This is a genomic window from Nonomuraea glycinis (genome assembly GCF_014646515.1).
Lineage (GTDB): Bacteria > Actinomycetota > Actinomycetes > Streptosporangiales > Streptosporangiaceae > Nonomuraea > Nonomuraea glycinis.
Genome location: NZ_BMNK01000013.1, coordinates 1 through 57157, shown reverse-complemented (window position 1 = coordinate 57157; position 57157 = coordinate 1). Strand labels below are relative to the sequence as shown.

The following is a 57157-nucleotide window of genomic DNA, read 5'->3' as shown; positions in this document are numbered from 1 at the left end:
CGGGGGCGGCGTTCAGCTCGGCGATGGTGTCGTCGAGCTCGGCCTGGGAGACGGTCGCGGGCAGCCTGCGGGGCAGGTACGGCACGCCGAGGTCGGCGGCGAGCCGGCGCAGGCGGCGCTCGTACGCGACCGAGCCGTAGGCGTCCCCCACCATGACGGTCGCCAGGCCGATGGGCAGGCGTTCCTCTTTGAGGAGCTCGATGTCGGCCGCCACGCTCGCTTTGAGGGCGCGGGCGCAGGCTCGCCCGTCGATGACCTGTGCGCTCATGAGCCGTTCCCGAGTCGCGCCTGCAGCTTGCGCCGCCAGGCCTCGGTCTTCTCCAGCTCGTTGAAGGTGAACAGGTGGAATCCGGCGAGGTTCGTCTCCGTCTCGGCGAGGCGCGGGGCGAGGCCCTCGAACAGCTTGTCGGGGCGGTATCCGCCGGGCAGGAAGAAGCGCCACAGCATGTTCTGCTGCTTCTTCAGGAAGCGGGCGGACTGGCCGAGACCCAGGCCGGCCGAGATGCGGATGAGCTTCTGCCGGCTGACGGCTCCGGGGATGCCGGCGAAGACCGGCAGCTCGACGCCGCGCCGCTTGAGCTTGCGCGCCCAGGCGGTGGTGATGCCGGCGTCGAAGCAGAGCTGGGTGACGATGTGGGTGGCGTAGGCGGCCTTGAGCTCGATGGCGCGGTCGATCAGCTCGTCGCTGATGGCGCCGTGGCCTTCGGGGTAGCCGCCGATGCCGATCTGGGTGAAGTGGTGCCCGAGGCTGTCGAGCGTGTCGAGCAGCGTGTAGGCGTCGTGGAAGCCGCCGGCGGGCGTGGCGGCGTCGCCGCCGATCACGAAGATGCCGTCGACGCCGGCCTCGCGCAGCTGGGCGACGATGTCGATCAGGTGCCGCTCGTCCCTGACGAGGCGGGCGGCGAGGTGCGGGGCCACCCGGTAGCCGTGGCCGGTCAGCTTCTGGGCCAGGTCGAGGGTGGGGCCCAGGCCCTTGGCCTCGGTGGTGGTGACCGTCATCGAGATGCCGGTCGGCACGTGTTCGAGGACCTGCTCCTCGGTGCTCCTGAACGGCAGGATCTCGTAGCTGATGGCGTTCAGCGCCCGCGTGAGTGCTTGGCGGCGGGTCGGCGCCGGTCCGGTCCCGCCGGTGCGCAAACTGGTCATCGGAGACTCTTTGGGGGCATGGTGAAAGAGACCTTTCGTCGAGCAGGCAGACGCCGAGGACGCGGGCCGGCGGGGGATGCCGAGCATCTGGCTCCACCACCGACACTAGGCAGCGGCCCGATCGGAGAAACGACGCGGATGACGGCTCTTACGCCTGCGCCCGTCCTAGCCGAACTGCGACAAGTGACGTAGAACGGGTGCCCCGGACCGGCCTGACGAGGAAAGGGGTCAGGCCTCTTGCGGGTGGGTGGCGAGCGGCTCGACGGTCACGTCCATCCACGGCCACTGCGGCAGGGTCGCCAGCGCGTCATGCAGGGCGGTGGCGTCGGGGGCCTCCCACAGGCCGATGACCGCACGCCGTCCCGGCACCCGCCAGAGCCTCTTCAGGATGCCGTCCTCGCGCAGCTCCATGGCACGGGCGCGCTCGGCGACCTTCAGCCGTCCCCGCTCGGCGTCGTTCATGCTGTCGGGAAGATGGGTCTCGAAACGAACCAGGAACTCCATCGCTGCCTCTCGGTGTGCCTTCGTCAACGTACCAGTGAGCGACGCTAGAGCTCCTGTCGTACGACGTCATCGGACGCCGGGCCTCGCCACCGTGCGCCTCGCGGAGGCTCCGCCTACGTCAAATGGTGTACGTGCTGGTCGAAGTGGTGCTGTTGCCACCGAACGGGGGCATCATGGGGGTTAGTGACCTGACGTGCCACGATCCGCCGTACCCCCGCGAGGAGGACGTCCATGATGCTCGACCCGGGCACCCTGCTGGAGCAGACGCCGGACGGGCTCGCGGTGATCGATCCGGCGGGGCGGTTCGTGCAGGCGAATCCGGCGGCGGTCTCGCTGTGCGGGCTCGACCCGGCGGGTGTCGCCGGGGCCGCGTCGCCGTTCCCGCCCGCTCACGCGGGTGACGAGGAGGCCGAGGCCGTCGCCGTCTGGGAGCCGGAGTCGGGGCCGCGGCGGGAGTTCGCGTTCCGGGTCAGCACGCTCGCCGGGCGCGACGAGCGCATCGTGGCGTTCCGGGACGTCACCGAGAGCCGGCGGCACCAGCGGCGGCTGGCCGCGATCGCCAGCGCGGCGAGCCGGGTGGCCGCCAAGCGGTCGTTGCGCAGCACTCTGGACGCGCTGGCGAAGGAGGTGCTGGAGGCCGACGCGATGGCGAGCGTGCAGATCCTGACGGTCAACTCCACCAGTGAGCGGTTCCGGGTCATGGGCACCGCCGGGTTCGGCCAGGCGGAGAACTTCTTCGACCTGCTCCTGGAGTGTCTCGAATACGGCGCCGAGCTGCGCATGATCGACGCGTTCACCACGCGCAAGCCGGTCGTGGTGCCGCACCGGTACGAGGCGATCATGACGGATCCGGTGTGGGAGCCGCTGCAGGAGTACATGCGCTACCCGGAGTGGGACTGGTTCGCCAGCGTGCCGCTGATGGTGCGCGGCGAGCCCGTCGGCATCCTCAACGCCTACTTCGCCCCCGGCCAGGAGATCACCAAGACCGCCCTGGACTTCCTGCTGGCCATCGCGGAGCAGGCGTCGCAGGCGGTGGACTACGCGGCCCTGCTGGAGCGGGAGCGGGAGGTCGCGCGCCGGGAGGAGCGGCAGCGGCTGGCCCGGGACCTGCACGACTCCGTGGTGCAGAACGTCTTCTCGATGGGCATGCAGGTGGAGTCGCTCAACATGCTGTCCGGGCGCGACACGGTGGTGGACTCGGCGTACGTGATGCGGGTGGCGCGGGAGCTCGGGCACATCTCCAAGGCGGTGCTGACCGACCTGCGGGCCATGGTGACCGACCTGCACCCCACCGCGCACGCCGACCAGGGGCTGTCGGAGTCGCTGCTCTCCCTCGCCGAGTCGACGATGAGCCGTACCGGCTTCGATGTGCGGGTGTCGATCAGCGACCCGCACGACGACCTCGACGACCTGGAGGCGGAGCTCCAGGAGGACGCCTATCGGGTGATCGCGGAGGCGCTGCACAACAGCGTCAAGCATTCGCACGGCTCCACCGTCACCATCGACCTCAGCCTGACCAGGCGCGGGACGCAGCGGTGGCTGACGGGTGAGGTCACCGACGACGGCCGGGGCCTGCTGACACAGGAAGCGGACGTTCCCGCGGACAAGGGGGGATTCGGGATGACAGCCATGAAGGAACGGGCCAACCGCTGGGCCGGTACCCTGACGACCCGATCCAGTTCGGGCAAGGGGACGACCGTGTGCCTCGTGCTGCCGTTGCCGCCCTCGTTGCCGACTGGACTCGGTGACGGCCCCCGTACGACTGTCTGGACGTTGAAGTGAGCGCAGAGCCCGAGACCAGCACCATCGGAGTCCTGGTCGTGGACGACCACGCGGTGGTCCGGCGTGGCGTCGTCGCCTACCTGGAGGCGCTGGACAACGTCGAGGTGGTCGGCGAGGCGGGCAACGGGCGTGAGGCGCTCGAGTGCCTGGAGTCGCTGAAGGTCCGGGGGCAGCCGCTGCCCCGGGTGGCCCTGATGGACCTGATGATGCCGAAGATGGACGGCGTGGAGGCCACGGCGGAGATCGCCAAGCGGTTCCCGTCCGTCCGCGTGGTCATCCTGACCAGCTTCGGCGAGGTCGAGCGGATCCATGCCGCGCTGGAGCACGGCGCGGCCGGCTACCTGCTGAAGGACGCCGGGCCGTCGGACGTGGCCGCCGCGATCTACGCCGCCGCCAACGACGACGTCTTCCTCGACGCGGCGGTGGCGCGGCGACTGGTGCAGAAGATGCGCGCGCCGCAGCGGGGGGTCGCGGGGCTGACCAGCCGGGAGCGGGACGTGCTCGTGCTGATCGCCGAGGGCCGCTCCAACCGGGAGATCGCCGCCAAGCTGGTGATCAGCGAGCGGACGGCGCGCACGCACGTGAGCAACCTGCTCGGCAAGCTCGGGCTGCGCTCGCGCACCCAGGCGGTGCTCGCCGCCATGCGCGAGGGCCTGGTCGACCCGCCGACCTGACGTCTACGTCACTTGTCGTACGTCAGCGCGGTCAATTGCGCGATCCATCGTCCGCCCCTGGTCGGTAGCGTTCATGGGGCCAGATGGACGATGGACCGAAAGCGGGTAGCGGCGGTATGACGGGATCTCGGGTGGCTCGCTCGATCGTGGCGATCACAGCCCATTCGGGGGACTTCGTGTGGCGGGCGGGCGGCGCGCTGGCTCTGGCTGCCTCGCGAGGCGACTCCGTACGGGTGATCTGTCTCAGCTTCGGTGAGCGAGGCGAGGCGCAGGGCCTGTGGAAGAAACCCGGCATGGACATGGAGACGGTGAAGCGGGTCCGCCGGGAGGAAGCCGAGGCGGCCGCCGAGGCGCTCGGGGTCCAGGTGGACTTCTACGACCTGGGCGACTATCCGCTGGTCGTGACCGACGAGGCCCGGGACCGGATCGTCTCGACGCTGCGCGAGCTCCAGCCCGACACGCTGCTGACCCACGTCGCGAACGACCCCTACAACCGCGACCACAACATCGCCCATGAGACCTCGCTGGCCACCCGCATGGTGGCGCAGGCCATGGGCCACGATCCCGGCACCACGCCGATCGGGGCGACGCAGGTGCAGATGTTCGAGCCGCATCAGCCTGAGGTGTGCGGATTCGTACCGAACATGCTGCTGGACATCACGCCGGTGTTCGACCGCAAGCGGAAGGCGATGGAGGTGATGTCCGCCCAGCATCACCTGATCGACTACTACACCGAGCTGGGCAAGCGGCGCGGCGTCCAGGCCCGTCGTAACGGAGCGCCCGGCGACGTCGTGCACGCCGAGGCTTACCAGCGGGTGTTCCCCGTGGTGGGAGATGAGCTGGTATGAGCGGTTTCTCTGACGGGCACATCGTCGTACGGACCCGAGTGCGCCCGGACGCGGCGGCCGTGAAGGTGTTCGCCGAGGCCGGGGTGGCCACCACCCACGAGGCCATGGGCCGCCGCGGCCTGGTCGACCCCGTGCTGCGCCCGATCTACTCCGGGGCGCGCATCGCCGGTCGCGCGGTCACCGTGCTCAGCCACCCCGGCGACAACCTGATGATCCACGCGGCGGTCGAGCAGTGCGGCGAGGGCGACATCCTGGCCGTGGCCACCACCTCGCTGTCCCACGACGGGATGTTCGGCGACCTGTTCGCCACCGCGCTGAAGGCCCGCGGCGTCGCCGGCCTGATCATCGACGCGGGGGTGCGCGACGTCGCCGACCTGACCGAGATGGGCTTCCCCGTGTGGTCCCGGGCCATCAGCTCGCAGGGCACGGTGAAGGCGAGCCCCGGCTCCGTCAACGTGCCCGTCGTCCTCGGCGGCGCCCTCATCGCCCCCGGTGACGTCATCGTGGCCGACGACGACGGCGTGCTCGTCGTGGCCCGCGCGGACGCCCCGGCCGTGGCCGGCAAGGCGACCGAGCGCCTGGCCAACGAGGCCGAGAAGCGCGAGCAGTTCCGCGACGGGGCGCTGAGCCTGGACCTGTACGGCCTGCGCGCCACGCTGGACCGGCTCGGCGTCCGCTACGTCGACGCCCCCGACGAAGACTGACGGCCGATGACGGCCGCGGGCCTACGTCACTTGTCCTGGACGACGTAGGTCCGCCATCGCCGCAGGAGCCGTCAATTGCATATGTCGCCCCCTGACCGCCTCTCCGTAACATCCAGGTCAGGCCCCGAAATATGCGCTTAGACCCCCCTAGAATAAGGAACCCCCTATGAGCCTCCAAGACATTCTCAACGGCGCGAACACCAATCTTGCCCACTATTTCCGCAATCTTCCCGCCGGACCGAATGCCTATCCGGGAGTTCCGCCGGAGTACACCAACTGGCGCGACGAGCAGCAGGCCTGGCAGAACACCTGCGTGCTGTTCAACCAGTCGTACCACATGGTCGAACTGCTGGTCGAAGGCCCTGACGCGCTCAAGCTGCTGTCCTATCTGGGCGTCAACAGCTTCGCGAAGTTCCCGGTCGACACCGCCAAGCAGTTCGTGCCCGTCACCCCCGAGGGTTACGTCATCGGCGACGTCATTCTCTTCCACCTGGCGGAGAACAGCTTCAATCTGGTCGGCCGCATTCCGGCGATCAACTGGGTGCGTTTCCACGCCGAGACCGGCGGCTACGACGTCGAGACGACGCTCGACGAGCGGTCGGCGGCCCGCCCGGACCCGTTCAACCGCAGGAACTACCGCTACCAGATCCAGGGGCCGAACGCCTCCAAGGTGATCGAGAAGGTGACGGGCGCCTCGGCGCCCGAGCTGAAGTTCTTCCGCATGACGACGATGGAGATCGCGGGCAGGACCGTCCGCGCGCTACGGCACGGCATGGCCGGTCAGCCCGGCTACGAGCTGTTCGGCCCGTGGGCCGAGGGCGAGGCGGTGCACGAGGCGCTGGTCAAGGCCGGCGAGGAGTTCGGCATGCGGCTGGTCGGCGGCCGGGCCTACTCCTCCAACACCCTGGAGTCCGGCTGGATCCCCTCGCCGCTCCCGGCGATCTACACCGGCGAGTCGCTCAAGGCCTACCGCCAGTGGCTGCCGTCCAACGGCTACGAGGCCAACGCCTCCATCGGCGGCAGCTTCGTCTCCGACGACATCGAGGACTACTACCTGACGCCGTGGGACCTCGGCTACGGCAACTTCGTCAAGTTCGACCACGAGTTCATCGGCCGGGAGGCGCTGGAGGCCAAGGCCGCCGGCCCGCACCGCAAGAAGGTCACGCTGGCCCTCGACAACGCCGACTTCCTCAAGGTCGTCGAGTCGCAGATCGAGCGCGGCTCGAACGCCAAGTGGGTCGAGTACCCGTCCGCGGTCTACTCGATGCATCCGTACGACCTGGTGAAGGCGCACGGCGAGCCCGCCGGCATCTCCACCTGGATCGGCTACAGCTCCAACGAGCGCAAGATGCTGACCCTGGCCATGCTCGACGTCGAGCACGCCGAGCCGGGCGCCCAGGTGTCCCTCGTGTGGGGCGAGCCCGACGGCGGCACCAAGAAGCTCACCGTCGAGCCGCACACCCAGGTGGAGATCGGCGCCACCGTCAGCCCGGTCCCCTACACCGAGGTCGCCCGCAAGATCTACGCGGACGGCGGCTGGCGCGCGACCGCCTGATTGACCAACGGTGCGTCGGCTGCGAAGTTCGAGGCACCGCGAAGACGAGGGAGATGCCCATGGGCGAACCAGATCGCATACCCGACACCCCCATCCTCGACCGGCAGCGCCAGCTTCGCGGCTACCGCATGAACAAGATGGCCATGGGGTTGGGCGACCCGGTCAACCGGGAGGCGTTCAAGGCCGACGAGCCCGCCTACCTGGACCGTTTCGGGCTGAGCGAGGAAGAGAAGACCGCCGTGCTCACCAGGAACTGGAAGGAGATGATCCGTCTCGGCGGGAACCTCTTCTTCGTCCTGAAGATCACCGCCGTCGATCCGATCCGCATCACCGAGATCGGCGCACACCAGGTGGACATGGACCACGAGTCGTTCCTGCGGGACAGGCTCGGGAAGAAGGTGTAGAACATGGCACGACTTGTGGGGGGAATGGGAACCTCACACGTTCCCTCGATCGGGGTGGCACTCGACAAGGGGCTGCGCGACACACCTGAGTGGAAGCCGTTCTTCGACGGCTACGTGCCCGCCCAGGAGTGGGTCAAGGAGCACAAGCCCGACGTCGCGGTGGTGGTCTTCAACGACCACTACAACGCCATGTTCCTCGACCGGGTCCCCACCTTCGGGGTCGGCTGCGCCGAGGAATACCAGATCGTCGACGAGGGCTGGGGCCCGCGGGCCATCCCCTCGTTCACCGGGCACAGCGCGTTCTCCTGGCACCTGGTCGACTCGCTGGTCGAGAACCACTTCGACCCGGAGATCATCCAGGAGATCAAGGTCGACCACGGCCTCCAGGTGCCCCTGGAGCTCTTCTGGGGCAAGCCGGAGCAGGAATGGCCGGTGAAGGTCGTGCCCATCTTCGTCAACGTGCTCCAATACCCCATCCCGCTGCCCGCCCGGCTCTACGACCTGGGCAAGCAGCTCGGCCGGGCGATCGAGAGCTACGACAGCGACGAGAAGTTCGTGGTGCTCGGCACCGGCGGCCTGTCCCACCAGCTCCAGGGCGCCCGCGCCGGGTTCACGAACCCGCCGGCCGACCGCCAGTTCCTCATCGACATCGCGCAGAACCCCGACAAGCTGGCCGGCTGGAGCCGGGAGCAGTACGTCGAGACCTTCGGCGGCGAGGGAGCCGAGCTGATCATGTGGCTGGTCATGCGGGGAGCGCTCAGCCCCGACGTGGTGGCCAGGTTCTCGCACTACTTCGTGCCCGCCTCGATGACCGGGGCCGGGATGATCGTTCTCGAGAACGCATGAGCACCTTCATCCTGCTGCACGGGGCATGGCACGGCGGCTGGGCGTGGCAGCGGGTGACGCCGCTGCTGCGCGCGGCCGGCCACCAGGTGCACGCCCCCACGCTGACCGGCGTGAGCGACCGCGCTCACCTGCTGAGCCCGCAGGTCGGGCTCAGCACGCACATCCAGGACGTCGTCTCCCTCATCGAGGCGTACGACGCCCGCGACGTGGTGCTCGTCGGGCACAGCTACGCCGGTCAGGTCGTGACCGGCGTCGCGGACCGCGTCGGCGAGCGCCTGGCCAAGCGGATCCACCTGGACGCCTTCGTGGGCGACGACGGGGAGGCGGCGATCGACCTGCTGCCCGCCACGATCGCCGGCCACTACCGCGAGTCGGTGGCGGGTCCCGGGTTCGGCTGGCTCATCCCCGTACGCAAGCTGAGTGTCCTCGGGGTCACCGAGCAGGCCGACCTCGACTGGCTCTCCCCCCGGCTCACCCCGCACCCGTGGCTCACCTACACCGAGCCGCTGCGGCTGACGGGCAAGGGCGAGCAGGTGCCGGCGGCGTTCATCGAGTGCGTCGACTGGATGCGGGTGTTCACCCCGCACGCCGAGCGGGCCGCCGCGCGCGGCTGGCCGGTGCACGAGATCGCCACCGGCCACGAGGCCATGGTGACCGCTCCCGAGGAGCTCGCCGCACTGCTGCAGCGGGTCGCCGCGGAGTAACCCATACGAAAGGTCCCGGCCGCGAGCAGGCGGCCGGGACCTTTCGTATGCGCAGGGGTCAGATGATGCCGTCGAGCTCGCGCAGCAGCACGGCCTTGGGCTTGGCGCCGGTGATCTTCTTGACGACCTGGCCGCCCTGGTAGACGTTCATCGTCGGCATCTGGAGGATGCCGTAGTCCCGCGCGGTCACCGGGTTCTCGTCCACGTTCAGCTTGACGATGGTGATCCGGTCCGCGTGCTCCGCGGCGATCTCCTCAAGGACGGGCCCGAGCTGACGGCACGGGCCGCACCACTCGGCCCAGAAGTCGACCAGCACCGGCTTGTCGCTGTTGAGGACGTCGGCCTCGAAGCTCCCATCGGTCACAACCTTGACGGCGCCCACGGTTCATCCCCTTCCTTGATCCCTCTTGATCCGCGCTCGGTCACGCGTGGTGGTGGGACAGCCAGCGCTCGGCGTCGAGCGAGGCGGCGCACCCGGTGCCGGCGGCGGTGATCGCCTGCCGGTAGGTGTGGTCGACGACGTCGCCGGCCGCGAACACCCCGTCGACGCTGGTCCGCGTCGTCGGCGAGTCCACCAGGACGTACCCCTCGTCGTCCAGCGCCACCTGGCCCTTGACCAGCTCGGTGCGCGGGTCGTGGCCGATGGCGACGAACAGGCCGGTGACGGCGAGCTCGCTCTCCTCGCCGGTCTTCAGGTCGCGCAGCCGGACGCCCGTCACCCGGTCGTCGCCGAGGACGTCGGTGACCTCGCTGTCCCAGACGAAGCGGATCTTCTCGCTGGCCAGCGCCCGCTCCTGCATGATCTTGCTGGCGCGGAGGGTGTCCCGGCGGTGCACGACGGTGACGGACCTGGCGAAGCGGGTGAGGAAGGTCGCCTCCTCCATCGCCGTGTCGCCGCCGCCGACGACCACGATGTCCTGGTCGCGGAAGAAGAAGCCGTCACAGGTGGCGCACCAGGACACGCCCCGGCCGGACAGCCGCTTCTCGTTGGCCAGGCCGAGCTCGCGGTAGCCGGAGCCGTTGGCCAGGATCACCGCGTGCGCGTAATAGGTGTCGGTGTACGTCTTGACCACCTTCGGGCTGGCCGCCAGGTCGACCTCGATGACGTCGTCGGCCACCAGCTCGGCGCCGAACCGCTCGGCCTGCTTGCGGAAGTTGCCCATGAGGTCGGGCCCCATGATGCCGTCCGGGAAGCCGGGGAAGTTCTCGACCTCGGTGGTGTTCATCAGGGCGCCACCGGCGGTGACCGAGCCCTCGAACACGAGCGGCCTGAGCTCCGCTCGTGCCGCGTAGACGGCCGCGGTGTAGCCGGCCGGGCCCGACCCAATGATGATCAGATTACGGGTGTCGCTCAACGAACTCGCCTTCTCGGGAACTGTTAACCGTTGACGTCGTGCTGACCGTATACGGACTCGTGCCAGGGGATCACGAACCGCTTGAGGCTGTTGACCGCGAAGTACAGCACCAGCCCGAGAACGGACAGCAGCATGATCGTGGCGAACAGGGCCGGCGCGTCGAGCTCGTTGAGCGTCCGCACCACCAGGTAGCCGAGTCCCTCGTTGCCGCCGAGGTACTCGCCGACGATCGCGCCGATGATGGCCAGCACGATGCCGACCTCCATGCCCGCGAAGACGTACGGCATGGTGCTCTTCAGCTCCAGGTGGTTGAAGGTCTGCCATCTGGTCGCGTTGAGGCTGCGCATGACCTCGCGCTGTCCCTTGTCCACCGAGCGGACGCCGAGCTGCACGTTGAGCATGATCGGGAAGAACGCCAGCATCGCGGACATGATCACCTTGCTGGTCATGCCGAAGCCGAACCAGATCACGAACAGCGGGATCAGCGCCACCTTGGGCACGACCTGGGAGGCGACGATGAGCGGGCGGAGGCTGAGCTCGATCCAGGCCACCTTGCCGAGCAGCACGCCGACGGCCACCCCGAACGCCAGGGCGATCAGGAACCCGCCGATGGTCTCGGCGGCGGTGACGCCGGCGTGCTCCCACGTCTCCGGGTCGACCACGACCTCCGTCAGGCTTTCCAGCACGGCCAGCGGCGGCGGCAGCACCAGGGGGGAGACCTCGAAGGCGCGGACGAACGCCTCCCAGGCGAGGAAGAACACCAGCAGGATGAGCGGCGTGCTCACCCAGGGCAGGATCTTGCGGACGCGATCGTTGTTCACCGCTCAGCCCTTCTCATCGTCGTCGAGCGCGTGGCGCAGGTCCCGTTCCATGGCGCCGAACGCCGCTTCCGTCTGCACGTCGATGGAGCGCGGACGCTGGAACTCGACGGTCTTCACCTGGCGGATGCGGCCGGGCCGCGGCGTCAGGTGAACCACGCGGTCACCGAGGAAAACCGCCTCGGTGATGTCGTGGGTGATGAAGACCACGGTGGCCTCGGTGGCCAGCGCGATGCGCTGCAGTTCGAGGTTCATGCGTTCGCGGGTGAGCGCGTCCAGAGCGCCGAACGGCTCGTCCATCAGCAGCAGCTTCGGACGGGTGCTCAGCGCTCTGGCGATCGCGACCCGCTGGCGCATGCCACCGGACAGCTCACGAGGATAGGAGCTCTCGAACCCGCCGAGGCCGACCAGCTCGGCGAGTTCGGCGGCGCGGGCCAGTCTGTCGGCCTTGCCGTCACCGCGCAGCCGCAGGGGCAGCGCGATGTTCTCCGCGACGGAATACCAGGGGAACAGGTTGGCTTCCTGGAACACCACGCCGAGCTGGGACACGACCGAGGTGTCCGCCTTGGTGCCGTCCCACAGCGACCTGCCCTCGATGAGGATCTGGCCGGCCGATGGGCTGAGCAGCCCGGCGAGCATTCTCAGCAGTGTGGTCTTCCCGCAGCCCGACCGTCCGATGATCGAGACGAACTCACCGTCGCTGATGGTCAGGTCGATGCCGGACAGCGCCTGCGTGTGCGCGCGCTTGGTCCGGAATTCCTTCCCGATCCCGATCAGCTCAAGTTTGGCCGGCCCGGGTGACGCGGCCGGCCGAGCTCCCGCGGTCTTGTCAACCGTCCTGGCGCTGTCCGCTGCCATCCGGCTCCTCCCGTCGATCTCGTTCATAGATCCGTCCTGTTGGTCCCCGCCGGCTGTTTAGGCCTTGGGCAGCATGCTGTTGTCGTACCAAGCGGCAGGGTCGCCGCCGGGCTTGACCATCCCGGCGTCCAGCAGCTCCTTGTATCCGGCGGCCCACGCCTCCTCGTCCACGGTCAGCAGCGGCCCGCTCAGGTCTCCGCCCATCCAGCCGTTGCGCAGCATGGTCAGGCTCGGCCTGGCGATCTTGTCGTCGTCGAGCGTGGCGAAGGAGTAGTTCTTCCGCAGGATCGGGAGCGCCTTGTCGAAGTTCGTGTCCGCGACCAGCGCCGCGAGCGAGTCGTGGACTCCCGCCAGGAACTTGCGAAGGTCATCCGCGTCCTTGACTAGGGCGTCCTTCGAGGTCACGTAGACCTGCGAGTCGGCCTTGGCGTACTTGGCGGGGTCGAACACCCCCACGTCGGGGTCCTGGTTCACCAGGATGTTGGCGACGTCGACGGTCGTCACGTAGCCGACGATCCGGCCCTGCTTGACCAGGCTGAACGTGCCCGGGGTGAGCCCCACGACCTGGCGCTTGCACTCCTTGGGGTCGAGCCCGCCGGAGGCCATCACGAGCGAGACGACCTTGTCGCTGTTGCCGCCCTCGGAGGGCACGCCCATCGTCTGGCCGACGAGGTCGTCCGGCTTCTCCACCGGGTGCTTGCTCTTGCTGTAGACGAAGCGCACGGCGGAGGTCCGGAAGCACGTGCCGATGTTGATCAGCGGCTGGTTGCTGTCGGTGATCGCCGCCATGACCTCCATCTGACCGAGGCGGGTGATCGGCGCGACGCCCGCCAGCATCGTCTGCAGCGCCTGGGAGGTGCCCTTCGTCTGCTGCAGGGTGACGTCGAGCCCGTGCTTGGCGAAGAAGCCGCCGGCCACCGCGTACAGCTCGATCGCCATCGACAGCGTCTCGAGCGGGATACCGCTGAGGAACGTGAACGGCTTGAGGCCGCCCTCGGCGCTCGCGTCCGTGCTGGGTTCATCCGAACCGCAAGCGGCCAGCAGCCCCGTCCCGGTCACGGCCATCCCCATGGTGAGAGCGGAGCGGGTGAGGAAGGACCTGCGGCTGAACGAGAGCGAACTGGGGGGTGTGTTGGGCACGATCGTTCTCCTAGGTGAATTCTGGTCGGCTCACAGCCTCAGCCAACCGACTTGAGACTTACGCCACATTGGCGCAATGACTACCCGTCTTTCCGCATATCGGAAGAACCGGCGTAACCTGTTCGCTTCTGGGGAGCACCCAACGCGCGTGAAATCCCCCGGGTTGTGCCCTGAAGGTGCGCAAGGCGTGGTCCGTACGATTCGGTGTTCGGCAGAATCACGGAGAGCGCCGCCACGACCGTACTCGCCGGACCGTAGATGGGCGCCGCGACCGAGATGTACTCCTGGCGCACCGGAGTGGTCGCGTAGCCCAGGCGCCGGATGTCGGCGAGCTTCTGCCGTACCTCGCGCTCGGTGACCGGCGGATGCCAGTCGGGCACGGCCAGCGGCCCGGTCAGCACCTCGTTCTGCAGATCGAGCGGCGCGTACGCGAGCAGGATCAGCCCGATCGCGGTGGCGTGCAGCTCGTAGCGCATGCCCGGCAGGGTCCGGTCGGTGGCCGTCTCCTGGCTCAGGAAGCGCTCGACGAACACCACCTGGTCCTTCTCCCTGATAGCCAGGTGCACCCCCCGGTGGGTGGTCTCGAACAGGTCCTGCATGAACGGCAGGGCGACCCGCTGCAGGCCCACCGACCTGGGCGTGACGGACGCGACCTCCCACAGTCGCAGCCCGACCCGGTAGACGCCGACGTCGTCGCGCTCCAGCGCCCCCCAGTCGTGCAACTCGCCCACGATCCGGTGGGCCGTGGTGAGCGGCACCCCGGAGCGGCGGCTGATGTCGGAGAGGCAGAGCCCGTCTTTCGCGTTCTTGATGGTCTCCAAGATGCGCAGGGCTCGATGGAGGACGGATCGCCGCTCGTTCGTCATCCCCATCGCTCCTTCCACCACCCGCCCACCCCGGCCGGGGCACGGGAACGATCCAGGCAGTTAAGGGCATATATCAGGCTATCCAGCGAGTGCGCCACAGAGCACACCGCATGCCCATCATCAAGAGCGGCCGAAGGGCGGACAACAGCGTTGCCGCCTCACGAGATTGTGCGGATCCGGCCTTCCGGTATACGGAAAGCGCGGTAGTCATCACCCGGCCTGTGGAGCGAACTTGTCACCATGGGGCGCGTGCCACGGTGCACTACGTTTGCGCCCCCCACCTCACGAGCTGGAGGCGTTGGGGACATGGCAGGACGAGAAAAGCTACTCGATCCCACAGGCTTTGACGACAGGGCGACGGACAGCACCCTCGCGCCGCGGCCGGCCAGCCTGCGCGGGCTGACCATCGGCATGCTGGACAACACCAAGCCGAACGCCGTGCTGCTGCTGCAGGAGATCGCGGGCGAGCTTCAGCGCCGCTGCGGGGCCGGCGAGGCCATCCTCTACACCAAGGACTACTTCGGCACGCCGGTCAAGGAAGACCTGCTCAAGCAGGTCGTCGACGAGTGCGACGTGGTGATCACGGCGGTCGGCGACTGCGGCTCGTGCAGCGCGGCGACCGTCGCGGACGGCATCCTGCTGGAGCGGCTGGGCGTGCCCGCCGTCAGCATCGTCTCGGACTCCTTCCTGGTGTCCGGCGCCGCCATGGCCAAGGTCCAGGGCTTCCCCGGGTTCGAGTTCCTCGCCGCGCGGCACCCGGTGGCGAGCCTCGACGAGGACGAGATCCGCGACCGCATGCAGGCCCTGATGCCCGAGGTGCTGCGTGTCCTCGGCGTGGAATCCTGAGAGGGAGAGATGAGCACACTGATCGAGGCTCCGCTGGCCGACGCCGCGGAGATCCGCTCGACCATCGAGTACTACAACAGCCAGAAGTGGACCGACGGGCTGCCGGTGGTGCCGGTCACCGAGTCCTACCTGAGCGAGTTCCTGGCCCGGACCAGCCGTGATCCCGACGAGATTCTGTTCACGATGCCGCACCTGAACCGGAGCCTGACCATCCGGCTCGCGGCCATCAACGCGGCCATGGCCGGCTGCCTGCCGGAGTACTTCCCCGTCGTGCTGGCCGCCTGGGAGGCGACCGCCGCGGAGCCGTACCCGAAGAGGGGCATCTGGCAGAGCACCACGGGCACCGCGCCGCTGCTGATCGTGAACGGGCCGGTGCGCGAGCGGCTCGGCTTCAACAGCAAGGGCAACGTGTTCGGCTCCGGGTTCCGGGCCAACGCGACGCTCGGCCGGGCCATCCGGCTGGCCGCCATCAACGTCTTCGGCCTGCACCCGCACCAGCTGGACCAGGCCACCCAGGCCACGCTGGGCAAGTACTCCGCCTGCATCGCGGAGAACGAGGAGGAGAGCCCGTGGGAGCCGCTGCACGTCGAGCACGGCTTCGACCCGGCCGACAGCACGGTGACCGCGATGGTCTTCCGGTCCAACCTGCACATCGAGGCCCGGCACACCGGCAGCCCCGAGCAACTCGGCCTTGACCTCGCCAACTCCATCCGCCGTACCGGCGCCCTGCTGCACGAGACCAGCAGCGCGCTCGTGGTCCTCGGCCCCGAGCACGCGCAGTTGTTCGCCCGGGCCGGCTGGGGCAAGGACGACCTGCGGCAGTTCATCTTCGACAACTCGGTGAACTCCCGGGAGGACCTGGTCGCGGTCGGCAAGGACGCGCTCTCCCAGCACACCCGCTGGCGGCTGCCGTCCGGCCACCCGGACGCCATCCCGGACGAGGCGAGCGCCACCGACACCCCGGACCTGGTGCCCGCGCTGAAGGTGCCGTCCTCGGTCGTGATCATGGTGGCCGGCGCCAACAACGCCGGGGTCTCCGCCATCATCGAGACGTTCGGCCGCCGGGGCGACACCCCGTCGACGGTGAAGGTCCAGGACCATGGCTGACGCGGTGCTGGACGGCGCGCTGGAGAAGTTCCGCGAGCTGATGGCCACCGACGGCTACGAGCTGACCTATTCCGTGGCGGGCGAGGACCGCGTGGTGGTGGAGATCGTGGCCGGCGCCGACGCCTGCGCCGACTGCCTGGTGCCGCTGCCGATCATGGAATCGATCATGTCGGACGCGCTGGCACCCACGCCGTACACGCTCGATCATGTCGTGATGCCGGCAGAGCACTAGAAGGAGCGACCCGTGGACCAACCGATGACGATCATTGAGCCGAGCCACCGAACGCCCGTGTACGGCGAGTTCGACGTGGTGGTCGTGGGCGGCGGGCCCGCGGGGATCATGGCGGCGGCGTCCGCCGCCCGCACCGGACGATCGGTGATCCTGCTGGAACGGTACGGCTTCCTCGGCGGTGCGGGCACCGCGGGCGGCCTGAGCACGTTCTGCGGGCTGCACGCGAAGGTGTACGGCGAGCACCGGCGGGTCATCCGCGGCCTCGCCGACGAGCTCCTGGACCGGCTGGAGCGGCTGGACGGTCTCTCCCAGCCGCACCTGACCATCAACGACGGCATCCAGGCCCAGGCGTTCGACATCTCCAGCTACAAGATCGCGGCGGATGAGCTGGTGGGCGGCTCGGGGGCCCGCCTGCTCTTCCACGCGATGGCGGTCGGCGTGGTGATGTCCGACCCGGACACCATCGACGCCGTGCTGATCGAGTCCAAGTCCGGCCGGGCGGCGGTGCGCGGCCGGATCTTCATCGACGCCTCCGGCGACGGCGACGTGTCGGCGTGGGCCGGAGTGCCGTTCGAGAAGTCGCCGGCCGACAACGGGATGCTGTACCCGTCGCTGATGTTCCGGATCAACGGCGTGGACGTCGCCGCCGCCGGGGACAGGCCGTGGCGGACGGTCGAGCGGCTGATGGACGCCGCCGAGCGGGCCGGCACGCACACGTTCCCGCGCAAGAAGCCGATCGTCCGGCCGCAGCGCAACCCGCTGGAGTGGCGCGCCAACCTCACCCAGCTCAGCAACCCGGACGGCAGCGCCGTCGACGGCACCGACGTGGACCAGCTCACCCACGGCGAGCTGCAGGGCCGGCGGCAGGTGCTGGACGCGTTCGCCTTCATCCGGGACAACACGCCGGGCTTCGGCGACTCCTACATCGTCGACCTGGCGCCGCAGATCGGCATCAGGGAGACCCGGCGCGTCTTCGGCCGCTACCGGCTGACCGAGGACGACGTGCTCGACTGCGCCGACTTCCCGGACACCATCGGCGTGAACGGGTGGCCGGTCGAGGCGCACGTCGCCGGCACGGTCGACTTCCGGTTCCAGCGCGGGGAGAACCCGCGCGGCTTCAACCAGCTTCCGTTCCGGATGATCGTGCCGGAACGGGTCGGCAACCTGTACGTGGCCGGCCGGTGCGCGTCGCTGACCCATGACGCCGCCTCCGCGGCCCGGGTGACCGGGCCGTGCTTCGTCATGGGCCAGGCGGCGGGCACGGCGGCCGACCTGGCGCTCGACGCCGGGGTCGGGTGCGGCGACATCGACGTGGCCACGCTGCAGCTCAAGCTTGAGAAGGCCGGGGTCTACCTCGGCCGGGAAGAGGTCACCCCGTGAGTCTGCGCAGCAACTTCGAGCCGGGCACCACCAGGTGGGCGATGCGCCGGGCGCAGTGGACGGCACTCGGGCTGACCCCCGAGGACATGGAGAAGCCGAAGATCGCGATCGTGAACAGCTCGTCCGACCTGGCGAGCTGCTTCAGCCATCTGGACGACATCGTCGGCCCGCTGAAGCAGGCGATCCGCGCGGCCGGCGGCATCGGCTTCGAGGTGCGTACGGCCGCGCCCAGCGACGCCATCACCAGCGCCGGCGCGGCCGGGCAGTACATCCTGCCCAGCCGGGATCTGATCGTGGGCGACATCGAGGTGGCGGCCGAGGGCGCGCTCCTGGACGGCATGGTCTGCCTGGCCTCCTGCGACAAGACCACGCCCGCCCACCTGATGGCGGCCGGCCGGCTGAACATCCCGACGATCGTGGTGGCCTGCGGCTACCAGCCGTCCGGCGTCTTCCGCGGCGAGCACGTCGACTTCGAGGACGTCTTCCTCTACGCCGGCCATGTCGCCTCGGGCCGGATGACGGTCGCCGACCTGGCCGAGATGAGCAGCTGCGCGATCACCGGCCCCGGCGTGTGCGCGGGCATGGGCACGGCCAACTCCATGCACATCGCCGCCGAGGCGCTCGGCATGGCGCTACCCGGCAGCACCCCAGTGCTCGCCAACGGCCCCCGGATGTGGCAGACGGTGGCGGCGGCCGGTCAGCGCATCGTGGAGCTGATCGACGAGGACGTCCGGCCGCGCGACATCCTGCTTCCCGGCGCCTTCCGCAACGCGGTCACCGCGATGCTGGCGATCAGCGGCTCGGTCAACACGCTGAAGCACCTGCAGGCCGTGGCCGTGGAGGCCGGCTCGGACGTGGACGTCTACGCCCTGTTCGAGGAGCTCGCGCCCAAGGTGCCGCTTCTCACCGCGGTGAAGCCGAACGGCGAGCGGCGCATCGACGAGTTCGAGGCGGCCGGCGGCACGCTCGCCCTGCTGCGCGAGCTCGGCCCGATGCTGGACCTCGACCAGCCCACGGTGGCCGGGCCCACCCTCGGCGCGGCCATCACGGCCGTCGCGCCGGTGTCCTCCGGCGTGATCAGCCCGCTGGACCGGCCGGTGGCCTCCGACGTGATCCGCCCGCTGGACCGGCCGCTGGCCCGCCACCCCGGCATCGTCATCGTGCGCGGCACCCTCGCCCCTGACGGCGGCGTGGTCAAGCGCACGGTCACCGACGACGGCGTGCACCGCTTCAGCGGCCCCGCCAAGGTCTACCGCTCCCGCGAGGAGGGGATCGCCGGCATCCGCGGCGGCGAGGTGCGCCCCGGCCAGGTGCTCGTGCTGACCGGCCTCGGCCTGCGCGGCTCGCCGGGCATGGGCCTGACCTCGGCGTTCGTCTTCGCCCTGGACGGCGCGGGGCTGGGCGACCAGGTGGCCGTGGTCACCGACGGGCAGATGTCCGGGCTGGTCAACAAGGGCCTGGTGGTGGCCGAGGTGAGCCCGGAGGGCGCCGTCGGCGGCCCGCTCGGGCTGGTGAGGGACGGCGACGTGATCACCGTCGACGTGGACACCCGCACCATCGACCTCGACGTGCCGGAGGCCGAGCTGGCCGAGCGGCGCGCGGCCCTGCCCGCGCTCGCCGCCCCGACCGGCTGCAGCTGGCTATCGGTGTACGCCCGCACAGTGAGCCCACTCGCCCAGGGCGCGACCCTGAGCAAGTGAGCGCACGGTGAGCCCACTGGCTGGGGGCGCGCCCTGAGCCAGTGGGCTCGCTCTACGCCTCTTCGCTCGGCCGCAAGTAGACCGGCGGAGGGCGTTCGCAGGTGCTCGTGATGGTTACGGCGACGCCGGTGTGCGCCGAGGACAGCAGCGCCTCCATGACGTCGAGCACGTGGAAGGCCAGCGCTCCCCCGGCGCGGGGCTCCTGACCCGCCGGGGTCGACGCGAAGTCGGCCAGCCCGACCCCGCGCCCCGCCTCGACGTAGCCCGCCGAGGCGGGCAGATCCTGCCAGCCGTCCGCCCCCGACACCAGGACGGACCCGTCGAAGTGGTTCGGGTCGGGCACGACGAGCGAGCCCTTCTCCCCGTGCACCTCGATGTTGGACGCCCTGGTCGCCGTCCCGTCGAAACTCATCACCAGGGTGGACAGCGCCCCCGAGGCGTGCACGAGCACGCCGGTGACGTGGGTGTCGACGGTGACCGGGATCTCCTCGCCCTGACGCGGGCCGGAGCCGATCACGCGCTTGGACCGGGTACGGCTGGCCGCGCCGATGACCGACGCCACCGGGCCGAGCAGCGTCACCAGGCTGGTGACGTAGTAGGGGCCCATGTCGAGCAGCGGGCCGCCGCCCGGCAGGTAGTAGAAGTCGGGGTTCGGGTGCCAGCGCTCGTGGCCGGGCGTGATCATCGTCGCGGTGGCGGCGATGGGCGTGCCGATCAGGCCGTCGTCGATCGCCTTGCGCGCGGTCTGCGTACCGGTGCCGAGGACCGTGTCGGGCGCGCATCCCACCCGCACCCGGGCGGCGTCGGCGGCGCGCAGGACGCGCTCGGCCTCCTCGGCGGTGGCGGCCAGCGGCTTCTCGCTGTAGACGTCCTTGCCCGCCGCGATGGCCTGCAGCGCGATCTCGGTGTGCGCGGCGGGGATCGTCAGATTGAGTACGACGTCCACCCGCGGATCCGTGACCAGCTCGGCCACGGTCAGCACGTCGACCCCCGGGTAAGGGCGGACGGCCTCCCGGGCCCGGTCCGGGTCGAGGTCCGCCACGGCGACCAGCCGCAGCCCCGGCAGCCGGTCGATGGTGGGGAAGTACTGGGCCGAGATGGCCCCGCAGCCGACGACGCCGACGTTCACCGGCTGGCCCACGACATGCCCCTCTCGACGATGGTGCGCACGCTGTCGTTCTGCAGGACGTCGAGGCTGTGTCCCGGGGTCGCGACGAAGATCTTGCCGCTCCCCCACCGCCGGGTCCAGACGGCCGGTGAGGTGACCTCCCGGTGCCAGGGGTCCCAGGGGCGGATCTTCTGGGTCGTGGTGGCCAGCACGTCGATGTAGTCGTCCGTCAGCACCCAGTACTGCTCGGTGACGAGGTCGAAGTCGGCGATGCCCTCGGTGATGGGGTGGTCGGCCGCCTCGGGCAGCATGTTCACGGTGTACGGCACGAAATTGTGCTCCTGCGTGCCCATGCCCGCAAGGCTCGGGTCCTTGCCCGGATGGCAGGCGAACTGCCCGCCGATCAGGTGCAGATAGTCGGAGGAGTTGCGGAAGGAGTCGGCGATGCCCCCGTGCCAGCCCGCCATGCCGGTGCCGGCCCGAATCGCGGCCTCCAGTCCCGTGAGCTCCTCCGGCTGGATCGTGCCCATCGTGTAGCACTGCACGATGAGATCGACCCCGGCCATGAACTCCGCGTCCGCGTACGGCGCGGGAGATTCTGACCGGACCACCTCGAACCCGTTCTTCTCCAGGTAGGGGATGAAAAGCTCGGTGGCGGCGACCGGGACGTGACCGTCCCACCCGCCCCGCACCACGAGAGCTCTCCGGCCGTTTTCGTCTGTCATGCGTTCGCCCATCGTTCAGCTGATTAACGACTCAAATCGTCGCATCTCATACCAAACCACGTAAGGGGCGCGTCAAGACTTCGTGCAGAGGGCGGTGTCCAGGGCCTTCTCCACGTTGGCGCGGGCCGGGAGGGTGGTCGGCAGATGGGTCACGGCGATGGCGGCGGCGCGGCCGTCCTCCGTGGCGGCGTTGGTGGTGTAGTAGCCGGGGATCGCGCCGCCGTGTCCCCAGGCGGTGCCGCCGCAGGTCAGCGTGACGCCGCTGAGGCCGAGCCCGTACTGGCCGCCGGGGCCGAGCTCCGGCACCTTGATGGTGGTGCGCATCTGCTTGAGCTGCTTGGGCTTGAGCAGCTTGCCGTCGAGCAGGGCGGTGAAGAAGCGGTTGAGGTCGCTCGGCGTGGAGATCATCTGCCCGGCGGTCCAGGCCTGGGACGGCTCGAACACGGTGACGTCGGTCATCGGCTTCTTCGGGTCGTCGCGGTGGTAGCCCTTGGCGTGCGGAGTGCGTACCCGCTGGTCGCCGACGTTCGGGAAGTAGGTCTCCTTCAGGCCGATCCGCTCGATCGTCCGCTTGGTGATCTCCTCGATCGCCGGGCGCTTGGTGACCTTCTCGATGATCAGGCCGGCGACGAGGTAGTTGGTGTTGGTGTAGACCCACTTGTCGCCGGGCGGGAACTGCGCCTTCTTCTTCAGCGCGATGTCCAGCAGGTCGCGGGGCTGGAAGTAGGAGTGCTGGTAGGGCAGGGCGCCCTCGGCCAGGAAGTCGGTGTACTCCGGCAGGCCGCTGGTGTGCTGCAGCACCTGGCGGACGGTGATGCGCCGCCCATCGACGCCCTTGCCGCGCAGCAGGCCGGGCAGATAGGTCTCGACCGGGCCGTCGAGCTTGACCTTGCCCTCGCCGACCAGCTGCAACAGGGTCACGGAGGTGAAGGTCTTGGTGTTGCTGCCGATGCGCACGTACCCGTCGGCCGGCACCTCGGTCTTGGTCTTCAGATCGGCCACCCCGGCGACGTAGTCGGTCGTGTTCCCGTCACCGTCCTGCACGGCGGCCAGGGCCGCAGGGAACTTGTCCTTGCTCACCAGGTCGTCCAGGGCCTTCTGGACAGCCGGCGCGGGGGCGTCCGCTAAGGCGGCGGTCGCGGTGGGACCGGCCAGGACGGCGAGGGCTAGCACGGAGGCACCGGTCAACTTGCGGGAGCGTGAGTTCGTCATGGGACCAACCTAGGGGCCGGGCCGGGGCCGCCTCGATCCCGCAGAGGGGAGTTCGTTGGTGGTGCCTGCTGTACCAGGAAGACCTCCGGACCTGACGTCCGGAGGTCTTCGGCGAGGTCACGCGGCGGCACGCTCGGCGTCGCGCTGGACCTGCTCGATCTGCTTGTCACTGACGCGGAGGTCACCGAACTGCCGGACCGCCTGATAATACGTCCAGGCCAGGCCGTCACAGGTCGACTTGCGAATTCCCGAGTATCCGGCGCACACCTGCCGCATATCGAAGTAGAAAGCGTCGTCGACCCGGCTCTTGTTCTGCGGGAATTGACTTACGGCCTTGTAGTTGCGGTAGCCGAAGTCGTGTCGCCGGCACGACATCCGGAAATCGAAGCCGAGCGGCTGGTCCGGGCTGCTGGAGCACAGGTCGGTGGACCAGTCGAAGGCGTAGTCCGCCCACGACCCCTGCTGCTCCCAGGCCGACCGCCAGGCGGTGGCGCTGGGCGCGGTGGGCTGGCTGAATCCGGAGAGCGCGGCCAGCTTCTGCTCCAGCGTCACCGCGTGCGCCGGGGCCGCCGTGGCGATGACGGTGATCAGGGAGAGGCCGACCGCGGTCAGCGTGGCGCGAAATCGTGCAGTCTTCATGGGAGACCTGCTTCTCTCGGGCTGGGGGAACCCAAGTTTCTCCCGATGCCCCCTCGCCGAAGAAGCGAAATGCCGAAGGGGACGGAAGCAGATCTCGATCAATTTCTCCCGGACAATTGGCCAACGACAGCCCTTTACATCGGGCGGCCTTTCTGTCAACGAGCACCGTCAGATGGCCTGGCCTCCCCACGAGGCGCGCCGGCCTCCCTCTCCGGCCCGGGTGGTCATCCCAGATTCCGGTAGGGACCCGGCCGGGCGGGCGGCCTCGCGGGCGAGACGGCTCGGGTAGGAGGCTGTACCCCTGAGGTCGCTTGCGCTTTTGGGGGAGCTCGTGGTACGTTGAACGAGTTGCAGTTGTGGTACCCATAAGGACTTGTGCGCACCTGACGGAACACACATCAGGTGCGTTTTCTGTTTGCCGGTCATCTCCGGATGGGCTTATCCCAGCGACATGGGGGTTCGTGAAGTGCGGATCCCGTCTCTGCACCTATCAAAAGGAGATCGATATGGCAACCGGAACCGTGAAGTGGTTCAACTCTGAAAAGGGCTTCGGCTTCATCGCGCAGGACGGCGGCGGCGCCGACGTTTTCGCGCACTACTCCAACATCGTTTCCAACGGTGGCTACCGTGAGCTGACCGAGGGCCAGAAGGTCGCCTTCGACGTCGTCCAGGGCCAGAAGGGCCCGCAGGCCGAGAACATCGTTCCCGCCTAGTCACGGCACACGCTCCACAGCAGGGCCCGCACCTTTGGTGCGGGCCCTGCCTGCGTTCGGCGGCGCAAAATTCGAGCGGCGTTTGCTCCAACGGCCGTTGTCAGCGGCGGTAGGCGAGGCGGCGCAGCAGGATCTCCGCCGGGCCACGGTGCCCGAGGCGCCGCATCAGGTCGGCGATCACCAGGGACAGCAGCCAGGTCGCCGCGCCCACCCCGGTGGCGCCCGCGATCCCGAGGTCGTCCTGCAGCCCGAGCCCGAACGGGTAGAACACCGCGACGAACACGATCGACTGGAAGAGATACAGGCTCAGCGACCGCTGGCCGAGCGCCTCGACGGCGACGGTCAGGCGGTTGCGCCGCCGCTCGGCGACGATGGCGATCAGGGCGATGCCGGTGGCCATGCCGATGCCGCCGAGGTATCCGGTGATCGGCTGCGCGAGCGAGGCGGCCAGCAGTGCGGCCCCCTGCGGCTTCCACGCCCCGGTCAGGACGAGCCCGAGCGGAGCGGAGCCGGCCAGCGACACGACCGTGGTGATCACCGTGATGCGGACCAGGAGCGTCCGGTGCCGCGTGGGCTCGTCCAGCATCCGCCGCCGCGCCGCCCACATCCCGAGGAGCACCCCGGGAACGACCATGATCACACCCACGATGAGGTCGATCGGCCAGGACTGCACCCGCTCCATGGCCATCTGCCACAGGTCGGTGGTCCCCGCGACCGAGACCATGTCGTACACGGACTGGCCCTGCGACAGCGGATACCACGTGACCAACCCGATCACCACGGTCGAGGGCACCATGATCAGTCCCGCGGTCCACAGCAGTGCCGAGTCCCGGAACCGCAGCATGCCGACGAGCAGGACGGCGCTGAGTCCGTACACGGCGAGAATGTCGATGGAGGCCAGCAGTGCCACGTGCACGAAGCCGAAGGCCAGCAGCCACCAGCCCCGGCGGCGCAGCAGCTTGCGGACGGTGGGCCAGTCGCCGCCGCGCGCCGTCTGCCCGTTCAGCAGTTGCACCAGCGAGTAGCCGAACAGGAAGGCGAACATCGGCCGCGCGTGGTTGTTGACGAAGAGCGTTTGGAAGAAGATCGCGAGGTCGTTGGCCAGGGCGTTGCCCCGGTCGGTGGCGACGACGAAGAGCGGCGCGTGCGCGAACGCGATGGCCAGGAGCATCCCGCCCCGGGCAAGGTCCGGGGCGAGCGCCCGTTTGGTGGTGACGGGCGAGCCTGGCGGCACTTGCGTCGGTGTGGTCACGGTATCTCCCCTTGATCGATGACCTTGGACATCCGACGCTAGGGACGGGGCACACCGGCCCGGAATGTTCTTAGGTGCTGACCGGGCGAACTTAAGTACAGGTTCTCCCCGGCCGGCGGGGTCCGGCGCGTGATGCAGGTCAGAAGCACGGGCTGAAGAGCTGGGTGAAGGTCTCGTGGAAGTCGTTCCAGTCGCCGTTCAGGTTGGCCACCAGCAGGCGGGTGCCCTCGCGGTCGCCCATCGCGTACGACGTCGAGCCCTGGATGTAGCCGCCGCCGCCCCAGAGGGTGACCCCGTTCGGGAGCCGCTGGGCGTAGACGCCGAGGCCGTATCGGGTGTCCGGAACCCAGTCCGAGCCGTCCGTCGGGACGGTGGTGAACAGCTCCTCCTGCCAGGCGGGCGGGAGCAGCCGACCTCGCAGCAGGGCGCTCAGGAACGTGTGCAGGTCCGAGGTCGTGGAGACCATGCCTCCGGCGGCTCCGGCCCAGCTCAGGTCCGCGTCGGTGACGTCGTGGATCTCGGTGGGACGGCCGATCTCGTCCTGCTTGGAGTAGTGCCGCGCGTGCGGGTCGCGGATCGGCCGCTCGCCGGCCGGGAGGTACGTTCCCGTCAGGCCCAGTGGCCGGGCGACGCGGCGGTCGATCTCGCCGGCGAGGGTCGAGCCCGTCGCCTGTTCGACGATCATTCCCGCGAGGTCGTAGTTGACTTTCGAGTAGATGAAACGCGTCCCGGGCTCTTCGGGACGCGGGGGCTCCTGGCCGGGGAGAGCGTCGGGGAGTCCGCTGGTGTGGTTGAGCAGCCGCCGGACGGTGATCGTGGCGCCGTCCGCGCCCAGGTGCTCCTCCACCACGCCCGGCAGCCACCCGGCCACCGTGTCGTCCAGGGTCAGCGCGCCTTCGGCCGCCAGTCGCAGCACCACCGTGCCGACGAACGCCTTGGTGAAGCTGCCGATGCGGAAGTGCTCCCCCGGCCGGCGCGCGCGACCGCCGGTCAGGTCGCCCACCCCCGCCGTGCCGAACCACGGCTCCGCCTGGCCGTCCCTGAGCTCGGCGACGATGCCGGGACCGCCGCCGTCGGCGACGGCTCGGTCGAGAGCGCGCTGAAGTGCTTCCTGTACGGGCATACAAGCAACCGTAGTTGACTAATCTCCATTTAGTCAACGCAAGTTGCTTACCCAAGGACTGCGGCAGGCAGTGCGGCCCACCGACCTAGCCATCATTCATGCACGACGCGCATTGATGCGCGTCGTGCATTTTCTATAGTCTGGGCAGGCCCGCGCTCCACCCGAGAACAGGACGTGCCGAATGACCGAGGAATCCCCCAGCAGCAGCCCCACGGCGATGCGCCGCATCCTGCCCGCGGACCTGGTCGAGCGCGGCGGCTGCCCGTTCGATCCGCCGCCCGGCCTGCTCGCGCGGCGCGGTCAGGGCCCGGTTCAGTCGCTTCCCCTGCTCAACGGCGCCGGCGCCTGGCTGGTGACCGGCTTCGAGGAGGCCCGTACGGTGCTGTCGGACGCGCGCTTCAGCGCCGACCAGGTCCGCCACCGCGAGGCCACCTCGCTGCAGCCGCACGAGGTGGCCGAGCTGGCGGCCGGCACCCTGAAGCCGGGCCCCGCCGTGGAGAGCCGAGAGGACGGCTTCTTCGTCTTCATGGACCCGCCCGAGCACACCCGGATCCGGCGGCTGCTGACCGGCCAGTTCACCGTGCGGCGGATGCGGGAGCTGGAGGACCGGGTCACCGAGATCGCGGTCGAGCACATCGAGGCGATGAAGGCGGCCGGCGACAAGGCCGACCTGGTCCCGGCGTTCGCGCTGCCGCTGCCCTCGCTGGTCATCTGCGAGCTGCTCGGCGTCGACTACGCCGACCGGGCCGAGTTCCAGGAACGCACCGCCATCGGGCTCAACGCCAACTCCACCGACGAGGAGCGGGCCGCCTCCGGCCTCGAGCTGTACGCGTTCATGCAACGCCTGGTCGCCGACAAGCGCGCCAACCCCGCCGACGACCTGCTGTCCGGCCTCGCCCACGACGCCGACCCGCCGCTGACCGACGCCCAGTTGGTCGACGTCGCCCTCGTCCTGCTCGGCGCCGGCCACGAGACCACCGCCAACATGCTGGGCCTGGGCACCTTCGCCCTGCTGGAGAACCCCGACCAGCTCGCCGCGCTGCAGGCCGACCCCGCCCTCATCGACAACGCGGTCGAGGAGCTGCTGCGCTACCTGAGCATCATCCAGCTCGGTGTCAGCCGCGTCACCACCGAGCCCGTCACCCTGGGCGGCGTGGACCTCCCCGCCGGCGCCACGGTCGTGATCGCCACGCCGGAGGTCAACCGCGACGCGCAGCAGTGGCCCGACGCCGACCGCTTCGACGTGCACCGCCCCCGCACCCCGCACCTGGCCTTCGGGCACGGCGTCCACCAGTGCCTGGGCCAGCAGCTCGCCCGCATCGAGATGCAGATCGGCCTCCGGGAGCTGATCACCCGCCTGCCCGGCCTGCGCATGACGGTGCCCGCCGAGAAGGTGCCGCTGCGCAACGAGATGCTGATCTTCGGCGTGCACTCGCTGCCGGTCACCTGGTGAGCTGAGGTGGATCAGCCCGTGCCGGTCGTCGGCCGTCGTGAGCGCAAGAAGCAGGCCACCCGCGCCGCGCTCGGCGAGGCGGCGCTCCGCCTCTCCCTGCGCCACGGCGTCGAGAACGTCACCGTCGAGCAGATCGCCGACGAGGCCGACATCGCGCTGCGGACCTTCTTCAACTACTTCTCCAGCAAGGAAGAAGCGGTCATGGCCACGCTGTCGGCCGCCGCGCAGGAGCTCATCGCCCAGTTCCGGGCCCGGCCGCGGACCGAGTCGGTGCTGCGGGCGTTCCGCGAGGCGGTGGTGGTCGTCATGAGCCAGAGCGACGTCGCCGGCCGCGACTTCGTCCCGGCCTTCCAACTGATCCGCAGTACGCCCACGCTGGTGCCCCACCAGCTGGCCGTGCTCGCCGCCCAGGAGAAGGCCCTGGCCGAGGCGATCTCCGCGCGCATCGGTCAGCCTGCGGCCGACGTCTATGCCCGCCTGTGCGCGGCCTGCGCGCTGACCGCGCTCCGCGTCGTCCTGGAGGCTTGGCTCCAGCGCACCGCGGACACGGATCAGCAGCCGGACCCGGCGCTGCTCGGCCGGCAGGTCGACACGGTGCTCAACGAGCTCGCGGCCGGCCTGGACCGGCCAGGAAGCCCCTGACCACCGACGACGTCGAGCCTTGGGCTACAGTGAAAATGGTGCGCCGGGAAGTCTGGTCGGCAACGTCCGACCCGTACCCGAGCATCCGGAGCATCCCTGATGACCGACCCACGCAAGCCTGCCCTGCTGAGCCGGGGATCGTGGACCGAGGCCCGCCGCATCACCGCCATCCTGCGCAAGGAGACCGTCGGCGGCGCGCTCCTGCTGGCCGGCGCGGTGGCGGCGATGATCTGGGCCAACTCCCCGTGGGCGGACACGTACGAGGCAGTGCGCGACTTCCACCTCGGCCCCGAGGCGCTGCACCTGAACCTGAGCCTGGCCACCTGGGCCGGTGACGGCCTGCTGGCGATCTTCTTCTTCGTCGCCGGCCTGGAGCTCAAACGCGAGTTCGTCGCCGGCGACCTGCGCGACGTCCGGCGAGCCGCGGTCCCCATCGCCGCCGCGCTCGGCGGAGTGATCGTCCCGGCCGTGCTCTACCTGCTCGTCACCCGAGGCGTCGAGGGCGCGGGCAAGGGGTGGGCGATCCCCACGGCCACCGACATCGCCTTCGCCCTGGCCGTGCTCGCGGTCATCGGCCGGTTCCTGCCGACGGCGCTGCGCACCTTCCTGCTCACCCTCGCCGTGGTCGACGACCTCATCGCCATCGTCATCATCGCGCTGTTCTACACCGACCACCTGTCGCCGCTCCCGCTGCTGGCGGCGCTGGCTCCGCTGGCGCTGTTCACCGTGCTGGTGCAGCGCCGGGTGCGCTCCTGGTGGCTGCTGCTGCCCCTGGCCGTCGCCACCTGGGCGCTGGTCCACGCCTCGGGTGTGCACGCCACCGTCGCCGGGGTGCTGCTCGGCTTCGCCGTCCCGGTCCTGCGCAGCGACAAGGCGGGCGGCCCTGGTCTGGCCGAACATTTCGAACACCGCTTCCGCCCGCTGTCCGCCGGGGTGGCCGTACCGGTGTTCGCGTTCCTGTCGGCCGGGGTGGCGCTGGGCGGCCTGACGAGCGCGTTCCAGGACCCGATCGTGCTGGGGGTCGCGGCGGGCCTGGTGCTCGGCAAGCCAATCGGCATCATGGCCGCGACCTGGCTGACCGCCCGCTTCACCCACGCCGACCTGGACGAGGACCTGACCTGGGTGGACATGCTCGGCCTGTCGGTGCTGGCGGGCATCGGGTTCACCGTCTCCCTGCTGATCGGCGAGCTGGCCTTCGGCGTCGGCCAGGACGCGCACGTCAAGGTGGCGGTGCTGGCCGGCTCGGTGACCGCCGCACTGCTGGCGGCGGTGATCCTCCGCCTGCGCAACCGTACGTACCGGCGCATCCACGAACGCGAGCTCGCCGACCGCGACCACGACGGCGTACCTGACGTGTACGAGGACGACCGCCCCGGCATGACCACCTGAGATCATCGGCATCTGCTACATGTCGCGCCGATCGCGCAGGATCTCGACGCCGTCGCCGTCAAGGTCATCGCAGTACGCCGATCGCCCGGTCATCGCCATCACCAGTGCCAGGGTGGCGCCGGACACCAGCGGCCCGGAGCCGGTGGCGAAAGGGCCGTCGTCGGCCACGAGCCGCAGGCCGACGATCCGTCTCTTGGCGGCGACGACGAGGTCTGAGCCCTGGTAGTACTCGGCCACCCGGGTGAGGGTCTCGATCGGGTAGCCGTGACGGATGCCCAGCGGTCGCCGGATGTCCTCGGCATGCACGATCGTTTCTCCCAACATGGCCATGACCGGGAGGGGAGGTTTGGTCGTGCTCGGGATAACGCGGCGGAATCTGTCATGTGTCTCGGCCCCGGTCGCGCCCAACTGCTCGGCCAGCCGCATGGCCACCTGCTTGTCGAAGTCGAATCGGCAGCGGATCACGCCTGCCAGCCACCGCACGCCGTTGAGGCTCGCCCCCGCGGTGAGGTGCGCCAGCACCTGGCGCACGGTCAATCCGGCGCACAACGACGGTGCGGCCCACTGCTCCTCGGTCAGATCCACCAGGTCGGCCGCCAGAGCCGCTCGCTCGGCGTGCACCAGCGGCCAGACGTCCGGCGTACGGCTGCTTCCTCCTTTCGATTTCGGATCGGTCGGACGGCCTTGGTCGTAAGTCACAGGATTCCTCGCGTCAGGTCGGTAAGGACGGTCGATGGTGGTGACTGCCACCGTGGGTGATAATCGTCGCTCCTGAGCGATATCGGGCGCGAGGCTGCTGTCATGCGAACGGGCCGCCAGGCCCGTTGGGTGGGGCTGGCGGCCCGGTTCGGCCGGTGCATGGTCAGGCCTTGTTGAAGATGTTCTTGGCCCAGAGGTAGGAGATGACGGCGACGCCGGCGCACCAGGCGGTGGCGATGGCGCCGCTGTTGCCGATCGGGGTGCCGAGGAGGAGGCCGCGGACGGTCTCCATGACGGGGGTGAAGGGCTGGTATTCGGCGAACCAGCGCAGGACGGTGGGCATGGAGTCGGTGGGGACGAAGCCGCTGCCGAGAAAGGGCAGCAGGATGAGGGGCATCGGGGCGTTGCTGGCGGCCTCCGGGGTCGGGGACCTCAGGCCGAGCGCGACCGCGAGCCAGGTGACGGCCACCACGAACAGGGTGAGCAGGCCGGCGGCGGCCAGCCATTCGACGGCGGTGGCGTTGGGGCGGAAGCCGAGCGCGAAGGCGATGCCGATGACGGCGGCCATGCCCAGCAGTTGCTGGATGACGCTGCCGACGACGTGGCCGGTCAGCACCGAGGCCCGGGATATTCGCATGGTGCGGAAGCGGGCGATGATGCCTTCGGTCATGTCGGAGGCGACCATGACGGCGGTTCCGGTCGCGGCGGTGGCCACCGCCATGAGCAGGATGCCGGGGACGACGTAGTTGACGTAGGCGTCGCGGCCGCCGCCACCGAGTCCTTCGCCGAGGGTGCCGCCGAAGACGTAGACGAACACGATCAGGATGATGACGGGAGTGGCGACCAGCTGCACGGTCATGGACGGGTAGCGGAGCAGGCGCTTGAGCTGGCGCCGGATCATGGTGGAGTTGTCGCGCATGGCGAGGGACAGAGTGCTCATCGGGTGGCCTCCACTTTCTGCTGGCCGGTGAGGGTGAGGAAGACGTCGTCGAGGTCGGGGGTGTGCACGTTCATCTCGGCGATGTCGATCGAGCGTTCGTCCAGGAGGTTGAGCAGTTCGCGGATCGCGGGGACACCGCCGTCGCTGGGCACCTGCAGGGTGAGCGCCTCGGGGTCGGTGATCCCTGCCCCGAGGAGGTGGTGAGCGGCGTCGAGCAGGTGCGCGTCGGCGAAGGTGAGCTCGATGTGGCCGCCGGGGATACGCCGCTTGAGCTCTTCGGCGGTGCCCTCGGCGATCAGCCGTCCGTGGTCGAGGAGGGCGATACGGTCGGCGAGCTCGTCGGCCTCCTCCAGATACTGGGTGGTGAGGAAGATGGTGACGCCGCTCGCGACGAGTTCGCGCACGATCTGCCACATGGAGCGGCGGCTGCGCGGGTCGAGGCCGGTGGTGGGCTCGTCCAGGAAGATCAGGCGAGGGTCGCCGACCAGTGTCATCGCCAGGTCGAGGCGGCGCTGCATGCCGCCCGAGTAGGTGGCGGCCGGTTTGCGCGCCGCGTCGACCAGGTCGAACCGGTCGAGCAGTTCGGCGGCCCTGCGCTTGCCGTCCCCGCGGGACAGGTGCTTCAGGTCGGCCATGAGGAGCAGGTTCTCCTCGCCGGTGAGCAGCTTGTCAACGGCCGAGTACTGCCCGGTGACGCCGATCGCGCCGCGCACGTCGTCCGGCTTGCGGGCCAGGTCGAATCCGGCGACCTGCACCTCGCCGCCGTCGGCCGGGATCAGGGTGGACAAGATCTGGACGGCGGTGGTCTTGCCGGCGCCGTTCGGGCCGAGCAGGGAGAAGATCGTGCCCACGGGGACGGTCAGGTCGATGCCGTCGAGCACGACCTTGTCGCCGTAGGACTTGCGCAGCCCGTTCGCCGCGATGGCCAGGTTCGTCATGTCGGTGCTCCTCATGTCGGTGCTCATCAGAGGCTGCGGGCGTTGATGTCGCCGTAGGAGGTGGTCGCGCGGATGGCGAGCTCGGTGGTGCCGTCGTTCCTGAGCGCGTTGTGGATGCGGCCGTAGCTGGTGCCGGCGTCCAGCGAGGCCGAGACGCCCGGCGCCACGGAGACCTCGATGTCGCCCACCTCGGTGCGCAGGGTGAGCTGGCCGCCTACGGCCTCGGCGACGCGAATGTCGCCCTTGGTGGTGCTGATCTCGGCAGGGCCGGTGAGGTGGCCGATCCACACGTCGCCGGCGACGGCGGTGATGCGGGCGCTCGCGGCCTCGTCGACCTTGATCTGGTCGTACGCGCCCTCGAAGGTCACCTCGCCCAGCCGTCCGACGGCCCGGAACGCGGTGGCGGCGGCCTTGGCCTCGACCCGGGAACCGGCGGGCAGCTGGATCGTCACCTCGATGGATCCGGAGGGGCCGAAGAGCTGGTTCTTCACCGGCACCTCGATCCGCAGGACGCCGTCGCCGTACTCGACCTTGGTCTGCTCCGCGGCCTTCACGTCGCGGCCCTTCGAGGCGTCGGCGGGGCGGATCTCGACCGCGGTGTCGGTCCGGTCGGCGGCGATGAACCGCACCCGCCCGGCGGGGACGTCGAGGACGGCGGTGATCGGGGCGGGGGTGGCGAAGGTCTGCATCATGTTCTCCCAGTGTTGCGTCGTTGTTTCGAACACTGGAAACGCTACGTTGCCTTCGCAGTTTCTTCAACTGCTTCATTGCGCTTGAAGTGCATTTTCGCAGCTAGATTGCCTGAAACTGTTGCAACAATCTATCGATTAACGCAACATCAAGAGCCGCGCTTGTTGCAATGAATGTGAGCGAACGCTATGCTCGGGGCATCACGGAGCGCAAAGGAGGACGCGATGCCAGGGGGCAGGCTCACCCAGCAGGAACGCCAGCAGATCGCCTTGGGGGTGGGAGACGGGCTCGCCTACGCGGAGATAGCCAGACGCCTCGACCGGCCGACCTCGACGGTCACGCGGGAGGTGATGCGCAACGGCGGCCCCACCGGTTACCGCTCCGACCTGGCCCACCGCGCCACGGAACGACGCGCCCGCCGGCGCGCTCCCAGCTCGTCCCGGGGGCCGCAGTCGGCTCTCCAGCCGCACGGACGCGACGCCGAGGCCGTGCGCGAGTACGAAGAGATGTTCACCACCGTCATGATGGCCTCGGGCCTGCCCAAGATGATGGCGCGGGTGCTGAGCTGCCTCTACACCACCGACGCCGGCAGTCTCACCGCTTCCGAGCTCGTCCAGCGGCTGCAGGTCAGCCCGGCGTCCATCTCCAAGGCGATCGCCTTCCTGGAGAGCCAGGACCTCGTCCGCCGCGAACGCGACGAGCGCCGGCGCGAGCGCTACGTCGTCGACGACGATCTCTGGCACCAGTCGACGGTCGCCAGCGCCCAGGCCCTCGTCAAGCTCGTCGAGGTCGCCCGGCAGGGCGTCGGCGTGCTCGGCCGCGGCTCCCCGGCCGCGATCCGCCTGGAGAAGATCGCCCGCTACCTGGACTTCGTCGCCGAGGAGTTCGCCCGCGCCGCGGAGCGGGCCCGCGCGATCCTCTACACCCAGCCCGAGGAAACTTAGGACGGCGGGGCCGGTCCGGGATGACCCTCACGGCCGAAGGGCAGCAGGTGTGGCTGGGTAACGCGCGCCGGGTCTCGGACGCCCGGCGCGCTTCACCCGTGGTGGCCGATCATCACTGAAGGGCGAATCCCAGACGTAGCTCCGTCCGCTGGCCTTCGCATCCGGAGTCGGCAGAGATGAAGTGATCGCCGTTGCCTGGTAGGTAGCATCGGTAGAGGGCGATGGATCCGGGGACCTGCTCGGTATGGATGTGGCCGACCGGACCGAGCGGGCGCAGACCCTCGCAGCCGGGGTCGTGGGTGAGCAGATTGTGGCCGCCGACCTGGCATTCGTACAACGGGACGGTGCCGGCGACCTGGTCACGGCGCAGCCGCCAACTGCGTTCGGCGGTGAACCCGGGCGGCAGGAGGCGAGAGGAGGCCCAGTGACCGCGGGTGGGATGGTAGCCGCGGGTGAGCTTGGTGTACGGCAGGCTTTCGAAACCGCAGGAGAGCCGGGGCGGGGTCAGGTCGTTACGGTTGGCCAGCGCCCAGGTGGCCCAGGCAGGCTTGGCGGTGCCGTCGGGGTTGCGCAGGCCGAGGGCGAGTCCGCCGGCGACCTCATCAGGGTGATCGCTCATGCGATGGTAGACGTAGTTGACGATGCCGGGGGTGGCGAGAACGTTACGGAAGGAGTCGCAGACCGCGGCGGCCTGACGCTGCGGCGAGGACGGGCTCAGGGAGTTGACGCCGCTTTCGGTGAGCTGCACCTGTGACCACGCGGAAGTGCGGCCGGGGAAGGTGGCGCGCAGCCAACCCACCAGCATGCCCAGGTTGCCGTAGGTGACGTAGGGGTAATCGTCGGTGGAGAAGGCGTCGCTACGCAGGTCACGCGCATACGGGTGGAAGGCCACCCGCCACTGTCTGGCGCCGGCCCGCGCAGCCAGCCCGCGCAGGACCGTCTGCCCGGCGAGGGTGGCGTCCGTCGCAGTGGGTCGCTCCAACTCCGGGCCGAACTGGTGGTCCAGCGAGATCAGCGCGTGCGCGTTGGGTTGTGCGGCGACGATCCGGTCATAGGCGGCGTTGTAGCTCGCCGAGATCTCCGCCAGCCACTTCTCCCTGTCGCATGCGACGCCCTGACCGCAGCCGATGTCGAACCAGGCATTGCTGTTGACCTCGTTGCCGATGACGAAGTCGGCCACCCGGCCGTGGTCGTGCAGCCCGTCGTATCGTTCGGCGAGCATGCCGGCGAAGCGGCCGTAGTCAGCCGGGTCGGCAGGGGTGCAGAAGATCTCGAAACCGGGCGCGGCGGGCGAGCACGCCTTGCCGGCACGCGCCCAGGCCGGCGTGCCGTACACGATGCCGGTGACCACGAGCCCGCGCTCGCTCCAGTCGCGGACCTCGGCGTCCACGTCAGCCGGTACAGCGAAGCAGCGGCCGTCGTACTCCTGCTCGCTCGTGGCGCAGGGCGCCTGCTTGATCTTCGGTTCCCATTGGGCCCACACCAGGTTGATCGCCACGCCGCCGGTGTTGTTCCCGGCTATTTCCGTCTTGTCGGGCCAGGAATCGGCCTGGATGGATTTGATCCGGTACGCGTCTCGTACCGGGTACGGGAGTGTGATGCCGCTCGCCTGTGCGGCGTTGGGCACCAGTGCGGTCAGGAGAAGGGCGCTGATGCACAGCCACCACCGATAGGCCCGCATAAGGGGTCCTCTCTCATGAAAAGGGTGGAGATCCGCGTCGCTCAATCCGCGGCGCAGATCTCCACCGAGATCGTCAGCTCGACGGGATGGCGTCCAGGACGCGGGTGGGGATCACCTGCACGTTGCTGGACTGCTGCGCCGCCGTCTTCCGTCCGCCGTTGATCAGCCATACCGATGCCGAACCCGGGGATTTGACGTAAGTGCCGTCGGCGATCTGGGTCGGCAACGCCTTCCAGACGCGGTTGGGGATCACCTGCATCACCTTGCCGTTGTAGCCGGCGTCGATGACCTCCTGCTCACTCACGAAATCGACCCTCGCCCCACCGACCACAGCCGCCTGCGAAGCCGAACCAGCATCCTTCAACCGCGTCCCATCAGCGATCCGAGTCGGCAACGCCTTCCAGACGCGGTTGGGGATCACCTGCATCGGCTTGCCGTTGTAGCCGGCGTCGATGACCTCCTGCTCACTCACGAAATCGACCCTCGCCCCACCGACCACAGCCGCCTGCGAAGCCGAACCAGCATCCTTCAACCGCGTCCCATCAGCGATCCGGGTCGACAACGCGTCCCAGACCCGCGGTGGCAGGAGGTACAGCGGCTTGTCCGCATAGCCGGCGCCTTCGAGCTCTTCCATGCTGGTGAAGGGCACCTTCGCCCCACCGACGATCGCGGCCTGGCTGGCCGCGCCGGCCTCTTGGATCCGGGTGCCGTCCTTGATGTCGTTGGACAGCGCGTCCCAGACGCGAGCGGGCACCACGGACAGCGGCGCATTGCCATAGCCGGCGCCTTCGAGCTCTTCCATACTGGTGAAGGGCACCTTCGCGTCACCGACGATGGCCGCCTGCGAGGTCGAACCGGCCTTCCTGATCCGTGTCCCGTCCGCGATCTTCACCGGAAGGGCGTCCCAGACGCGGGAGGGGACGGTCCACAGGGGTCGGTCACCGTAGCCGGCGCCTTCGAGCTCTTCCATGCTGGTGAAGGGCACCTTCGCCCCACCGACGACCGCGGCCTGCGAGGTCGAGGTCCCGTTCTTGATCCGGGTACCGTCAATGATCTGTGTCGGCACGTCGTTGAAAGCCCGCGCAGGAATGGCTCGTACCTTGGAGGCCCAGTCGGTGCCGAATCCGGCGTCGATGACCTCTTGCGGGGTGGCGAAGTTCACCCTGGCCGTGCCGATGATGGCCGCCACAGGAGTCGACCCCACGGACCCCTGGATCAGGGTGCCGTCAGAGGGGACGGTGGGCATGAGGTTGAAGTGCCGGGTGGGGACCGCGCGCACCTTGGAAGCCCAGTTGGTGCCGTGGCCGGCGTCGATGACCTCCTGCGGGGAGGCGAAATTGATCCGTGCCCCGCCCACGATCGCGGCCACCGGGGTGGAGGTGCCGCCACTGGTGCCCTGGACCAGGGTGCCGTCAGGGGGGATGAATCCCAGATGGTTGTAGCTGGCAGACGAGATCGCCACCACCCGACCGGCCCAGTCGGTGCCGTAGCCGGCGTCGATGATCTCCTGTGGACTGGCGAACGTGACGAGGGCGCCGCCGATCGTGACCGCTACCGGCAGGTCGACGGTACCGGCCTTGGCTTGGACGAGATGGCCGTCCGCCGGAACCTCATTCATGTGATCCCGGGCGTCGACCGACCAATTGGACACCTTGACCGGGCTGCCGCAAGAGACGGGCGCAGCGCAACTGTCCTGCCAGATCGGAGCGCCGCCGACGAAGAGGAAGATCCGTCCCCGCTGGTCGATGACCGTGGAGGCGTTACGTGGCGTGGCGGGGCCGGCGTTGATCACGGCCTGCGTCGTGGGGCGCGAGGTGCCGGAGCAGATGCCATCGTCGCAGGTGGCTTGCCAGATCGGTGCTCCACCCACCATTTTGTACACCCGGCCGGTGTCGGTCGTGGTCAGCAGCGTGCCATCAGCCAGGCCGTTCACCGAAGTGACGGGCTGCGGTCCTGGTGGCGGTGTGTTCCCTCCGCCCCATGCGGGCTGCCCACCTCGGCTGCCGCCGTTGGCCAGCTGGCTGAGGTTGCACTTCGTCTGCGGGGATGACCAGGCGCACAGGGCCGCGACCTGGGGTATGCGAACCCCTTCGATAATCGTCTGCTCAACCCTCTTGCACCAATACAGCCCAAGAAAGTACGCCACATCGACACGCTCAATTTTTATTCTCGCGGCCGTCTGCAGGAATAGCGCGAAGCCTTGCACCCATCCGGTGGTCCCGGCTTTGACGACGAGGGTGGCGCCGGCCGACTCGGATGTCGTGGAGGCGACATGCTGGACATATCCCGCGTTGATAGCTGCTTCAACTACTTCGCCGGATACTTTCATCGTTGCGCCGATGCTTTTATCACTGGCTTCCGTAGCTGACTTTGTCAACGCGTACGGGAAGGTCACGTCGTGAGCATTGTTGTTGATGAACGCGTACGGACTGCTGGTCGTGGTAACGCCCCGGGCGGCCGCTAATATCTCAACGGTGATTTTGGGCCGGGTTTCGGGTTCACCTGGCGAGCAATAATGCCAGCCGGATGGCTCCGCGGCCACGATTCCGGTGGTAGCCACCCGTTGAGCGCCGAACACCGGGGTCGCCGGTAAGATCGCCAATACCGTGACGACGAGGCCCACTATCCAGCGTTTCCAGATTCTCATTGTTCTCCGACTTGGTTGACGCTCAACGAGTGGCGCCGTGCGAAGGGAGGCCGACATGACCATGGCGCATTCTCAGACAGCCGGTGTGGACTTTTCGGCTCCACCGCACCGCGCTCCCCGTTGAAACTTCCACTGAATGCCTTCGGCCATAGCGTATGTGGCTGAGAATCCATCCAGAAAGCATCGCAACAGCCAATCACCGGCGGAATCCTGCCAAATTTCCCGACCCTGTTCCTCGTAACGCCGGCCGCCGGCGGTCGCGTCCTCGCCACCGCCTCGGCTGCGCGGGCGCGGCTGGACACCCCGAGGGGGTCATCGGGTGATGCGGGCCAAGTCTCGCGCGAGCTGGGAGCGACGCAGTCCCACCGTACGAAGGCGCCGAAGGTCGGCGGCGGTGTCGTGCATGAGCTGGACGTAGAAGTAGTTGACGTGCTCCAACACCGCGAAAAGGGCGAACCCCAGCCCCGGCCACACACCGCCCCCCGGATCGGTGAGCACCGCCGCGCCCGTCGCCAGCAGTCCGGCGGTGAGCAGGAGCGGATTCAGCTTGCGTGCCACCGCGAAGGCGGCCAGGCCACGGGGGTGGGGGCGTCGGGTGCGCAGCTGGTCCAGTTTGGCCGACCAGTAGGCCGCGCCCTGGATCAGGAGGATCGCGAACAGCGTGAAGCCGGTGAGATTGGGCCAGGTCGTGGGAAGTTCGATCATGCCGAACCAGATGAACGCCTGCAGGGGGATATTGGCCACCTCGAGAATGGCCAAGGACCGCAGGCGGCGTATGTGGGGGCTCATCCCGGATGGGTGGGAGTTCTGGCGCGCATCCTGTGAGGCTACTGCGCGATCCCGTGCTGAGAGTGTGTACGCCGATGGCCTCGTCAGGGACGGCCCCCGCCCGTCGGCCATCGGCAACAACGGCTCAATCCGTGCTCACGCCTCGTCGGTCACATCCCCCGTGACCCTTCAGGCGTGCAGGTCAATCAGGTGTCAGTCCTCGTCGAGGATGGAGATCTTCACGCGAATGGCGCCATCGTTGTCGCCGAGGCAACGGTCGGCGTCGTTGATGCGCAGCTCGAGGAAGCCTTCCTCCTCCGCCCGGAAGACGATCCCGCTGCCGACCTTGAAGATGCTCCCGTTGACCTTCCCGACCAGCGTGCCGTACGTACGGCTGTCCAGGATCTTGCACCCCTGGTTGATCCGGCGATCCTCGCGCCAGGTGTACCCGCGCGCGGAGACGTAGTCGAACAGGCGGTGGTCCACCGTCCAGCTGCCACCGACGTGCTGCACCCGTACGAGGTCGCCGGGCTCGACGTAGACGCCCGCCCGCTGCCAGCCGCTCTCGGAGCTGATCCATTTGCGTTTGCCGTGCTCGGCGTTCGAGGAGGAGGCTAAGGCGGGAGAGGCTGCGGCGAGAAGGCAACTGCCGGCGGCCAGCGTGGCGAGGGCCAGGGTGGTGAGCTTCGATCGCATCTTGTGGTGACCTTTCTGGAGCTGTTTCTGTGCCTTGCGTACATCTGGATTGGATTCCTCCAGAGAGAAGTTGGTTCGCGGTCCTGAGATTATTTCTGTGACGGCTGGGGCTGGAGCGTCCTGACGGACGCCGTCAGCGCCTCGCCCAGGCACCTCGGATCGGCGGATATTCGCTGGTCAGCGGATCGGCGCGCGCTCCTGCGATCATTGGCATATGACGATCGCTGCGATCTACGCAGAATTCGCCGCGCGCGAGGCGCACGGCGTGTCGCCCGCGTACGAGCGCCTGGCAGCCGCGGTGGCGCGAGATCCCGAGCTCCTGGCCTTGCTCGCCGAGCTGCCGCCCGCCAAGCGGCAGCCGAACCTGCTGTTCGGCGTGGTCCGGCTGCTCGGCGGGCCGGTCGAGGATCCGGCCGCGTTCCGTGACTACACGGTGGCGAACTGGCCGGTGATCGAGGCCGAGACGCGCCGCCGAGTCACGCAGACGAACGAGGCCGGACGGTGTGCCGTCCTGCTGCCGATCCTCGCCGCACTACCGCAGCCGCTCGCGCTGCTGGAGGTCGGCGCGTCCGCCGGGCTGTGCCTCTACCCCGACCGGTACGCCTACCGCTACGGCGATCACCTGGTCGGCTCCGGCGACCCGGTCCTCCCCTGCACGGCCACCAATATGGCACCGCCGACCGGGCTGCCCCAGGTCATGTGGCGGGCCGGCCTGGACCTGAACCCTCTCGACGTGACCGACCCCGCGGATCTCACCTGGCTCGACGCCCTCATCTGGCCCGAACACACCCGCCGCCGCGCCCGGCTGCGGGCGGCGGCAGCCGTCGTCGCAGCCGACCCGCCACTGCTCGTAAGGGGCGACCTGGTGGACGACCTGCCGACCCTGGCCGCACAGGCCCCGGCCGAGGCGACCCTGGTGGTGTTCCACAGCTCGGTGCTGTACCACGTGCCGGCACCGCGACGGGCGGCCTTCGCCGAGGTGGTACGCGGGCTACCCGGACATTGGATCGCCAACGAGGCTCCGGACGTGCTGCCCTACGCCACGCTCCCACCGCCGCCGGGCGAGGCGCTGCACAACGTGCTGGCGTTGGACGAGACCCCACTCGCCTGGACCAGACCACACGGGCAGACGATCACCTGGTTCGGGGGACGCATGGGCGACCGACGCCGACTTCTGAGCATGGTCCTTACTGAGAGCCGACGCGATCATCCACCAGAACGCCTTCGCTCGGAGCGACCTCCGTGAGCGATGGCGACACGGGCGGCTCAACAGTGACTCCCAGCAGCCGCCGCTCAGCCTCCGCAGCCTGGCTCTCCAACTCGGCCGCCGTCCCGGCCTCCACGTGGAGCTCTTGTACGCCCGGCCGTCGCTTGAGCAGGGCCCAGAAGCGGCCCGTGTGACGGCCGTACCAGACCGTCCAGCTCGGCAGGCGAGCCGCGAGCACCCGCACCGCCTTGCTCTCCGTCGCCTCGTCCATGGTGAATCCCTCACTGCTTGCTGAAAAGTTAAATCAATCTCGGCTCTGCCCTCACCGACGAGGGCAAACCGCGTCCACGCATGAAGGGCATGAAAGGCAGCGACCAATTCGCGCCGATCAGGATCGGATCACTCCCAGTAGAAGGGCTGCTCACCGACCTGCGAAGGATGACAATGAGGGGCAACGACGGACACGAAGAGTGCTCGTACGACTGCGGAGGTGGGTATGGCCGATTCACCCCGATGGGCGGCACGGATTCGCGCCGAGCGGAAGGCCCGCTGCTGGGACGTACACAGCATGGCTCGACACCTTCGCGCCGCCGCCGGGGACGACCGCACGGGGCTTCCCGATCATGAATCTCTCGTACGGTCCGTCCGCCGGTGGGAGTCACAGGCCATCGCGATGTTGAGCGAGAGATACAGGTTGCTGTACTGCCGTGCCTTCCTGGTCGAGGAAGGCGTGCTGTTCGGCGAATCAGAGAGCACCATGGAACCGCAGCGGGAAGAAGGTGATCCCACGAACCGTCGCGGCGACGGTCGGGAAGCGATCGCCCGCCTTGATTTGGGCGTCGCGCTGGCCGGTCTTGGCGCGGTGGATGAGGCGCTCGCCATGGGGTGGCAGCCCTGGACTCCCCACGGGTGGTCTCGTCCGTACGGGCCCGCGCGGCCGATCTCGGCGTGGCGCTCGCCTCCAGGGATTCGCAGGTGGGGGCCGAGTTTCGTGCTCGGCTGGCCGTCGTAGAGCAGGGGGCGGCGTGAACGGTCGTCGTCGGGTGCTCAATATCCGCAAGCCGTACTTCGATCTCATCGCCTCGGGGATCAAAACGGTGGAGGTACGGGTGGGGTACGCGAGCATGCGGAAGATCGAGGCCGGCCAGGAGTTGACCTTCGCCTGCGGGGACGAGCGGTTGCGGACCAGGGTTGTCCGGGTGACCGAGTACGGGTCCTTCGAGGAGTCGCTGGGCCACGAGGACCTGGTGGCCATCGGGGGCGAGATCGGGCGGGACAGGGATGGATTGCTGGACGTGATCCGTGCCATCTATCCGCCGGAGAAGGAGCGCCTTGGCGTCTTGGCCATCGGGGTCGAGAAGCTGGGCAACTCGACGGCGTTCCCTTCCTGATAGGGACGCCGCGACTGAAGAACATTTCGCCATGCCCTCGACCTGGTGAAGGCGTGTGCCGGTGCGCGACTGAACGTCGGCCGTATGGGCCGTCATACAACAATGCTGGATACGTCTTACGTCGGCTGACGGCGATCCTGAGGTGAAGTTCAGGTCGGTCGTCTGTTGGGCGAGAAGGACTGGCCATGACTGCCTACCATCATCCGTATCGTGGATCGTGGGTTGATCGCGGTGTGAAAGGCCTCCCGAGACTGTCAGTCTGTTGGTGTTCACTTGGCACACGGACGCCGTGGACACCCGAGCGAACACCTGGAGGGCATCTTGACCATCGGTCAGTACGACGAGGAGCCCGGGGGCGAGGCCCGGATCAGCGAGTTGGACCTCACCCCGTCCCCGCGTCTACTAGAGGTCCTGGGTGACATCCCCTACCAGCCCTGGCAATGCCTCGCCGAGTTGGTCGACAACTCCTTCGACGAGTTCCAGTCCGACCCCGACAGGGACGCCACGGAGCCGCCGACCATCCATATCACCTTGCCGAAGGCCACCAGCGGATCTGAGGACGCGCAGGTATGCGTGGCCGACAACGGACGCGGCATGAGCGAGTCGACACTGGAGAATGCGTTGCGCGCCGGCTTCTCCGGCAATTCGCGCTACGGAAGTCTCGGGCTCTTCGGGATGGGCTTCAACATCGCCACAGCTCGGCTTGGGAACAAGACCACCGTCCGGACAACCCGCGCCGGTGACGAGTTCTGGCTTGCTGTAGAGATCGACCTCAGAAGTCTGCAGCATAGGGAGTCCTTCCACGTACCGCTACACAGAGAGGCGAAGGACGATCCTGGCCTCCACGGCACAAAGATCACGGTCAGCGAGCTCAAGTCGAATATGTTCGAAGCCCTCAAGCGGCCAAAGACCGTCACAACGGTCCACCAACAGTTGGGTCGCGTCTACTCGTACTTGCTGCGCAATCGGAGCCCGGTCCCTGAACTCCCAGACGACGGCACTCTGGCCGGCCTAGGCATCAGCCTGTATATCAACACTAAGCGGGTGCGACCGCACATCCCTTCCGTCTGGTCCGCATCCCGTTCGGTCAAGCGCCACGGCACGGACGTCAACGCGGTTCGAGAGATCGACCGCAAGCTGACCGATGCCTACGCCTGCATGGACTGCGGGTACTGGCACCACCACTTCGATGTCGCCAAGTGCGTTGAGTGCGGGAGTGAACGACTAGAGCTCCGCCAGCGCAAGATGCATGGTTGGCTTGGAGTCCAGCGCTACTTGGACGAGTCCGACTACGGCATCGATTTCCTCCGCCACGGACGAAAGATCCTCTCTGGCGACAAGTCGTTGTTCACATGGATCGACCTCGACAGTGGTGAGACCCTGACCGAATATCCAATCGAAATTCCCAATAATCAGGGTCGCCTCGTGGGCGAGATTCACATCGATCATGTTCCGGTGAACTATCAGAAGACCGACTTCGACCGGTCCTCTCGCGACTGGCATGAGACGGTCCGCTACCTGCGCGGAGACGGTCCCATGCGGCCGAAGAAGGCCAAGGAGCGCGGATTCCAGGAGAACGAATCGCCTCTGGCGATCCTTTTCAAAGCCTTCCAGGAAAATGATCCTGGGATCCGTTGTTTAATCCCTGGCAACGGCACCAGCGCGACTCACAAGCTGGCCCACGACTGGGGCAACCAGTTCCATCGGGGGCTACCCGAATATCAATCGGACGACAAGTGGTATCAAGCCGTTCTCGCGCACGAAGAGGCGAAGAACAGAGAGACCACTGGCGGAGAGCACACACCGCCTCGGCCTGGCGATGATGATCTCTCTGGACGTACCGGCCTGGACCCGTTGCCTCCCGCCGAGCCGCCAACCAGCGGCGAGGAAATACAGCCCCCAGTTCCTTCGGAACCCGAGCCACCTACCGAGACAGAGGACCAACGCTACGCTCGGTACCGCCAGCATGGCCGACGTCTACATGATCTCGATGGTGAGATCACCGCGCTCGGCATGGGCAAGCGCAGTGTGACCGTCTACGAGACCACTGTGTCAGTAACTGACGCCACCGGTGATCCAATGCCCGCAGTGGCTCGAGTTACCGCCGGCGTGGATCTGGAAGTCTACGTTTACGGCGACCACGAAATCTTCCGCGAGTTCGGCAGGGACCCCCGAGATTACGCGATCATGGAGATTGCGCAAGTCCTTCGCGCCCTCGCACGTAACACAGATACCAAGTTCACCGTCATTGCCGCCGATGTAACCCGCCAGTTCCCTGATCAACGCACCACCAGCTCCGCGCTCCGTGACCGAGCGGAATCCTGCCTGCGCAGAATCCGCGATCTCACTGGACCAGTAATCGCAACTGCCGCCGCGGAGATGTGGGCACGGCTCTCGAACGAGAGCAAGCTTCAGGCTGAGAGCGAGGCAGCGCGCGTGGATCCCCGCCTTGACTGGCTTGCCGCGACTCAGGACGGCCGCTTCGCCTCGTATCTTAGCTACGAGGCGATTGCCTCCCTAGTCCGAAACGTACCTACCGTATTCATGGACAACAAGGTATTCACTGCGGCATGGGCAAGCTGGACCGCCGACGAAGCTCGCGATAGGCAGGTCGGACACGTAGCACGCCTCTTGGAAACGATCGGCGGATTCGTATCGGACCCTAGCTACAAGAACCGCCGCGAACTCGCGATGACCAGACTCGCGATCGACACGCTAGACGACATCATCGTTCGGACGGGGGAATAATGAAAGCCTCCTTCGTGGATCCGGCATTTCTCAGGGCCTTAGGTCCGAGCGGATTCACCCGCCAGGTGGAGAGACTCGCGTGGCATCTCGGCTTCAGCGACGTGATCAATATAGATGGACCATATGATCAGGGAGGCGACCTACTGGCCATTCGCGGCGGACAGCGATGGGTGTTTCAGGCCAAGTGGAAGGACAGTGGCGCTGTCCCGGCCGCCGCCATCGACGAGGTCATCAACGCCAAAGCCTTCTACAAGGCTGACCACGCGGTGGTCGTAACAAATTCCCGCTACGGCCCGCAAACGCGCAAGCGTCGGGACGAACTGGCGGCGGTCGGCATCCGCGTCGAGCTATGGTCCGGTAAGGAACTACTCGATCTCTATGGTGACGACCGATACAGCACCCCACGGCTGCCCGCTCGGACTCTGCGTCCATACCAAATAAAAGCTTTCGAGAACGTTGTCGAGGATATCGAAAGTTCTGGGCGGGCCCTTCTGATCCTCGCGACGGGTCTCGGTAAGACCATGGTCGGTGGCGAGGCCATCGCCAAGCACCTGCACCGCGCGCCGCACGCCAAGATCCTCGTGGTCGCACCCACCAAAGACCTCGTTGAACAACTCGAACGAGCGCTGTGGTCCCAGTTGCCCAAGGTGGTCCGGACACAGCTCCTCACTGGCGAAACCAAGCCCGACGATCTCCGTGGCGTGACCTGTGCGACGATCGCGAGCGCTCTCAATTTCGCTAAGAAGGGATATCGCCCCGAACTCGTCATGGTCGACGAAGCCCACCACGTCGGAGAGGACGGGCAGCTCTCCGAACTCCTGGAGATCCTCTCGGAGAGCCATCAGCTCGGTGTCACCGCCACTCCCTGGAGAGGTGACCGGTTCGATATCCGTGAGGCATTTGGTGAGCCGAGCTTCTCCCTCGGCATCGAGGATGGCATGAGCCTTGGCTACCTCGCTGAGGTTCGTTACCGGCTCTACGCGGACGATATCGACTGGGACTTCGTCCAGGACACAAGCGAGCACAGCTACACGATCAAGGATCTCAACGCCAAGCTATTCCTGCCCGAACGCGATGAGGCTATCCGGGACCGTCTGATCGATGTTTGGGGTCGCACACTAGCTCCCCGCGCCGTCGTCTTCTGCCGGACGATCGAGCACGCCGAGCGCCTGGCTGAGATGCTTAACCAAGTCCCCCAGTGGAAGGGCGCGGAAGCCGTGCACGCGCGCCTGGACCGACGAGAGCGTCAACTTCGTCTCATGCGTTTTCGCAACGGTGATATCCCGATCATCACGGCCGTAGACATTCTCAATGAAGGGGTCGATATCCCCGACGTCAACATCCTTTGCTTCGCACGTGTCACGCACAGCCGCCGAATCTTCGTCCAACAGCTCGGCCGTGGTCTCCGCCTCCGGCCTGGTAAGAAACACGTCGAAGTTCTCGACTTCGTCAGCGACATCCGCCGTGTCGCCGCAATCTTGAATATGAGCCAACGTATCGCCGCTGACGAGATAGAAACGCTCCGACTGGCCGAACGTGGAACCACATTTGAATTTAGCGACCAGCGTGCTGAAAGTCTCATGCGAGAATGGATCAGGGATGCGGCAAGCCTGGAGACCGCCCTCGATGAAGCCCGACTCCAGTTCCCCGACCCTGAGGCGTTCAACTGATCATGAGCCAGCTCCCTGAAGACCTACGTCGTGCCGTCATCATCGAGGTATACCGGCAGGCCGCTGAACTCGATTGGAACGGCATGACCGGACCACAGCGCACCAGCCACTACAACCGATGGCTGGACGATCCGAAGATCGGCGGAGAGCTATCGCGCTACCTTCATCGCGACAAGATCCGCTACTGGCTGAAGGACGTTCCGATGAAGGAATACGCTCGTGCACGCAGCGGCATCGGAACCCTCGCTGACCTCGTCAGCATCAGGCTTCCCAGCCCTGACCAGATATGCAAGCAGGTTATGGGCGAGGACTGGTCCGCTGTCGAAAGCTCCATCCGCGAGAAGCCCCTTCGCTGTCGCATCGTGAGCGGCGAGCACCAACGCCTCATGATTTGGGGGCCTCCGAAGTCGCTGCGAGACCTTGTGTGGGCCGGCATCAACGCTGTCGTCGAGGCGACGGAGCCTCGACCAATCTTAGTGATCGGCACTCCCCAAGGGCAGGAGCTCGACCCCGGCGAGAAGCGGAGACACCTCCTCCTCGGAGGCGTCGCTGATCTCGAAGTTCGACATACCGTCCTCAGGATATGGAGAGTTGAGCCCGCTTCATCCTAATCTTAGACTCGGAGGCCAATACGACTGAGGCTCAAAATAATCTCACGTTCCGGCACGCTTTCGTTTGAGCACCTCAGCGATCTGGAAAGCCGCGATGCCAGGGGGCTCGTGCTCCCACACACGGATACTTATCCAACCGGCCTCCTGTAGAAGGCAATCCGTCTCACGGTCTCTGCTTTGATTCGCCGTTATCTTGGCTAGCCAGAATTCCGAATTTTGGCGCGCCGGACGGTAATGATCATCACATCCATGCCAATAGCAGCCATCGAGGAAGACCGCGACTTTATCTCGTGGGAACACCAAGTCGGCCGTCCTCCGCACGGCAGGAAGCGGGCGAACGCCAACTCGGTAGCGGAGCCCAAGAGCATGTAGCGCCGAACGAAGTGCGAGTTCCGGACGGGTGTCGCGACTCTTATTCCCACGCATTACGGCGCGGACAGCGGAATTAGAAGCCCATGAAGCAGGCTTCCGGGCGGGCTCCTCTGAAGCTACCCCCTGAACAAGGAAACCTCGTTCCATCGCCATCCGCCACGCCTGGGCGAGATTCTCCTCTCGCGTCTCATGGTCGACCTCACCAACATACTGAGCGGGCGAGCGCCCTCGGTCAGACCAGCGAAGGTAGGCGCGAATACGTCGAGTCTTAGGAAGAAGCTTCAGGTAGATGGAGGCGCATGCGTAACGCCCGTCACCGAGATCTACCGTCCGGTGCTGCCGCCCGCCCGCAGCCCGATCCTGCTCGGCCGCCGCCATCTCCCTACTTCGGCCTTTACGCCCCTTCCACGCACGCTCAGGCGGCGCTTTGTCCTTCCACAGCCCCGCCCCAGAGGCTCCTTCGCTCATGATCCGTACTCAGCGTCTCGCAACGTGTCCGCGACCGCCTTCGCGAAGACCTCGCCGAGCACCACGGGAACCGCGTTGCCCAACTGCCGCATCTTCTCCCCGCGCGGCCCCTGAAGCTTCCAGTCATCGGGGAACGTCATGACACGAGCGGTCTCCCGGACACTCATATAACGGTGCGTCCCATCATCGAGCAGCATGACGGACTCACCTCCGGGCACTCCATGGACCCCCGCCTTGACCGTCTTCGCGGGGCGATCCAACACGTTGGGTGTGTGCCCGGCGTAGATTCGCGCGTTGGGCCAACCAACATGATCCGTGAAGCCCCCAAGATAGTGCTCCTGTCGATCGAGCCACTCCGGGGGAATGGGAGGGAGTGGCTTCTCGCACCCCTCGATCCCCTCAATCCCCGCTATCGCGTCTCGAAGCGTGCGCCAAGGACGTTTGCCATCCGCCAACGGAAGCACGCTCGGCAACCGCTCAAGCACCCGTTCCCTCGTTGAATTGGAAACATTGTGCCGATCCCAATAGTCACCATCAACCATTGAGTGAATTAGAGCCGCTTCGGAGAATTTCGGCTCGATGAGCCTCCTGAACCTCTCCAAATTAACCTCAAGGTCAGCGCGAAAAGCCACGATGATGATCCGCTGCCTGATTTGAGGGACACCATAGTCGGCGGCGTTAACAGGAGTCATGACCACTTGGTAGCGCCGCGAGAGATCCTCGCTCCTCTCCAGGATTCTCTCCCGAAGCACAGCATCATGCTCCTGCCAGGTCGTGTCCCCAGCACGCTCCTCGAAGGGAAGCTCCATCTCACGAAGGATGTAGTCGAAGTAGGGTTTGAACGAAGGGCGGAGAAGCCCGCGGACGTTCTCACAGATAACAGCCTTGGGCCTCATCTCGCGGATGGCACGGAACATCTGCGGGAACATGTTCCGCTCATCCTCGTCACCCTTGGCCACCCCACCCAGGCTGAACGGCTGGCATGGAGGACCACCCGCGAGCACGTCAACCCTCCCACCGAGATACCCGAACTCGACGTCACGCACGTCCCCCTCAATCAGCGGACACGCCTCGCCAGGCTCCGGAATCCAGGGACTCCCCTCCACCGGCACCCGCTGGGCGCCATTGGACGCCAAAGTCTCGCAGGCACGCCTCGCGTACTCGTTGAACAGCAACGGCCGAAAGCCGGCGCGGTGGACCGCCATCGCCAGCCCACCCCCGCCCGCGAACAGTTCCACAGCCGAGGGGTCACGGACGGGCTCTTCTCGCTGATCAGGCATGGGCAAAGCATACCGCGGAGTTGATGATCATGATATGCTCGGGAGAGAGTTTCGGCCCTTGAGCCGCCGACTACCGGATCCGCGTGCGACGGGCGTCCCACGGCGATACCCTCTCGCGAGTGTCCGACTACACCCCCCAGTTCTACGACCCCCTCGACACGAGGAACATCACCGCGGTCATCTGCCACGAGCTCGAGGCCCAGCCGTTGGTGCCCCTGGCACCGGAGATCCCAAAATTCGACGGATCCGGTCTTTACGCCATCTACTACGCGGGAGCCTCCGAACCCCTGTACACGCCGCTCGTCCCACACGACATCCCGATCTACGTGGGACAGTCCCTCTCCCACAACAGCGCGACCGGTGTCGCGACCAAGAGCCGAAGCCCGCTCTGGGCGCGCGTCCGGGGGCATGGACGCTCTATCGAGGGCGGAGGGCTGTCCCTGACGGAGTTCGCCGTCCGCCTGCTGCGGATGCCCGACGTCCACGCGGACCTCGGCGAGAACGGTCTACGCGTCAACTATCAACCTGTATGGAACGCGGTCCTACGCGGCTTTGGCAGCAATGAGCAGGGGGCGTCGACCCGCAAGAGCGCTCGCAGCAAGTGGGACACGGTCCACCAAGGCCGGAACCGCACCTACGGCGAGAGCGATCACGACCGGGACGCCTTAATCGAGCAAGCGAAAGCACACATCGCCGCCCGAATCGCACTGGTCGGGGAAGTCCCATGGCGGTGAGGAAAGCGGAGCAAGGTGGCGAAAGGCACTGACACCACTAAGACGATCAAGAGCTGAGCTGACGACGCAGGGCCGCCAGAAGGCTCGCGAGTAGGTAGTCCGCATCACCAAACCGCTACTGGTCATCGGCACGCCAACCGAGGAACTCATAGCGGGCCCTCGTTCGGCAATCTCGTCACGGTACGGACTATGGCCGCGAGATGATCCTGTCCTTGAGGGGCCACCAACGCGATCGCCGTTCATCAGGGCCATCCCGATGAATCCCCGCCTGTTCGCTATGCAGGCGGCAACGAATCGGCGCAACCGCCGCCGCGCTTCAACTCAGGGCATGAGAACAACACCATGCGATCAGGACGTCTAGGACAATCGCCTACAACTCGGCAGCAGTGGCCAGCCTACTGCTGAGTACGAGTTACCCAGTTCACAACTGTTATCGACGAGAGCCAAGGATCGCCGAATCTACCGTTACCTTGGTTTAGCATCGTTGTGCGGAGCGTCATCATGGAGTACCAAGCATGTCTACTTGGCGAGATCAGATTCCCACGAGCGGTTCCCTGGAACTGCCGCCGGACCCCCGCGCCCTCGAAGGGCTAGGCCGTAACCACTCCCTGGAGACAGCTCTCGCCGACTTAGTGGACAACTCCATCGACGCGGGCGCCAGTCACGTGCTCATCCGCCTCGTTCGCTTAGAGGGGCGACTTCGCGCTCTCTACGTCGTAGATAATGGTCATGGCATACCTGAATCGAAGATCGACTCAGCGATGACCATTGGCGGACAACGTTCATACAGCGCCAACGACCTGGGTAAATTTGGCCTGGGCTTGAAGACAGCGTCGTTCAGTCAAGCTCGCAGTCTGACCGTGATCTCAAAGGCTCGCGGATCTGCCGCCGTCGGTCGCCGCTGGCTCCTCGACGAGAACCGCAAGGGATTCCACTGCGACATCATCCCTACCGACTTCGCGGAGGATGAGTTCAACCGGAAGTGGGACATCGAGGGCGTCGACACCGGAACAGTGATTCGTTGGGACAACGTCACAGGGTTTCCGGCGACCGACGATCCCAAACGCGTTGAAGAGTTCATCTCTCGTACCGCCACCGCTCTCCGCAACCACCTTGGCCTCGTCTTCCACAAGACCATCCACGCGGGAAAGATCTCGATCGAAATCGACGTCGAGGACATCGAGACCGACGCCTCTGGCGCGAGGATTCCCGTGGAGTCACTCAACCCGTTCGGCTACGCCCGGTCAGGCCAGGCCGGCTATCCGAAAGAGCTGTCGGCAAAAATCGGCGACATCACCCTGAAGTTTAGATGCCATATCTGGCCTGGTAGATCCGTCTCTCCACAGTTCAAGTTGACCGGAGGACCGGAGGCTCGTCAAGGGATCTACTTCTACCGACGTGACCGACTGCTTCAAGCCGGAGAAGGATGGCACGGGATCCACTCCTCCGACCGACGGCTCCAGCTCGCCCGCATCGAGGTGACAATCGATGACGACATCGTGCGGCTCTTCACCATGAATCCGGAGAAGTCCAAAGTTAACGTCGGCCCCGAATTTACACAGCTGGCAGAACAGGCAAAAGCCAAGGACGGGACAACCTTCTACGACTATCTAGAAAGTGCGGAGCAAGCATTCCGGGAGTCTCGAAAGCGAAGCAATGGTCGACGCAAGATGGCACCACTGGGTAAAGGCATCGCTCCGGAATTGCGCAAAGCCATCGAGCGAGAGATCCCATTCGACGAAGATTCCGAGCCGATCGACATCCGCTGGAAACGCTTTTCCGGCGAGGATTTCTTTGAAATCGACCGCGATAAACGCGCCCTCTGGCTAAATGAGAAATACCGTCCCAACTCCAAGGGGGAGCGTCGTAGCGTCAACGACACGCCGCTACTGAAAGCACTGCTATACCTGATTGTCGAGGAGCTATTTCGTGGAGACTATCTCGGCGTCAGAGACAAAGATAACATCGTACTCTATCAAGAGATTCTCATCGCCGCAGCGAAGAGCGAGCAGCTATGACGAATTCCGCCCGGCATCTCAGTGCGGACAGCTTTGATGAGTTCATTCAACGAGCAATTCCAATGGAACATCCGATCGCAGGCCACCCGCGACTAACATTGTTTATCGACCCCAAGCATCGGGAGATCGGGCTCCGCGCCCAGGTCACGGTTATCGAGCCTCGACGGGAGACCGGCCTAGAGCATGTCCAGCTCCGGCCGGTTCATCGGGGCAATCAGCGTTTTCTCGAAGTCGTGATCAGCGAACCACTGCTATTTACTAGCGCATATCCTCTACTCTGTGCCGTCGCCGACGGAATCCAGTTGCAGGGATTGAGCCTCGGCACCGCGCTGAACGAGACCATTAGACTCCTCGGCCGGCTATTGACCCATGCGGACAGGCTTTCGACCGAGAAAGAACTAGGGCTATTCGGCGAGCTCATGCTATTTCTTGGGCTAATCCGTGTACTGGGACCGCAGGAAGCATTGTGGGCATGGCGCGGCCCTGATCGTGAGGAGCACGATTTCGGCTTGCTCGGCCATGACGTAGAGGTCAAGACGACGGGCGCGGAGCGACGTGCCCATTGGATCGGCTCTTTGACGCAACTCCTTCCGAATAAAGATCGTCCTCTCTGGCTGGTCTCCCACCAGCTAACCCAAGCCGAGTCGACGGACGGCCGAACCTTGCCCGAACTGGTCAACGCAGTACAGCATGATATTGGAGATCATCGCCTCGAACTCGATCATCATCTTCACGCCGCAGGATGGCGAGAGCAGCACGAGAAGACTTGTCGAACCCGCTGGCGTCTACGTGGAAAATCTATGGCTTTCGCCGTTGTAGACACCTTCCCGAGCCTGACTCCTACCAAACTGAGAGATGTCACTCTCGCCCGTATCTCGGATGTTCGGTACCGCATTGACCTGACAGACCATCCTATCGGCGCGACCACACCCCAGTTTCTGATTGACGCCTTGGACCAAGGAGCAACCATATGACTGATGCATTCCGTAAGGCTTATCTGGGTGCGCTCGCTCTGATGGACACTATGGGCCCACGTGGCTTGCACAGCGCAGCGGCATTCGCCTGCGAGGACCCCTTGGTGAAGTGCGACGACGTAGCCCTCCGGACTCACCTCGCGAGCAGTCACCCGGACGATGCCCTCACTAAAGGGCTCCACCTTCGATTGGCAACCTGGGACAGCGCTGAAACCGAGGAAGCCTGGGCCGCAGGTACGGCGGCTAATACAGAAGATCGCCGTAGGGAAATTGTGCGGCGGCTGATGGTAGACAACGAGACCGCGGTTCTTTTCCGTGAGCGCTTCCCCGTCGCCGGCGTCGAGGAGCCCATCATTATCGCGGACCAGTGGGATCCCTGGTATACCGAGTCTATTCGACAGGAGCGCGGTTTCTATTGGAACCATTACAGTCAGTTCCTAAGTCGTAACTGGTCCCCTATAGCGGTCTCCGACCTGAACGCCGCGACAGACCGGGTAGTCGAGCGCCTCTCGGATCCAACCCGGGAAGACGCTTATCAGGCTAAGGGCCTCGTCGTTGGCTACGTCCAGAGCGGTAAAACCGCAAACTTCACAGGTGTGCTCGCCAAAGCCATTGACGTCGGATACCGGCTGATTATCGTCCTCACCGGTACCACCGATCTACTCCGCGCTCAGACGCAGCGGCGACTGGACATGGAGCTTGTCGGCCGAGAGAACATCCTTCGGGGAATCAACCCCCACGACCATGAAGCCCTCGATTCGATCGATTACCAAGACGACCCGGATTGGCTCAACGACAAGTTCGTACGTCACGGTACCCGTCCGTCCGATACGGGCTTTCCAGACATCCACCGTCTCACCAACCATCGTTTCGATTACAAAAGCCTACAACAGGGAATCGCCGCCCTTGACTTCGAGAAGAGAGAGCGCAATCGACCATTCTTTTCTCCTGAGAATCTTTTTTTTAGCGATGCCAGACTCTTGGTGGTCAAGAAGAACGCAACAGTTCTCGGCAAGCTAGTGAAGGATCTCAACAAGATTACTGCTCGATTGGGTGAGATCCCTACTTTGATCGTGGACGACGAGTCAGATCAGGCTTCGGTAAACACCAGCAACCCGAAGAGATGGAAGGCTGATCAAGTAGAGAGGACGGCTATAAATCGACTAATTTCACAGCTACTAGTGATGCTGCCTAGGGCTCAGTACGTGGGCTATACGGCTACTCCCTTCGCGAACGTCTTCATCGACCCCTGCGATGCAGAAAATATTTTCCCGAAAGACTTCCTGATTTCCCTGGGCCGCACGCCCGAATATATGGGCGCACCGGATTTCCATGATCTTGACTCTGATCTTGATCGCGAGCAGCGCACATTTTCTAACTCAAACGAGAAGGCGCACGTGCGCATCCTAAAGGCCGATGGAGCCGAAGGGGACGAGCGAGAAATACTCGATGCGCTGGACGCCTATGTACTCACTGGCGCCGTAAAGGTATATAGAGAACGTCAAGGTATCGCTTTGTTCAAGCATCACACAATGCTAATCCACGAGGCGATGCAAAGAGACGTACATCGGGAGCAAGCTGAAAGAGTATACGAACTATGGAAGTCCGCAGGCTATTTTTCTAGTAGCTCCCACGAGCGACTCCGTCTCCTATACGAGAGAGACATGCTTCCCGTTACTCAGGCAGTCGGGGAAGGGCTTCCTGCGCCGGCAACTTTCGAGGAATTGCTCCCTTCCCTGGGAGAGGCCATCTCACGTATCGGGCAGGTCGGCAACCCAGTGATAGTAGTAAACAGTGACAAGGACATCGAGCAGGAAGATCTTGACTTCGATCGAAACAACGTCTGGCGCATCCTTGTTGGCGGAAACAAACTCGCGCGAGGCTTCACCGTCGAAGGACTGACTATCTCGTACTATCGTCGCTTGACAAAGCAGGCAGACACGCTCATGCAGATGGGCAGGTGGTTGGGCTACCGGAAGGGCTTTCGTGATCTCGTTCGTCTATATATTACGCCTGAGCTGCACGAGGCGTTCGAGGCAATCGTGCTCGATGAAGACTATTTTCGTGCAGAGCTACGACGCTACGCACATATGATCGATGGACGCCCCCAGGTGACGCCAAAGGAAATTCCCCCGCTCGTAGCGCAGCATTTGCCATGGCTCAAACCTACGACCGCTAACAAAATGTACAACGCCGTCCTCACCGAGCGCCGCTCTCCTGGCGTTCCCATCGAGCCGCGCGGTTACCCAAGCAACCCAAAGCAGATTCGCCAAAATACGCTTGCTTGCAAACCCCTATTCAAAAGCATTCACCAATTGACCCGCTTCCGAACTTCCGACAAGGTCGCCTTCAACGGTTTTGTCGGTCTTGTGGATCACTCCGAGTTCATCGAGGTCTTCTCAGCACTGGCCTGGGAGGACCGCGACAGTGTCGCGCCTGATGTCCGCTGGTTGAGTGGACTGAGCGGCAGTCAGATCAAGGATTGGGCGCTTCTCTTTCCACAGCACGTCCGGTCCGGCGAAGCGCAGGGAACAATCCATGGCAAGCAATCCCTTAGTCTATTTCGCCGGTCACGTCTCCGCCCTTCGTACTTCGGCGCCATCAGTGAGTCTCGACACCGCCCAGTCGCCAACAGGATCGCGGGAGCGACGGCATCGTTCGGCGACGTCGGAACAGAGGCCCTCACCGCACCTCGACGTGGTGCCGTCATCATCTACCCCGTTATCGATAAGAACCAAGTCGTAGGGCCGCCCTCCGAGGTCGATCCAGGTCGTGTCGTCGTGGCGTTCCACATCGTCGCTCCCAGATCGGCAATCTCCCCGGATCGCCGTATGGTCACGTTCACAACGCGCGACAGGACACGGAGCAACTCCGCGATCATCGATGTCCGTGAGGTTAGAGGGTGATCGCGATGGCGATGCCGGCGACTCCGAACAGTCATCAATTATCACTCAGAGTAGCCAAACAGCACTTTAGGGAAACTGGTTGGCCTAGTCCGACGGGCTTCAGCCGAGAGTTCTCCGACTGAGGCCCCCAACACGCGCTCGACAGCGCCGGGCCGGCCCATCACCAGCGCCATGACCTCCTCACGCCACCTGCGACCGGGGACCTCTCTAGGCAGAGGAACTCCTTTTGGAGGTTGACAAGGAGCATTACAGAAGAGGGATCGGATGGACGGTTTTTTGATTTTCGAGCCTATGCGTCCGAATACCTCAAGCTAGATGGGCACTCGCTCAAGCTTTTGTCTCGACCGGAGATTTGACAGGATCCCCCACTGACAGACATACGGCTTTCAGCCAGGCGACGAGGCGGCGACATCCTTCATACAGCGCCCACAAGTGGACGACCACAGCAGCGCACCAGAGGAGCCTTCTACCTGCGGAGATAGGACCACAAGGGCAGCGAGTAGCAGCGAATTCCGTACTGGGTTTTGGGTCAATCCAGGGCAAATCCTCTCGTCCTTATACAGCCTTAGATTGATGTATTGTGCAGAATGGCTCAAAGGCCGCCACTCTGTCCCGTTCGACGGACAGATCTAGCTGGTATAGATTCTTCGCTTATGTTGATCCATGCATGATTGGGTCAACAGCATGCTCGACGAGGAGGTGGAGATGGCTCTTCATACACGCGAAAAGCGCCCAATCTGGCGAACTCGGTTTCATGCCGAGTTCGTAACCAGGTTTGGCAAGCTCAAGATTAGCTACACGAGAGGGGGCCCGACTGATTCCCTGCGATCCAGTGCCACGTAGACAGGCTCGCGCCAGCGAGTACTGACGCGAGCCTGTCCAGCCGCGGCCGTCCGTCCAACGGTCACCAACCACAGGGACGGGCGGCCAGCTGGTTTTACCCACGGTGATTCTAGCCTCGATCTTTCACGATCTTCGTATGGTCAAGTAAGCGGTTCGGCTGGGGGTTGATTTCACGCTGTGGTCAGCGTGATGGGCCCGGTTGACGCG

General features: G+C 66.4%; 54 protein-coding genes (1 of these 54 cut by a window edge). 28 read left to right on the top strand and 26 right to left on the bottom strand.

Annotated elements, in window-relative coordinates:
* The 3 genes from IEY87_RS30795 to IEY87_RS30785 form a co-directional block, all read right to left on the bottom strand.
* Window positions 1–268, bottom strand: the 5' end (the start) of a protein-coding gene (locus tag IEY87_RS30795; RefSeq protein ID WP_189142331.1) for a bifunctional 5,10-methylenetetrahydrofolate dehydrogenase/5,10-methenyltetrahydrofolate cyclohydrolase. Its footprint begins 656 nt before the window's first position; 268 of the gene's 924 nt are visible here — the first part of the coding sequence; it begins with the start codon at window positions 266–268; its stop codon lies beyond the left edge, outside the window.
* Window positions 265–1146, bottom strand: a complete 882-nt coding sequence (locus IEY87_RS30790) for a methylenetetrahydrofolate reductase (RefSeq protein ID WP_189142330.1) — start codon at window positions 1144–1146, stop codon at window positions 265–267. Before IEY87_RS30790 ends, IEY87_RS30795 begins: the two co-directional genes overlap by 4 nt.
* 228 nt (window positions 1147–1374) lie before the next feature.
* Entirely contained in the window at window positions 1375–1650 is a 276-nt protein-coding gene (locus tag IEY87_RS30785) for a muconolactone Delta-isomerase (protein ID WP_189142329.1), read from the bottom strand.
* 231 nt (window positions 1651–1881) lie between these two features.
* On the opposite strand from IEY87_RS30785, the gene IEY87_RS30780 reads away from it, so the two are divergent.
* The 8 genes from IEY87_RS30780 (at window position 1882) to IEY87_RS30745 (ending at window position 9167) form a co-directional block, all read left to right on the top strand.
* Window positions 1882–3432 carry a sensor histidine kinase gene (locus tag IEY87_RS30780; protein WP_189142328.1) on the top strand — a complete coding sequence of 517 codons (1551 nt, stop codon included), beginning with the start codon at window positions 1882–1884 and terminating at the stop codon, window positions 3430–3432.
* Complete coding sequence (locus IEY87_RS30775; RefSeq protein ID WP_225277799.1) at window positions 3429–4106, top strand: response regulator; 678 nt, start codon at window positions 3429–3431, stop codon at window positions 4104–4106. The genes IEY87_RS30780 and IEY87_RS30775 overlap by 4 nt, the downstream gene beginning before the upstream one ends.
* Before the next feature lie 131 nt (window positions 4107–4237).
* The gene (locus IEY87_RS30770; RefSeq protein WP_225277798.1) at window positions 4238–4954 is read left to right on the top strand and encodes a PIG-L deacetylase family protein; all 717 of its coding nucleotides are present in this window, start codon (window positions 4238–4240) and stop codon (window positions 4952–4954) included.
* Window positions 4951–5658, top strand: coding sequence for a 4-carboxy-4-hydroxy-2-oxoadipate aldolase/oxaloacetate decarboxylase (locus IEY87_RS30765; protein WP_189142326.1), 708 nt, complete (start codon window positions 4951–4953; stop codon window positions 5656–5658). The genes IEY87_RS30770 and IEY87_RS30765 overlap by 4 nt, the downstream gene beginning before the upstream one ends.
* Before the next feature lie 166 nt (window positions 5659–5824).
* On the top strand, window positions 5825–7213 hold the full coding sequence (gene desA / locus IEY87_RS30760) for a syringate O-demethylase (RefSeq protein WP_189142325.1): 1389 nt from the start codon (window positions 5825–5827) through the stop codon (window positions 7211–7213).
* A gap of 59 nt (window positions 7214–7272) precedes the next feature.
* Complete coding sequence (locus tag IEY87_RS30755) at window positions 7273–7617, top strand: extradiol ring-cleavage dioxygenase (RefSeq protein WP_189142324.1); 345 nt, start codon at window positions 7273–7275, stop codon at window positions 7615–7617.
* A 3-nt stretch (window positions 7618–7620) separates the two neighbouring features.
* Window positions 7621–8463 carry a class III extradiol dioxygenase family protein gene (locus tag IEY87_RS30750; RefSeq protein WP_189142323.1) on the top strand — a complete coding sequence of 281 codons (843 nt, stop codon included), beginning with the start codon at window positions 7621–7623 and terminating at the stop codon, window positions 8461–8463.
* Window positions 8460–9167 (top strand): alpha/beta fold hydrolase, encoded by a 708-nt coding sequence (locus IEY87_RS30745; RefSeq protein ID WP_189142322.1) that lies wholly within the window; start codon window positions 8460–8462, stop codon window positions 9165–9167. Before IEY87_RS30750 ends, IEY87_RS30745 begins: the two co-directional genes overlap by 4 nt.
* Window positions 9168–9225: 58 nt before the next feature.
* Here the strand turns inward: IEY87_RS30745 and trxA are convergent, their stop codons facing one another.
* The 6 genes from trxA to IEY87_RS30715 all read right to left on the bottom strand — a co-directional run bounded on the left by trxA (window position 9226) and on the right by IEY87_RS30715 (window position 14204).
* On the bottom strand, window positions 9226–9549 hold the full coding sequence (trxA, locus tag IEY87_RS30740; RefSeq protein WP_189142321.1) for a thioredoxin: 324 nt from the start codon (window positions 9547–9549) through the stop codon (window positions 9226–9228).
* A gap of 40 nt (window positions 9550–9589) precedes the next feature.
* Window positions 9590–10522 (bottom strand): thioredoxin-disulfide reductase, encoded by a 933-nt coding sequence (trxB, locus tag IEY87_RS30735; RefSeq protein ID WP_189142320.1) that lies wholly within the window; start codon window positions 10520–10522, stop codon window positions 9590–9592.
* Between the two features lie 23 nt (window positions 10523–10545).
* Window positions 10546–11343 (bottom strand): ABC transporter permease, encoded by a 798-nt coding sequence (locus tag IEY87_RS30730; RefSeq protein WP_189142319.1) that lies wholly within the window; start codon window positions 11341–11343, stop codon window positions 10546–10548.
* Window positions 11344–11346: 3 nt separating this feature from the next.
* Window positions 11347–12225: an ABC transporter ATP-binding protein gene (locus tag IEY87_RS30725; RefSeq protein ID WP_225277797.1), complete on the bottom strand. Its 879-nt coding sequence runs from the start codon at window positions 12223–12225 to the stop codon at window positions 11347–11349.
* Window positions 12226–12255: 30 nt separating this feature from the next.
* Window positions 12256–13338 carry an ABC transporter substrate-binding protein gene (locus IEY87_RS30720; RefSeq protein WP_225277796.1) on the bottom strand — a complete coding sequence of 361 codons (1083 nt, stop codon included), beginning with the start codon at window positions 13336–13338 and terminating at the stop codon, window positions 12256–12258.
* Between the two features lie 80 nt (window positions 13339–13418).
* Entirely contained in the window at window positions 13419–14204 is a 786-nt protein-coding gene (locus IEY87_RS30715; RefSeq protein ID WP_189142318.1) for an IclR family transcriptional regulator, read from the bottom strand.
* Between the two features lie 306 nt (window positions 14205–14510).
* On the opposite strand from IEY87_RS30715, the gene IEY87_RS30710 reads away from it, so the two are divergent.
* The 5 genes from IEY87_RS30710 to ilvD are packed head-to-tail and all read left to right on the top strand — an operon-like array spanning window position 14511 to window position 19469.
* Window positions 14511–15050, top strand: coding sequence for a UGSC family (seleno)protein (locus IEY87_RS30710; protein ID WP_189142317.1), 540 nt, complete (start codon window positions 14511–14513; stop codon window positions 15048–15050).
* A 9-nt stretch (window positions 15051–15059) separates the two neighbouring features.
* Window positions 15060–16157 carry a hypothetical protein gene (locus tag IEY87_RS30705; RefSeq protein ID WP_189142316.1) on the top strand — a complete coding sequence of 366 codons (1098 nt, stop codon included), beginning with the start codon at window positions 15060–15062 and terminating at the stop codon, window positions 16155–16157.
* Window positions 16150–16389: a hypothetical protein gene (locus IEY87_RS30700; RefSeq protein ID WP_225277795.1), complete on the top strand. Its 240-nt coding sequence runs from the start codon at window positions 16150–16152 to the stop codon at window positions 16387–16389. The genes IEY87_RS30705 and IEY87_RS30700 overlap by 8 nt, the downstream gene beginning before the upstream one ends.
* 12 nt (window positions 16390–16401) lie before the next feature.
* Entirely contained in the window at window positions 16402–17769 is a 1368-nt protein-coding gene (locus IEY87_RS30695) for an FAD-dependent oxidoreductase (RefSeq protein ID WP_225277794.1), read from the top strand.
* Window positions 17766–19469 (top strand): dihydroxy-acid dehydratase, encoded by a 1704-nt coding sequence (gene ilvD / locus IEY87_RS30690; protein WP_225277793.1) that lies wholly within the window; start codon window positions 17766–17768, stop codon window positions 19467–19469. The genes IEY87_RS30695 and ilvD overlap by 4 nt, the downstream gene beginning before the upstream one ends.
* Before the next feature lie 52 nt (window positions 19470–19521).
* On the opposite strand, the gene IEY87_RS30685 is transcribed toward ilvD, so the two are convergent.
* The 4 genes from IEY87_RS30685 to IEY87_RS30670 form a co-directional block, all read right to left on the bottom strand.
* Window positions 19522–20610 carry a Gfo/Idh/MocA family protein gene (locus IEY87_RS30685; protein WP_189142315.1) on the bottom strand — a complete coding sequence of 363 codons (1089 nt, stop codon included), beginning with the start codon at window positions 20608–20610 and terminating at the stop codon, window positions 19522–19524.
* Window positions 20595–21302: a ThuA domain-containing protein gene (locus IEY87_RS30680; RefSeq protein ID WP_189142314.1), complete on the bottom strand. Its 708-nt coding sequence runs from the start codon at window positions 21300–21302 to the stop codon at window positions 20595–20597. Before IEY87_RS30680 ends, IEY87_RS30685 begins: the two co-directional genes overlap by 16 nt.
* A gap of 72 nt (window positions 21303–21374) precedes the next feature.
* Window positions 21375–22514: a serine hydrolase domain-containing protein gene (locus tag IEY87_RS30675; RefSeq protein WP_189142313.1), complete on the bottom strand. Its 1140-nt coding sequence runs from the start codon at window positions 22512–22514 to the stop codon at window positions 21375–21377.
* A gap of 117 nt (window positions 22515–22631) precedes the next feature.
* Window positions 22632–23153: a phospholipase gene (locus IEY87_RS30670; RefSeq protein ID WP_189142312.1), complete on the bottom strand. Its 522-nt coding sequence runs from the start codon at window positions 23151–23153 to the stop codon at window positions 22632–22634.
* Window positions 23154–23659: 506 nt separating this feature from the next.
* Between IEY87_RS30670 and IEY87_RS30665 the strand changes: the two genes are divergently transcribed.
* Window positions 23660–23866: a cold-shock protein gene (locus IEY87_RS30665; RefSeq protein ID WP_055509312.1), complete on the top strand. Its 207-nt coding sequence runs from the start codon at window positions 23660–23662 to the stop codon at window positions 23864–23866.
* A 100-nt stretch (window positions 23867–23966) separates the two neighbouring features.
* Here IEY87_RS30665 and IEY87_RS30660 read toward each other — a convergent pair whose 3' ends face one another.
* Together IEY87_RS30660 and IEY87_RS30655 are read right to left on the bottom strand one after the other, a co-directional pair.
* Window positions 23967–25118 (bottom strand): DUF418 domain-containing protein, encoded by a 1152-nt coding sequence (locus IEY87_RS30660; RefSeq protein ID WP_225277792.1) that lies wholly within the window; start codon window positions 25116–25118, stop codon window positions 23967–23969.
* Window positions 25119–25257: 139 nt separating this feature from the next.
* Window positions 25258–26241 carry a serine hydrolase domain-containing protein gene (locus IEY87_RS30655; protein ID WP_189142311.1) on the bottom strand — a complete coding sequence of 328 codons (984 nt, stop codon included), beginning with the start codon at window positions 26239–26241 and terminating at the stop codon, window positions 25258–25260.
* 181 nt (window positions 26242–26422) lie between these two features.
* Between IEY87_RS30655 and IEY87_RS30650 the strand changes: the two genes are divergently transcribed.
* The 3 genes from IEY87_RS30650 (at window position 26423) to nhaA (ending at window position 29725) form a co-directional block, all read left to right on the top strand.
* Complete coding sequence (locus tag IEY87_RS30650) at window positions 26423–27694, top strand: cytochrome P450 (protein WP_225277791.1); 1272 nt, start codon at window positions 26423–26425, stop codon at window positions 27692–27694.
* 6 nt (window positions 27695–27700) lie between these two features.
* The gene (locus IEY87_RS30645; protein ID WP_189142310.1) at window positions 27701–28336 is read left to right on the top strand and encodes a TetR/AcrR family transcriptional regulator; all 636 of its coding nucleotides are present in this window, start codon (window positions 27701–27703) and stop codon (window positions 28334–28336) included.
* A gap of 99 nt (window positions 28337–28435) precedes the next feature.
* Window positions 28436–29725 carry a Na+/H+ antiporter NhaA gene (gene nhaA, locus IEY87_RS30640; protein ID WP_189142309.1) on the top strand — a complete coding sequence of 430 codons (1290 nt, stop codon included), beginning with the start codon at window positions 28436–28438 and terminating at the stop codon, window positions 29723–29725.
* 15 nt (window positions 29726–29740) lie between these two features.
* Here nhaA and IEY87_RS30635 read toward each other — a convergent pair whose 3' ends face one another.
* From IEY87_RS30635 to IEY87_RS30620, 4 genes are all read right to left on the bottom strand, one after another.
* Entirely contained in the window at window positions 29741–30349 is a 609-nt protein-coding gene (locus tag IEY87_RS30635; RefSeq protein ID WP_225277833.1) for a maleylpyruvate isomerase family mycothiol-dependent enzyme, read from the bottom strand.
* 238 nt (window positions 30350–30587) lie between these two features.
* Window positions 30588–31364: an ABC transporter permease gene (locus IEY87_RS30630; protein WP_189142307.1), complete on the bottom strand. Its 777-nt coding sequence runs from the start codon at window positions 31362–31364 to the stop codon at window positions 30588–30590.
* Window positions 31361–32302, bottom strand: coding sequence for an ATP-binding cassette domain-containing protein (locus tag IEY87_RS30625; protein ID WP_189142477.1), 942 nt, complete (start codon window positions 32300–32302; stop codon window positions 31361–31363). The genes IEY87_RS30630 and IEY87_RS30625 overlap by 4 nt, the downstream gene beginning before the upstream one ends.
* A 26-nt stretch (window positions 32303–32328) precedes the next feature.
* Window positions 32329–32991 carry a DUF4097 family beta strand repeat-containing protein gene (locus tag IEY87_RS30620; RefSeq protein ID WP_189142476.1) on the bottom strand — a complete coding sequence of 221 codons (663 nt, stop codon included), beginning with the start codon at window positions 32989–32991 and terminating at the stop codon, window positions 32329–32331.
* Between the two features lie 225 nt (window positions 32992–33216).
* Between IEY87_RS30620 and IEY87_RS30615 the strand changes: the two genes are divergently transcribed.
* On the top strand, window positions 33217–33936 hold the full coding sequence (locus tag IEY87_RS30615; RefSeq protein ID WP_189142306.1) for a helix-turn-helix domain-containing protein: 720 nt from the start codon (window positions 33217–33219) through the stop codon (window positions 33934–33936).
* 112 nt (window positions 33937–34048) lie between these two features.
* Here the strand turns inward: IEY87_RS30615 and IEY87_RS30610 are convergent, their stop codons facing one another.
* The 4 genes from IEY87_RS30610 to IEY87_RS30595 form a co-directional block, all read right to left on the bottom strand.
* Window positions 34049–35617, bottom strand: a complete 1569-nt coding sequence (locus IEY87_RS30610; RefSeq protein ID WP_189142305.1) for a DUF5722 domain-containing protein — start codon at window positions 35615–35617, stop codon at window positions 34049–34051.
* 73 nt (window positions 35618–35690) lie between these two features.
* A complete protein-coding gene (locus IEY87_RS30605; RefSeq protein ID WP_189142304.1) occupies window positions 35691–38264 on the bottom strand; it encodes a hypothetical protein in 2574 nt (857 codons plus the stop codon).
* A 312-nt stretch (window positions 38265–38576) separates the two neighbouring features.
* On the bottom strand, window positions 38577–39023 hold the full coding sequence (locus IEY87_RS30600; protein WP_225277789.1) for a hypothetical protein: 447 nt from the start codon (window positions 39021–39023) through the stop codon (window positions 38577–38579).
* A gap of 222 nt (window positions 39024–39245) precedes the next feature.
* A complete protein-coding gene (locus tag IEY87_RS30595; RefSeq protein WP_189142302.1) occupies window positions 39246–39728 on the bottom strand; it encodes a hypothetical protein in 483 nt (160 codons plus the stop codon).
* Window positions 39729–39942: 214 nt separating this feature from the next.
* Between IEY87_RS30595 and IEY87_RS30590 the strand changes: the two genes are divergently transcribed.
* Window positions 39943–40974, top strand: a complete 1032-nt coding sequence (locus IEY87_RS30590) for a DUF2332 domain-containing protein (RefSeq protein ID WP_189142301.1) — start codon at window positions 39943–39945, stop codon at window positions 40972–40974.
* Here IEY87_RS30590 and IEY87_RS30585 read toward each other — a convergent pair.
* Window positions 40916–41206 (bottom strand): hypothetical protein, encoded by a 291-nt coding sequence (locus tag IEY87_RS30585; protein ID WP_189142300.1) that lies wholly within the window; start codon window positions 41204–41206, stop codon window positions 40916–40918. The two genes, IEY87_RS30590 and IEY87_RS30585, sit on opposite strands and share 59 nt — an antisense overlap.
* A 614-nt stretch (window positions 41207–41820) precedes the next feature.
* On the opposite strand from IEY87_RS30585, the gene IEY87_RS46075 reads away from it, so the two are divergent.
* The 5 genes from IEY87_RS46075 to IEY87_RS30565 all read left to right on the top strand — a co-directional run bounded on the left by IEY87_RS46075 (window position 41821) and on the right by IEY87_RS30565 (window position 47355).
* Window positions 41821–41964 (top strand): hypothetical protein, encoded by a 144-nt coding sequence (locus tag IEY87_RS46075; protein ID WP_225277788.1) that lies wholly within the window; start codon window positions 41821–41823, stop codon window positions 41962–41964.
* Window positions 41961–42326 (top strand): ASCH domain-containing protein, encoded by a 366-nt coding sequence (locus IEY87_RS30580; RefSeq protein ID WP_225277787.1) that lies wholly within the window; start codon window positions 41961–41963, stop codon window positions 42324–42326. Before IEY87_RS46075 ends, IEY87_RS30580 begins: the two co-directional genes overlap by 4 nt.
* 321 nt (window positions 42327–42647) lie before the next feature.
* Window positions 42648–45074, top strand: a complete 2427-nt coding sequence (locus IEY87_RS30575) for an ATP-binding protein (RefSeq protein ID WP_189142298.1) — start codon at window positions 42648–42650, stop codon at window positions 45072–45074.
* Window positions 45074–46744: a DEAD/DEAH box helicase family protein gene (locus tag IEY87_RS30570; protein WP_189142297.1), complete on the top strand. Its 1671-nt coding sequence runs from the start codon at window positions 45074–45076 to the stop codon at window positions 46742–46744. The genes IEY87_RS30575 and IEY87_RS30570 overlap by 1 nt, the downstream gene beginning before the upstream one ends.
* A gap of 2 nt (window positions 46745–46746) precedes the next feature.
* Complete coding sequence (locus IEY87_RS30565; protein WP_189142296.1) at window positions 46747–47355, top strand: hypothetical protein; 609 nt, start codon at window positions 46747–46749, stop codon at window positions 47353–47355.
* A gap of 42 nt (window positions 47356–47397) precedes the next feature.
* Here the strand turns inward: IEY87_RS30565 and IEY87_RS46070 are convergent, their stop codons facing one another.
* The gene (locus IEY87_RS46070; RefSeq protein WP_225277832.1) at window positions 47398–47781 is read right to left on the bottom strand and encodes a very short patch repair endonuclease; all 384 of its coding nucleotides are present in this window, start codon (window positions 47779–47781) and stop codon (window positions 47398–47400) included.
* Window positions 47782–48191: 410 nt separating this feature from the next.
* Window positions 48192–49475, bottom strand: a complete 1284-nt coding sequence (locus IEY87_RS30555; RefSeq protein WP_189142294.1) for a DNA cytosine methyltransferase — start codon at window positions 49473–49475, stop codon at window positions 48192–48194.
* A 119-nt stretch (window positions 49476–49594) separates the two neighbouring features.
* Between IEY87_RS30555 and IEY87_RS30550 the strand changes: the two genes are divergently transcribed.
* The 4 genes from IEY87_RS30550 (at window position 49595) to IEY87_RS30535 (ending at window position 56107) form a co-directional block, all read left to right on the top strand.
* Complete coding sequence (locus tag IEY87_RS30550) at window positions 49595–50209, top strand: Eco29kI family restriction endonuclease (RefSeq protein ID WP_189142293.1); 615 nt, start codon at window positions 49595–49597, stop codon at window positions 50207–50209.
* A 515-nt stretch (window positions 50210–50724) separates the two neighbouring features.
* Window positions 50725–52227 (top strand): ATP-binding protein, encoded by a 1503-nt coding sequence (locus tag IEY87_RS30545; protein WP_189142292.1) that lies wholly within the window; start codon window positions 50725–50727, stop codon window positions 52225–52227.
* Entirely contained in the window at window positions 52224–53201 is a 978-nt protein-coding gene (locus tag IEY87_RS30540) for a PD-(D/E)XK motif protein (protein ID WP_189142291.1), read from the top strand. The genes IEY87_RS30545 and IEY87_RS30540 overlap by 4 nt, the downstream gene beginning before the upstream one ends.
* On the top strand, window positions 53198–56107 hold the full coding sequence (locus IEY87_RS30535) for a Z1 domain-containing protein (RefSeq protein ID WP_189142290.1): 2910 nt from the start codon (window positions 53198–53200) through the stop codon (window positions 56105–56107). Before IEY87_RS30540 ends, IEY87_RS30535 begins: the two co-directional genes overlap by 4 nt.
* The last annotated feature ends 1050 nt before the right edge of the window (window positions 56108–57157 follow it).

Coding starts and splice junctions, on each gene's coding strand:
- desA (WP_189142325.1), top strand. CDS start 5,825: ATGAGCCTCCAAGACATTCTCAACGGCGCGAACACCAATCTTGCCCAC.
- IEY87_RS30545 (WP_189142292.1), top strand. CDS start 50,725: ATGTCTACTTGGCGAGATCAGATTCCCACGAGCGGTTCCCTGGAACTG.
- IEY87_RS30725 (WP_225277797.1), bottom strand. CDS start 12,225: ATGAACGAGATCGACGGGAGGAGCCGGATGGCAGCGGACAGCGCCAGG.
- IEY87_RS30715 (WP_189142318.1), bottom strand. CDS start 14,204: ATGACGAACGAGCGGCGATCCGTCCTCCATCGAGCCCTGCGCATCTTG.
- IEY87_RS30590 (WP_189142301.1), top strand. CDS start 39,943: ATGACGATCGCTGCGATCTACGCAGAATTCGCCGCGCGCGAGGCGCAC.
- IEY87_RS30535 (WP_189142290.1), top strand. CDS start 53,198: ATGACTGATGCATTCCGTAAGGCTTATCTGGGTGCGCTCGCTCTGATG.
- IEY87_RS30605 (WP_189142304.1), bottom strand. CDS start 38,264: ATGAGAATCTGGAAACGCTGGATAGTGGGCCTCGTCGTCACGGTATTG.
- IEY87_RS30620 (WP_189142476.1), bottom strand. CDS start 32,991: ATGCAGACCTTCGCCACCCCCGCCCCGATCACCGCCGTCCTCGACGTC.
- IEY87_RS30765 (WP_189142326.1), top strand. CDS start 4,951: ATGAGCGGTTTCTCTGACGGGCACATCGTCGTACGGACCCGAGTGCGC.
- IEY87_RS30615 (WP_189142306.1), top strand. CDS start 33,217: ATGCCAGGGGGCAGGCTCACCCAGCAGGAACGCCAGCAGATCGCCTTG.
- IEY87_RS46070 (WP_225277832.1), bottom strand. CDS start 47,781: ATGCGTGGGAATAAGAGTCGCGACACCCGTCCGGAACTCGCACTTCGT.
- IEY87_RS30655 (WP_189142311.1), bottom strand. CDS start 26,241: ATGCCCGTACAGGAAGCACTTCAGCGCGCTCTCGACCGAGCCGTCGCC.
- IEY87_RS30625 (WP_189142477.1), bottom strand. CDS start 32,302: ATGACGAACCTGGCCATCGCGGCGAACGGGCTGCGCAAGTCCTACGGC.
- IEY87_RS30670 (WP_189142312.1), bottom strand. CDS start 23,153: ATGAAGACTGCACGATTTCGCGCCACGCTGACCGCGGTCGGCCTCTCC.
- IEY87_RS30570 (WP_189142297.1), top strand. CDS start 45,074: ATGAAAGCCTCCTTCGTGGATCCGGCATTTCTCAGGGCCTTAGGTCCG.
- IEY87_RS30780 (WP_189142328.1), top strand. CDS start 1,882: ATGATGCTCGACCCGGGCACCCTGCTGGAGCAGACGCCGGACGGGCTC.
- IEY87_RS30705 (WP_189142316.1), top strand. CDS start 15,060: ATGAGCACACTGATCGAGGCTCCGCTGGCCGACGCCGCGGAGATCCGC.
- IEY87_RS30790 (WP_189142330.1), bottom strand. CDS start 1,146: ATGACCAGTTTGCGCACCGGCGGGACCGGACCGGCGCCGACCCGCCGC.
- IEY87_RS30745 (WP_189142322.1), top strand. CDS start 8,460: ATGAGCACCTTCATCCTGCTGCACGGGGCATGGCACGGCGGCTGGGCG.
- IEY87_RS30665 (WP_055509312.1), top strand. CDS start 23,660: ATGGCAACCGGAACCGTGAAGTGGTTCAACTCTGAAAAGGGCTTCGGC.
- IEY87_RS30555 (WP_189142294.1), bottom strand. CDS start 49,475: ATGCCTGATCAGCGAGAAGAGCCCGTCCGTGACCCCTCGGCTGTGGAA.
- IEY87_RS30565 (WP_189142296.1), top strand. CDS start 46,747: ATGAGCCAGCTCCCTGAAGACCTACGTCGTGCCGTCATCATCGAGGTA.
- IEY87_RS30710 (WP_189142317.1), top strand. CDS start 14,511: ATGGCAGGACGAGAAAAGCTACTCGATCCCACAGGCTTTGACGACAGG.
- IEY87_RS30650 (WP_225277791.1), top strand. CDS start 26,423: ATGACCGAGGAATCCCCCAGCAGCAGCCCCACGGCGATGCGCCGCATC.
- IEY87_RS30755 (WP_189142324.1), top strand. CDS start 7,273: ATGGGCGAACCAGATCGCATACCCGACACCCCCATCCTCGACCGGCAG.
- IEY87_RS30595 (WP_189142302.1), bottom strand. CDS start 39,728: ATGCGATCGAAGCTCACCACCCTGGCCCTCGCCACGCTGGCCGCCGGC.
- IEY87_RS30785 (WP_189142329.1), bottom strand. CDS start 1,650: ATGGAGTTCCTGGTTCGTTTCGAGACCCATCTTCCCGACAGCATGAAC.
- IEY87_RS30630 (WP_189142307.1), bottom strand. CDS start 31,364: ATGAGCACTCTGTCCCTCGCCATGCGCGACAACTCCACCATGATCCGG.
- IEY87_RS30750 (WP_189142323.1), top strand. CDS start 7,621: ATGGCACGACTTGTGGGGGGAATGGGAACCTCACACGTTCCCTCGATC.
- IEY87_RS30700 (WP_225277795.1), top strand. CDS start 16,150: ATGGCTGACGCGGTGCTGGACGGCGCGCTGGAGAAGTTCCGCGAGCTG.
- nhaA (WP_189142309.1), top strand. CDS start 28,436: ATGACCGACCCACGCAAGCCTGCCCTGCTGAGCCGGGGATCGTGGACC.
- IEY87_RS30675 (WP_189142313.1), bottom strand. CDS start 22,514: ATGACGAACTCACGCTCCCGCAAGTTGACCGGTGCCTCCGTGCTAGCC.
- IEY87_RS30540 (WP_189142291.1), top strand. CDS start 52,224: ATGACGAATTCCGCCCGGCATCTCAGTGCGGACAGCTTTGATGAGTTC.
- IEY87_RS30610 (WP_189142305.1), bottom strand. CDS start 35,617: ATGCGGGCCTATCGGTGGTGGCTGTGCATCAGCGCCCTTCTCCTGACC.
- IEY87_RS30585 (WP_189142300.1), bottom strand. CDS start 41,206: ATGGACGAGGCGACGGAGAGCAAGGCGGTGCGGGTGCTCGCGGCTCGC.
- IEY87_RS30680 (WP_189142314.1), bottom strand. CDS start 21,302: ATGACAGACGAAAACGGCCGGAGAGCTCTCGTGGTGCGGGGCGGGTGG.